The 57,671-nt window shown below is 59.6% G+C and carries 53 protein-coding genes and 1 riboswitch (1 of these 54 running past the window's edge); of the genes, 18 read left to right on the top strand and 35 right to left on the bottom strand.

The genetic code is table 11. The annotated features are described in order from the left end of the window. Positions 1-166: 166 nt before the first annotated feature. From IEY47_RS13015 to IEY47_RS12960, 12 genes are all read right to left on the bottom strand, one after another. Positions 167-1,705, bottom strand: a complete 1,539-nt coding sequence (locus tag IEY47_RS13015) for an HAL/PAL/TAL family ammonia-lyase (RefSeq protein WP_188983674.1) — start codon at positions 1,703-1,705, stop codon at positions 167-169. Further along, complete coding sequence (locus IEY47_RS13010) at positions 1,680-2,630, bottom strand: lysophospholipid acyltransferase family protein (RefSeq protein ID WP_188983673.1); 951 nt, start codon at positions 2,628-2,630, stop codon at positions 1,680-1,682. The genes IEY47_RS13015 and IEY47_RS13010 overlap by 26 nt, the downstream gene beginning before the upstream one ends. Beyond that, positions 2,627-3,361, bottom strand: a complete 735-nt coding sequence (locus tag IEY47_RS13005; protein WP_188983672.1) for a glycosyltransferase family 2 protein — start codon at positions 3,359-3,361, stop codon at positions 2,627-2,629. The genes IEY47_RS13010 and IEY47_RS13005 overlap by 4 nt, the downstream gene beginning before the upstream one ends. Next, on the bottom strand, positions 3,354-5,033 hold the full coding sequence (locus IEY47_RS13000) for an ApeI family dehydratase (protein ID WP_188983671.1): 1,680 nt from the start codon (positions 5,031-5,033) through the stop codon (positions 3,354-3,356). Before IEY47_RS13000 ends, IEY47_RS13005 begins: the two co-directional genes overlap by 8 nt. Then, positions 5,030-5,575 carry a COG4648 family protein gene (locus tag IEY47_RS12995; protein ID WP_188983670.1) on the bottom strand — a complete coding sequence of 182 codons (546 nt, stop codon included), beginning with the start codon at positions 5,573-5,575 and terminating at the stop codon, positions 5,030-5,032. The genes IEY47_RS13000 and IEY47_RS12995 overlap by 4 nt, the downstream gene beginning before the upstream one ends. Next, a complete protein-coding gene (locus tag IEY47_RS12990; protein ID WP_188983669.1) occupies positions 5,572-5,823 on the bottom strand; it encodes an acyl carrier protein in 252 nt (83 codons plus the stop codon). The genes IEY47_RS12995 and IEY47_RS12990 overlap by 4 nt, the downstream gene beginning before the upstream one ends. A gap of 9 nt (positions 5,824-5,832) precedes the next feature. Beyond that, positions 5,833-6,096: a phosphopantetheine-binding protein gene (locus IEY47_RS12985; RefSeq protein WP_188983668.1), complete on the bottom strand. Its 264-nt coding sequence runs from the start codon at positions 6,094-6,096 to the stop codon at positions 5,833-5,835. Further along, positions 6,056-6,883, bottom strand: coding sequence for a lysophospholipid acyltransferase family protein (locus IEY47_RS12980; protein WP_188983667.1), 828 nt, complete (start codon positions 6,881-6,883; stop codon positions 6,056-6,058). Before IEY47_RS12980 ends, IEY47_RS12985 begins: the two co-directional genes overlap by 41 nt. Further along, positions 6,859-7,581, bottom strand: coding sequence for a beta-ketoacyl synthase chain length factor (locus tag IEY47_RS12975; protein ID WP_188983666.1), 723 nt, complete (start codon positions 7,579-7,581; stop codon positions 6,859-6,861). Before IEY47_RS12975 ends, IEY47_RS12980 begins: the two co-directional genes overlap by 25 nt. Before the next feature lie 236 nt (positions 7,582-7,817). Then, the gene (gene trxA / locus IEY47_RS12970; RefSeq protein WP_188983665.1) at positions 7,818-8,690 is read right to left on the bottom strand and encodes a thioredoxin; all 873 of its coding nucleotides are present in this window, start codon (positions 8,688-8,690) and stop codon (positions 7,818-7,820) included. A 60-nt stretch (positions 8,691-8,750) separates the two neighbouring features. Further along, complete coding sequence (locus tag IEY47_RS12965) at positions 8,751-9,437, bottom strand: class I SAM-dependent methyltransferase (RefSeq protein ID WP_373293582.1); 687 nt, start codon at positions 9,435-9,437, stop codon at positions 8,751-8,753. After that, positions 9,434-9,880, bottom strand: a complete 447-nt coding sequence (locus IEY47_RS12960) for a YbaY family lipoprotein (protein ID WP_188983664.1) — start codon at positions 9,878-9,880, stop codon at positions 9,434-9,436. Before IEY47_RS12960 ends, IEY47_RS12965 begins: the two co-directional genes overlap by 4 nt. Positions 9,881-10,108: 228 nt before the next feature. Between IEY47_RS12960 and nrdR the strand changes: the two genes are divergently transcribed. The 11 genes from nrdR to IEY47_RS12905 all read left to right on the top strand — a co-directional run bounded on the left by nrdR (position 10,109) and on the right by IEY47_RS12905 (position 19,089). Then, positions 10,109-10,573 (top strand): transcriptional regulator NrdR, encoded by a 465-nt coding sequence (gene nrdR / locus IEY47_RS12955; RefSeq protein WP_188983663.1) that lies wholly within the window; start codon positions 10,109-10,111, stop codon positions 10,571-10,573. Continuing rightward, positions 10,570-11,676: a bifunctional diaminohydroxyphosphoribosylaminopyrimidine deaminase/5-amino-6-(5-phosphoribosylamino)uracil reductase RibD gene (ribD, locus tag IEY47_RS12950; protein ID WP_188983662.1), complete on the top strand. Its 1,107-nt coding sequence runs from the start codon at positions 10,570-10,572 to the stop codon at positions 11,674-11,676. The genes nrdR and ribD overlap by 4 nt, the downstream gene beginning before the upstream one ends. A gap of 146 nt (positions 11,677-11,822) precedes the next feature. After that, positions 11,823-11,982, top strand: a riboswitch (FMN riboswitch). 132 nt (positions 11,983-12,114) lie between these two features. Further along, the gene (locus IEY47_RS12945) at positions 12,115-12,777 is read left to right on the top strand and encodes a riboflavin synthase (protein WP_188983661.1); all 663 of its coding nucleotides are present in this window, start codon (positions 12,115-12,117) and stop codon (positions 12,775-12,777) included. A 60-nt stretch (positions 12,778-12,837) separates the two neighbouring features. Further along, complete coding sequence (gene ribBA / locus IEY47_RS12940) at positions 12,838-13,926, top strand: bifunctional 3,4-dihydroxy-2-butanone-4-phosphate synthase/GTP cyclohydrolase II (RefSeq protein ID WP_188983660.1); 1,089 nt, start codon at positions 12,838-12,840, stop codon at positions 13,924-13,926. A gap of 103 nt (positions 13,927-14,029) precedes the next feature. Next, positions 14,030-14,506, top strand: a complete 477-nt coding sequence (gene ribH, locus IEY47_RS12935) for a 6,7-dimethyl-8-ribityllumazine synthase (protein ID WP_188983659.1) — start codon at positions 14,030-14,032, stop codon at positions 14,504-14,506. Between the two features lie 2 nt (positions 14,507-14,508). Beyond that, entirely contained in the window at positions 14,509-14,988 is a 480-nt protein-coding gene (gene nusB, locus IEY47_RS12930) for a transcription antitermination factor NusB (RefSeq protein WP_188983748.1), read from the top strand. A 4-nt stretch (positions 14,989-14,992) separates the two neighbouring features. Next, complete coding sequence (thiL, locus tag IEY47_RS12925; protein WP_188983658.1) at positions 14,993-15,967, top strand: thiamine-phosphate kinase; 975 nt, start codon at positions 14,993-14,995, stop codon at positions 15,965-15,967. Beyond that, positions 15,960-16,466, top strand: coding sequence for a phosphatidylglycerophosphatase A family protein (locus IEY47_RS12920; RefSeq protein WP_188983657.1), 507 nt, complete (start codon positions 15,960-15,962; stop codon positions 16,464-16,466). The genes thiL and IEY47_RS12920 overlap by 8 nt, the downstream gene beginning before the upstream one ends. A gap of 46 nt (positions 16,467-16,512) precedes the next feature. Further along, the gene (locus IEY47_RS12915) at positions 16,513-17,250 is read left to right on the top strand and encodes a substrate-binding periplasmic protein (protein ID WP_188983656.1); all 738 of its coding nucleotides are present in this window, start codon (positions 16,513-16,515) and stop codon (positions 17,248-17,250) included. A 105-nt stretch (positions 17,251-17,355) separates the two neighbouring features. Then, a complete protein-coding gene (ribA, locus tag IEY47_RS12910; protein ID WP_188983655.1) occupies positions 17,356-17,967 on the top strand; it encodes a GTP cyclohydrolase II in 612 nt (203 codons plus the stop codon). Positions 17,968-18,075: 108 nt separating this feature from the next. Next, a complete protein-coding gene (locus tag IEY47_RS12905; RefSeq protein WP_373293581.1) occupies positions 18,076-19,089 on the top strand; it encodes an AI-2E family transporter in 1,014 nt (337 codons plus the stop codon). 158 nt (positions 19,090-19,247) lie between these two features. Here IEY47_RS12905 and dxs read toward each other — a convergent pair whose 3' ends face one another. The 3 genes from dxs to IEY47_RS12890 all read right to left on the bottom strand — a co-directional run bounded on the left by dxs (position 19,248) and on the right by IEY47_RS12890 (position 22,508). Further along, positions 19,248-21,152: a 1-deoxy-D-xylulose-5-phosphate synthase gene (gene dxs, locus IEY47_RS12900; RefSeq protein WP_188983654.1), complete on the bottom strand. Its 1,905-nt coding sequence runs from the start codon at positions 21,150-21,152 to the stop codon at positions 19,248-19,250. Positions 21,153-21,381: 229 nt separating this feature from the next. Further along, entirely contained in the window at positions 21,382-22,269 is an 888-nt protein-coding gene (ispA, locus tag IEY47_RS12895) for a (2E,6E)-farnesyl diphosphate synthase (RefSeq protein ID WP_188983653.1), read from the bottom strand. Continuing rightward, the gene (locus IEY47_RS12890; RefSeq protein WP_188983652.1) at positions 22,266-22,508 is read right to left on the bottom strand and encodes an exodeoxyribonuclease VII small subunit; all 243 of its coding nucleotides are present in this window, start codon (positions 22,506-22,508) and stop codon (positions 22,266-22,268) included. Before IEY47_RS12890 ends, ispA begins: the two co-directional genes overlap by 4 nt. 236 nt (positions 22,509-22,744) lie before the next feature. Between IEY47_RS12890 and IEY47_RS12885 the strand changes: the two genes are divergently transcribed. Continuing rightward, entirely contained in the window at positions 22,745-24,304 is a 1,560-nt protein-coding gene (locus tag IEY47_RS12885) for a sodium:solute symporter family transporter (RefSeq protein ID WP_188983651.1), read from the top strand. A 214-nt stretch (positions 24,305-24,518) separates the two neighbouring features. Here the strand turns inward: IEY47_RS12885 and IEY47_RS12880 are convergent, their stop codons facing one another. From IEY47_RS12880 to IEY47_RS12855, 6 genes are all read right to left on the bottom strand, one after another. Next, complete coding sequence (locus IEY47_RS12880; protein ID WP_188983650.1) at positions 24,519-26,597, bottom strand: acyltransferase family protein; 2,079 nt, start codon at positions 26,595-26,597, stop codon at positions 24,519-24,521. 187 nt (positions 26,598-26,784) lie between these two features. Further along, positions 26,785-28,836 (bottom strand): LTA synthase family protein, encoded by a 2,052-nt coding sequence (locus IEY47_RS12875; protein ID WP_188983649.1) that lies wholly within the window; start codon positions 28,834-28,836, stop codon positions 26,785-26,787. Between the two features lie 393 nt (positions 28,837-29,229). Next, entirely contained in the window at positions 29,230-29,850 is a 621-nt protein-coding gene (locus IEY47_RS12870; protein WP_188983648.1) for a PqiC family protein, read from the bottom strand. 1 nt (position 29,851) lies between these two features. Further along, positions 29,852-31,534 (bottom strand): PqiB family protein, encoded by a 1,683-nt coding sequence (locus IEY47_RS12865; RefSeq protein ID WP_188983647.1) that lies wholly within the window; start codon positions 31,532-31,534, stop codon positions 29,852-29,854. After that, positions 31,524-32,141, bottom strand: coding sequence for a paraquat-inducible protein A (locus tag IEY47_RS12860; RefSeq protein ID WP_188983646.1), 618 nt, complete (start codon positions 32,139-32,141; stop codon positions 31,524-31,526). Before IEY47_RS12860 ends, IEY47_RS12865 begins: the two co-directional genes overlap by 11 nt. Further along, a complete protein-coding gene (locus IEY47_RS12855; RefSeq protein WP_188983645.1) occupies positions 32,138-32,830 on the bottom strand; it encodes a paraquat-inducible protein A in 693 nt (230 codons plus the stop codon). Before IEY47_RS12855 ends, IEY47_RS12860 begins: the two co-directional genes overlap by 4 nt. A 342-nt stretch (positions 32,831-33,172) precedes the next feature. Between IEY47_RS12855 and IEY47_RS12850 the strand changes: the two genes are divergently transcribed. Beyond that, positions 33,173-33,631: a hypothetical protein gene (locus IEY47_RS12850; RefSeq protein WP_229779415.1), complete on the top strand. Its 459-nt coding sequence runs from the start codon at positions 33,173-33,175 to the stop codon at positions 33,629-33,631. A gap of 92 nt (positions 33,632-33,723) precedes the next feature. Here IEY47_RS12850 and IEY47_RS20820 read toward each other — a convergent pair whose 3' ends face one another. From IEY47_RS20820 to IEY47_RS12820, 6 genes are all read right to left on the bottom strand, one after another. Beyond that, a complete protein-coding gene (locus IEY47_RS20820) occupies positions 33,724-34,092 on the bottom strand; it encodes a lysozyme inhibitor LprI family protein (RefSeq protein WP_373293588.1) in 369 nt (122 codons plus the stop codon). Between the two features lie 179 nt (positions 34,093-34,271). Continuing rightward, positions 34,272-35,132: an XAC2610-related protein gene (locus tag IEY47_RS12840; protein ID WP_188983642.1), complete on the bottom strand. Its 861-nt coding sequence runs from the start codon at positions 35,130-35,132 to the stop codon at positions 34,272-34,274. After that, positions 35,129-37,423: a hypothetical protein gene (locus tag IEY47_RS12835; RefSeq protein WP_188983641.1), complete on the bottom strand. Its 2,295-nt coding sequence runs from the start codon at positions 37,421-37,423 to the stop codon at positions 35,129-35,131. Before IEY47_RS12835 ends, IEY47_RS12840 begins: the two co-directional genes overlap by 4 nt. A 44-nt stretch (positions 37,424-37,467) precedes the next feature. Next, positions 37,468-39,501: a type VI secretion system Vgr family protein gene (locus IEY47_RS12830; protein ID WP_188983640.1), complete on the bottom strand. Its 2,034-nt coding sequence runs from the start codon at positions 39,499-39,501 to the stop codon at positions 37,468-37,470. A 159-nt stretch (positions 39,502-39,660) separates the two neighbouring features. Then, the gene (locus IEY47_RS12825; protein ID WP_188983639.1) at positions 39,661-40,674 is read right to left on the bottom strand and encodes a 2-hydroxyacid dehydrogenase; all 1,014 of its coding nucleotides are present in this window, start codon (positions 40,672-40,674) and stop codon (positions 39,661-39,663) included. A gap of 175 nt (positions 40,675-40,849) precedes the next feature. Continuing rightward, a complete protein-coding gene (locus IEY47_RS12820; RefSeq protein WP_188983638.1) occupies positions 40,850-41,608 on the bottom strand; it encodes an alpha/beta fold hydrolase in 759 nt (252 codons plus the stop codon). A gap of 168 nt (positions 41,609-41,776) precedes the next feature. On the opposite strand from IEY47_RS12820, the gene IEY47_RS12815 reads away from it, so the two are divergent. Beyond that, on the top strand, positions 41,777-43,213 hold the full coding sequence (locus tag IEY47_RS12815; RefSeq protein ID WP_188983637.1) for an HD domain-containing phosphohydrolase: 1,437 nt from the start codon (positions 41,777-41,779) through the stop codon (positions 43,211-43,213). Positions 43,214-43,322: 109 nt separating this feature from the next. Here the strand turns inward: IEY47_RS12815 and ppa are convergent, their stop codons facing one another. The 7 genes from ppa to eat all read right to left on the bottom strand — a co-directional run bounded on the left by ppa (position 43,323) and on the right by eat (position 50,453). Further along, the gene (gene ppa, locus IEY47_RS12810) at positions 43,323-43,850 is read right to left on the bottom strand and encodes an inorganic diphosphatase (protein WP_188983636.1); all 528 of its coding nucleotides are present in this window, start codon (positions 43,848-43,850) and stop codon (positions 43,323-43,325) included. 60 nt (positions 43,851-43,910) lie between these two features. Continuing rightward, on the bottom strand, positions 43,911-44,750 hold the full coding sequence (locus tag IEY47_RS12805; RefSeq protein WP_188983635.1) for a M90 family metallopeptidase: 840 nt from the start codon (positions 44,748-44,750) through the stop codon (positions 43,911-43,913). A gap of 6 nt (positions 44,751-44,756) precedes the next feature. Then, positions 44,757-45,416, bottom strand: coding sequence for a DedA family protein (locus IEY47_RS12800; protein ID WP_188983634.1), 660 nt, complete (start codon positions 45,414-45,416; stop codon positions 44,757-44,759). A 151-nt stretch (positions 45,417-45,567) separates the two neighbouring features. Then, positions 45,568-46,017 (bottom strand): GNAT family N-acetyltransferase, encoded by a 450-nt coding sequence (locus tag IEY47_RS12795; protein ID WP_188983633.1) that lies wholly within the window; start codon positions 46,015-46,017, stop codon positions 45,568-45,570. A gap of 543 nt (positions 46,018-46,560) precedes the next feature. Continuing rightward, the gene (gene eutC, locus IEY47_RS12790) at positions 46,561-47,373 is read right to left on the bottom strand and encodes an ethanolamine ammonia-lyase subunit EutC (RefSeq protein ID WP_229779414.1); all 813 of its coding nucleotides are present in this window, start codon (positions 47,371-47,373) and stop codon (positions 46,561-46,563) included. Positions 47,374-47,548: 175 nt separating this feature from the next. Next, a complete protein-coding gene (locus IEY47_RS12785; protein ID WP_188983631.1) occupies positions 47,549-48,940 on the bottom strand; it encodes an ethanolamine ammonia-lyase subunit EutB in 1,392 nt (463 codons plus the stop codon). Positions 48,941-49,004: 64 nt separating this feature from the next. Next, positions 49,005-50,453: an ethanolamine permease gene (gene eat, locus IEY47_RS12780; protein ID WP_188983630.1), complete on the bottom strand. Its 1,449-nt coding sequence runs from the start codon at positions 50,451-50,453 to the stop codon at positions 49,005-49,007. A gap of 353 nt (positions 50,454-50,806) precedes the next feature. On the opposite strand from eat, the gene mpl reads away from it, so the two are divergent. The 3 genes from mpl (at position 50,807) to IEY47_RS12765 (ending at position 53,252) form a co-directional block, all read left to right on the top strand. Continuing rightward, positions 50,807-52,156 (top strand): UDP-N-acetylmuramate:L-alanyl-gamma-D-glutamyl-meso-diaminopimelate ligase, encoded by a 1,350-nt coding sequence (gene mpl, locus IEY47_RS12775; RefSeq protein ID WP_188983629.1) that lies wholly within the window; start codon positions 50,807-50,809, stop codon positions 52,154-52,156. Between the two features lie 186 nt (positions 52,157-52,342). Further along, entirely contained in the window at positions 52,343-52,972 is a 630-nt protein-coding gene (gene ubiX, locus IEY47_RS12770; protein WP_188983628.1) for a flavin prenyltransferase UbiX, read from the top strand. Beyond that, a complete protein-coding gene (locus IEY47_RS12765; RefSeq protein ID WP_188983627.1) occupies positions 52,965-53,252 on the top strand; it encodes a YceK/YidQ family lipoprotein in 288 nt (95 codons plus the stop codon). The genes ubiX and IEY47_RS12765 overlap by 8 nt, the downstream gene beginning before the upstream one ends. Positions 53,253-53,528: 276 nt before the next feature. Here IEY47_RS12765 and IEY47_RS12760 read toward each other — a convergent pair whose 3' ends face one another. Continuing rightward, positions 53,529-54,260 (bottom strand): helix-turn-helix domain-containing protein, encoded by a 732-nt coding sequence (locus IEY47_RS12760; protein WP_188983626.1) that lies wholly within the window; start codon positions 54,258-54,260, stop codon positions 53,529-53,531. A gap of 133 nt (positions 54,261-54,393) precedes the next feature. Here IEY47_RS12760 and IEY47_RS12755 point away from each other — a divergent pair, with 133 nt between their 5' ends. After that, on the top strand, positions 54,394-57,671 hold the 5' portion of the coding sequence (locus tag IEY47_RS12755) for an acyl-[ACP]--phospholipid O-acyltransferase (RefSeq protein ID WP_188983625.1). The gene runs 190 nt beyond the window's last position; 3,278 of the gene's 3,468 nt are visible here — the first part of the coding sequence; the start codon lies at positions 54,394-54,396; its stop codon lies off the right edge, out of view.

Raw genomic sequence — 57,671 nt, 5'->3', positions numbered from 1 at the left:
CTGGCGAGGGTTCAAGAGAGCGGTGTTGGACGTACCGTTTGGGGTGAGGCGAATAACGGGATCGCGAGCAAGCTCGCTCCTACAGGGACGGAGGCGTTTCCGGAAAGCGACGCGGGCTGTGCCGCGGCAAGCGGCCATTTCGCGAGAGCAGATCAGAGTAGGGGCGTTAGCCTTTGGGCGCATACAGCCCCCAGTGCTGGCAGCGGATACGGTCCAGGCACAGACGCAGCTCGGGTTCCAGCGCTCGGTCTTCGATGACGGGGACGAAGTCGGCCTGCAACTGGTCGTGCATGGCCTGTAGCGGGGCTGGCAGATTCAGGTTGCCCGCTCGGGTTCTCAACCAAATCCCCTGATTCGCGGCAATCAGTGTAGCGGCCGCGACTTGTTCCGTGAGTTCGAGCGTGCGCAATGCATCGCGGGCGGCGATGGTGCCCATGCTGACCTTGTCCTGGTTGTGGCATTCGGTCGAGCGGGAAAAGACACTGGCGGGCATGCTGTTCTTCAGGGCCTCAGCGGTCCAGGCGCTGGCACCGATCTGTACGGCCTTGAACCCATGGTTGATCATCGCGCTGCTCGTGGGCGCGCCGGACAGGTTGCTCGGCAGCCCATGGTTGTAGCGGGTATCCACCAGCAACGCGAGTTGTCGGTCCAGAAGATCGGCAACGTTCGCCACCAGATTCTTCAACCCATCCATGGCGAAGGCGATGTGGCCACCATAGAAATGCCCACCGTGCAGGACGCGCTCGTCGTCACCGTCGATGATGGGGTTGTCATTGGCGCTGTTGAGCTCCGTTTCGATGAACTGCCGCAACCAGCCGAGGCTGTCGGCCAATACGCCCAGTACGTGCGGTGCGCAGCGGATCGAATAGCGATCCTGTAGGCGGTGCAAGGCTTGTGTCGGACCACTCACGGCAAGGTCCTGACGAATCCAGGCGGCCACTTGTGCCTGCCCCGGATGCGGTTTGGCCGCGAACAGGCGCTCATCGAAATGCTCAGGGTTGCCTTGCAGGGCGATGACGTTCAGCGCCGTGATGCGCGTCGCCAGCTTGAGCAGGTAATCGGCGCGGGCGAAGGCAATGCAGGCAAGGCCGGTCATCACGGCAGTGCCATTCATGATGGCCAGCGCTTCCTTTGGCCGCAGCGTAAGTGGCGTCCAGCCCAGGGCCTCGTGCACGGCAGCCGCTGTCTGGCGCTCGCCTTGCCACAGCACGTCGCGTTCTCCGCACAGCGTGGCGGCCACGTAGGACAAGGGCGTGAGATCGCCGCTGGCGCCCACGGAGCCTTCTTCCGGGATCAGCGGCAATACGTCCTGCTCGATGAACCCCTGCAAGCGCTCCAGCAACGCGAAGCGGACGCCAGATACGCCGTGGCTGAGCGAGCGAAGACGTGCAGCCAGCACCGCGCGTGTGGATGTCGCGTCGAGCACCTGACCGAGGCCGCACCCGTGGAAGGTGTACAGCTGGCGCGGCAGTGCGTCCACCTGATGCAGGGGCACCGCGACCACGCAGGAATCGCCGTAGCCGGTGGTCACACCATAGATCACGCCCTCCTTGTCGAGCAGCGTGTCTAGAAAGCGCGCGCCACGCGTGATTCGCGCCTGATACTCGGCATCCTTCTGCACCCGCGTCGGTGCCTGCCGGTGCGCAACGGCCATGATCGCTTCGATGGACAGGTGACCTTCACCGAAGATGACGGGATCGGTCATCGTGCTCGCTCCAAAAGGGGAAAAAGTTGAACCATTGCAAGGGGGCGTCGAGGCAACGCTGGGCAAGCCGCTCGGCGTACTGCGCGACCCATTGCCGGATGACCTGCTCGCGCGTATCGCGCTTCCATTCGATGGCATCGGCAAAACGCTCGATGTGAACGTGGTAGCGCCCCTCCTGCTTGAGGCAGAACAGCAGGTTGACGGGGCACTTCAAGAGGCCGGCGAGCATCCAGGGGCCTTGCGGAAAACGTGCTGGGTGGCTAAGAAAGTCGACTTCGGCATGACGCCCACCCCCCAGTGCCACGCGATCCCCGGCGATGGCCAGCCATTCGCCTCGTTCCAGCCGCTCCGACAGCTGCAGCATCGTGGCCGGGTTGAGTTCGCTGACCTGGATCAGCTGTACCTGGTCGGCACCGGCTTCGCCAAGGAGGCGGTTAAAGCGCTGGGCATGGCGCGTGTGCACCAGCACGTTCATCTTCACGCGTTTGCCCGCTTCGGCCAGCGCGCGACAGACATCCAGGTTGCCGAGGTGGGCCCCCACCAGCATTTGGCCGCGTTCCCCTTTCAGGCCCTGGCGGACGCCGTCGGGGTCGTGCAACACCACGTGCTCGTAGCGCAACCGACCATTCCAGGCGTCCAGTTTGTCGAGCAGGTGTTCGGCAAAGGTCATGAATTGAGTGAAAACGCGCCGGCGCGTAGGGCGCAGCTCCGGGCGACCGCTCCAACTAGCGAGGTACGTCTGGTATTGGCGTGCACAGTCTCTGGCGCGGCGGCCGAAGACATAGAAATAGAAAACGATGACATACAGCAACGGGGTCAGCGTGCGTCGCCCCAGGGTGCGCGCCAGCCATGCGGTCAGGCGCATGAGCATGAGACTGCCACGCTCGCGTTGATCGGCCCAATGATGGGATTGGCGGTCGGTCATGCGCGTGCTCGACGCCAGAGGATTCGGGGGGCATTGAGCAACATGCCGAAGAACAAACGGGCGTGCATTTTGGAAATCAGGACGTTGTCCTGCCAGAGACGAAAGTGCGAGACGCCGTCCAGAGGGTAATGAACCTTGGTTGGCAGCCATTGCATGGGTTGGTCCCGCCAAGCCAGGCGGACAAGGATCTCAGGATCGAAATCCATGCGCCGCCCGAGTCGGGCGTTGTCGATCACGGCGAGGGTCGCCTTCAGCGGGTATACCCGGAAGCCGCACATGGAATCGCGAATCGACAGGGATAGGCTGTTGATCCAAACCCAGACGTGCGTGAGGTAACGCGCATACAAGCGGCTCCGGGGGACACTGCTGTCGTAGACCGGATAGCCGCAGACCAGCGATTCGGGATGGCGTTGGGATGCATCGAGAAAGGCATCGAGGTCGTCCAAATCGTGCTGGCCGTCCGCATCGACTTGCAGCGCGTGGCTATAGCCGAGACGCGATGCTTCACGCAGGCCCGCCATGACGGCACCGCCTTTGCCCTGGTTCGCGGGCAGGCGCACGAGATGGATGCCATCCGTTTCGGCGAGGCGGTCCATCACCGCTGCACACGCGAGGTTGGACGCATCATCTACCAGCACGCAGGGCAGTCCGGCACGCTGCAAACGTTCGATGACGATGGGCAGCGCGTGCTCATGGTTGTAGACGGGGATCACCACACACGGGCTATGCATGGGCCTGCTCTAGCACGATTCGGCCGGAGGCGCAGGTGGCCTCGCCGTTGTGGAAGGTGAAGTACAGCTTGCTGCGTTCCGTGTCGAACCTCAGGGTCAGCAGAATATGATCGCCAGGTCGTACCAGCTGTTGGAACTTGAGGACTTCCAGGCCACCGAAGCGCGGTGGCAACGGCATCAGCTCGCGGGCTAGGCTCATAACCCAATCAACCTGGACGACGCCCGGCAGAATCGGTGTCGTCGCGAAGTGCCCGCTGAAATGGGCGAGATCGAGCGGTACGGCCAGGGTGACCTTCCACTCGTCGTCTTGCTGTTCGAGGGAGAGCCGTTCGGGCTGCCGGGTACGTTCGGCGGCCAGTAGCGCATCGACGTCTCGTTGCGGCAATTTGCCCTGACTATTCGATGGCAGTTGCCCCACGAGGCGCCAGCGCCGCGGCAGTGCAAGGGCTTCGCAATGTCCACTCAGGTGGCTGCGCAATGCCTCGGTCAATGCTCGCCGCCCGCCATTGCGCAAGGCCTGTAACCCCTGTTCGGAGAGGGCGACCAGAGCGCCGAGGAAGGCGCGATTGGTGTGCACGACGCCCAGGCGCGTGTCGGCGACCCAAGGATGCTGCAGCAGCGCCTGTTCGAGGCGGGGCAGCGATATGCGTTTTTCTTCGAGCTTGACGATGCGATCGAGCCGTCCCAGCAGCTCGAAGCGGCCGTCGGTGAGATGACGTACGGCATCGGCACAGGGCTCGGCGTGACCGGCAGGCAGATATGCAGACTTGATCAGGAAGCCACCGTCGCCGCTGGGCTCGATGCTGACACCTGCGAACGGCGTCCAGGGCAGCGTTCCTTCACGCCAGCCGATACCGCCGGTTTCGGAGCTTCCGTAGATTTCGCAGGCGGGCTGGCCGAAGCGACGCTGTACGTCGTTTGCGGCGCCCGCAGGCAGTGGACCGCCGGAGGAGAACACCTTGCGTACCGAACGCAGCGCCTGCCAATCGAGGTTATCGCCAAGCCGTTTGAGCAATGCCGGGCTGGTCACCCAGGCAAAGTCTTGGCGATGCCCGAGGCTGGCCTGCTGGAGGTATTCGGGATAGGGCTGAACTTCGCGCACGAACGGGCGCCCGGCGCACAGCGGCCATAACACCCGAAACAGCAGGCCGTAGATATGTTGTGCCGAAACGCTGGCGACGATGAGTGCGTCACCCAGTGCGGCACCCCACTGTTGCTCCAGCGCGGCGATCTCGTTCGCGAGCTGGTAAAGGCGTTTCTCGATGAGCTTCGGTTGCCCTGTTGAGCCCGAGGTGCTCAGGACCAGGCAAGCGTCGTAGGGGGCCAGCGGGGCAGGCGTCAATGGCGCCTGGGTCAGCCACGTATCCAAGGGCTGGTCGTCACTGATGAGGGCGTCGACTGTGTGTAGGAGGCGTGTACGGCTGTCGTCCTGCAGGTCAGCAGGCATGACGACGCGTACGCCCGCACGCCAGGCACCCAGCAGCGCGATGGCGACCGCTGCGGCGTCCGTAAGATGGAGCGCGATCTGCTGGATGTGCCGCGCTTGTAGTTCCGCCGCGAAACGCAAGGCATCGTCCACGAGCTCGCGGCGTTCGAGCGCAGGGCCGACCGCCGCTGTGCGCTCGTCCACGCCGTCGAGAAGAATGTCGCGAAGCGCGATGAATCCGCTCATGCTGCTGCTCTCACGCGCTGGCGTATCAGCCATTCCGCCAGGAACAGCGCGCCCATCAGCAGATAGGCGATCAACCCGGTGTACAGGGTCCACCACGCCAGCGGCGCCCACAGCGTCAGCCCGATGGTGATTCCAAGGTTGGCGATGAAGAACAGTACCCAGACCTCGGTGACGCGCCGCGTGTAGCGCACGGCGTGCGCCGGCAGGGCAGGCTCGCGCAGCCGCGCCATCCGCTCGACGACCGGCATGCCGATCTTCAAGCTCGAGCCGAACAGCGTGAGCAACATCAGGTTGACCAGCACGGGATACCAGCGCAGCAAATCTTCATGGTCGGCAACGCCTAGCAGCAAGCAGAACGCCAACACCGGCACGGTCATCCAGCGTTGCAGTGCGCGTGGCCCAGGGCTGATTGCGCGCAGCAGCCAAAGCGCACCGAGCAGCACTGCAAAAACCCTGGGCGAAAGGTGTTGCAGGCCGAAGTACACGGCGAACGGATAGGCGATACCTACCCCAAGCAACAGCAGGCCAATCAATCGGGTCACGCGGGGGCGACCATCCGGTGGACGGCATCGACGACATCGCCGACCGTGCGCACCGCCTTGAAATCCTCGGCGGCGATCTTCTTGCCGGTCTGGCGTTTGATGTGGTCGATCAGATCGACGGCATCGATGCTGTCGATTTCCAGGTCCTGGTAGAGATTGGCGTCCATGGTCACGCGTTCGGCGTCCAGTTCGAACAGCTCCACCAGTGCGTCGCGTAGCGTATTGAAGATTTCGTCACGGGTCTGCATGGCTATTCCTCAGGCGACCGCTTGGCGAGCACTGATGTAGGCCGCCAGGGTGGATACGTTGGTGAAGTGCACGCGCGTGTCTTTGGCATCGGCGTCGATTCGAATGCCGAAGTGCTTTTGGATGGCCAGCCCCAGTTCAAGGGCGTCGACTGAGTCGAGGCCGAGCCCTTCGCCGAACAAGGTCTGTTCGTTGCCAATGTCGGACGGACCGATGTCTTCGAGCCCGAGGGCATCAATGATCAGGTTCTTGATTTCCAAATGCAGAAGGCTCACGGGCGAGCTCCTTGATGAAATGCTGGTGTAAGTGGTCGTTGAGCTTGCGTGAGGCTATCGGCAGCGAATGGCCAGCCGTGAAGCTGTTCGGCTCGATGTCGGCACCGACGCGCAGGCAAAAGTGAAATCGGCGCGCTGGAATGCGGTACCAGGGCTCGGCCTTGGTCAGCGTCGATGGCGAAACAGTGATGACGACGGGCGTGATGACCCGTGCTCCGCGCAAGGCGATGGCGGCGGCACCGCGGTGAAAGCAGGGCGGCTGGCCAGGAGTGGTTCGCGTGCCTTCGGGAAACACGATCAATGTTTCGCCCACCTGCAAGGCGTCGGCGGCTTCGTCCAGCATGTCCATGCTGCCGCTATTGCTGATGTAACCGGCGGCGCGAATCGGGCCGCGGGTGAACGGGTTGCGCCACAGCGAGGCCTTGACCACGCAATTGGCGTCGCGAATGAGGCTTATCAGTACGACGACGTCGATCAGGGACGGATGATTCGCGATAACCATCTGACCCGGCTGGCCAAGTCGCTCCTGGCCTTGGATCTCGTAGGAGAGCACGCCGGTCCGGCTCATGAACTGGACGAATAGCCAGAACAACCGGCTGATGGTCATGCGTGCGCGGCGTCGGCGCGCCAATGCGTCACCGGGCACGACAGCCAGCAGCGGGAAGACGATCAGCCGTAAACATAGCCCGCCTACGCCGAAGACGAGGAAGCACAGCGCAGTGGCGACCAAACGCCAGGCGCGTGGCGGGCTATGGGGTTGCTTCATGCGTTGCGCTGCCACGTCCATAGATGGCCTTTACCTTGGTTTTGGCAGAAAGATGATTGGCTCGATAGCACCTGGATCAGGTTGAGTGCATGCGGCCATGTGTATGGCTCGTCATGGGTCGTGCGCGTTTGGCGAGACAGTGTCCAGTCGTGCCCTTTGCAGAGTCGAAAGGCGGTCGCATAGGAAAAAGGGACGTCATCGATCCAGTCGTCGTACACAGCGTCGGGTTGTTCTTCGGCAACGACGAGTAGCACGGCGGGTGCGCCTTCGGCCAACAACGCTTCGGCTTCGAGGGCGCCGTATTGAAGTCCGTCACCTTCGCAGGCTAGTGCGGTCATCTCGCTGTTGTCGGCGCGCAGGATGGACCACAGGCCAATGACCGCGTTATGCACGGACAGGCTGAATTGCGTCGGCGACAACGGCTCATCGCGTGCCAGGTCATTGAGAATGGAGAACGTGCGGCTGGTTTCGCCGTGGCGGGAGACATAGACGAAGGGCAGGGGCGGTTGACCCTCGGCCAGCGGCCAGGCGGCATGGAATACCATGCGGGCAAGCCTGCTTAGGCGGCGTCGCTGCATTGCAGGAAGAAAGCTGACATCCGGCTGCTCGCCCGTGCTGCTCGAGCGCTCGCGGTCGGTCTTGCTCCGATGCGCCCAATCATTCGGGCGCGCTAGCTCCGGCGCCCATGCGCGCCAGCTGTCGATATTGAATTGGATCATTGTGTAGGCAAGCCCTGGCCTGTCGAGGCGTCCTTTCGCTCTGTGCGGTGAGCGCCCGACAACTCCTATCGGCGTGCGAGAGTGACATTATCTCGGCCCGATAGTTCAGGAGCAAACATTCGTTTACATGTTCGGATAGGAGGCGCAGACCCGCTGCCTAGACGGCCACGTCTACGCGCCATCGATCCGGAGCCGAGACGCTGGTGCGTCTCGCGCGGACAATCAGCGATTCACACTCAATACAGTGCTTGGTAAAGCTTGCGGCGGTATTGAGTCACCAGCGTGTGGTCGCTGCCCAGCAGATCGAAGACCTGGAGCAATGTTTTATGCGGCAGCCCATCGCCGTAGGCGCGGTTGCGCGTGAAGAGGCTGAGGAGGCCATCGAGCGCCGCTTCGTATTGCTGGCGAGACAGTTGCTGAATGGCAAGTTGGTAATGCGCTTCGTCGTCATCGGCGTTTTGTGCGACGCGCGATTTCAAAGTCGCCACATCGGGCAGTTCGCCCGCTTGCTGCAGGAAGGTCAGTTGCGCGCGCACGGCGGCGATCGCGTGCTTATGCTCGTCACCCTTGACTGCATCCAACACCGCCTTGGCATCGTTCAGCTCGCCGCGTTCGGCAAGGCAACGGGCGTACAGGATCAGCGCTGCGGCGTTCTCGTTATCGTCGGCCAGCAGCGTCTTGAGCAGCGCTTCTGCGTCGCTCGTGCGGCCTTCATCGAAGAGGGATTGCGCGGACGTCAACGGATCTTCGGCTTCTGGAGCCGGTTCGCTGACGTGAGGCTTGAGCATTTCGCGGATGGCAGACTCGGGCTGCGCACCGGCAAAACCGTCCACGGGTTGGCCATCCTTGAACAGCACGACGGTGGGCAGGCTGCGAATGCCAAACCGCATGACCACGTCCTGTTCGACATCACAATTCACTTTCGCGAGCAGCAATTTGCCGCGAAAACTTTCGGTGATCTGTGCGAGCAACGGCATCAACGCTTTGCAAGGCGCGCACCAATCAGCCCAGAAGTCCACCAGCACGGGGGTGCTGAACGAGGCTTCGACGACACGCTGGTCGAAGTCCGCCGCGCCGGAAATGTCATAGATATAAGGCAGGTCGCTCATGGGAATCCTGTGCACGCAATGAATAGATGCCCGATAGCTTCGGGGCTCGTTGCGTTTTCTTCAAGAGGCGGGCGCGTCGGCTTGGCGCGGTAGGCCGGGTCGACGGCGATAAAGGCTGACGGTTCTGAATTCGCCCGACTCGCACAGATCGGGCAGGGTGTCGCTCTGCAACTGGCCGACGCGCACATAGTGCGGGTGGTCGAAATCCCGGATGCGCGAGTCCGCGATGATGACATCGTCCGCGTAGTCGCCGAAGCGGTCGAGAAGCGGCAGGTTGGAGCGGTCATACAAGACGTCGGCGGCGATGAGCAGGTCGTAGCGTTCGCGGGTGCTGAAAAGGTCGCTTTCATAGCGAAGCGTTACGCCGTTGAGCTCGGCATTCTCACGCGCGGCTCCTAAGGCTACCGGATCCAGGTCGCAGGCAACGACGTCACGGGCGCCGCGCTTCGCCGCCGCGATCCCTGCAATGCCGGAACCGGCCCCGAAGTCGAGCACCTTGCGCTGCCTGACCGTCTCCGGGTGAGCCGCGAGCCAGCGCGACAATGCCAGGCCACTGGCCCAGCAAAATGCCCAATACGGGGGCTCTTCGAGAATACGGCGGGTTTCTTCGGGCCCGAAGGCGCGGCGCATATTGGCCGGGTCGATCAGCCACAAATGCAGGTCCGTTTCTGGAAGAGAGGTACGAACCAGTGACGCTTCGGCTAGGCAGGCCCGAAGGGCGTCGCCTAGCGCGCGGGGTTCGGTCAAGGTGCCGGCACCAGCATGAGCGTGCCTAGACTTTGGTTGTTCGAACCGCTCACGTAGCGTTGCGGCAAGCGCTTGATGAGCATCCCTGCCTGCGTAACCCTGCCGTGCAGTTCGACGCGGCCGTTCGCCGGAAATTTTTCTGGATTGAACGGCAATTTGAAAGCGATAGGCGTCCCGGTTCCCTTCAGCTTCATCGTGGCCAGCATTTTCTGCGGGCGATGATTGTCGTCGATCTGGAGCAAGGCGAGTTCGATGTCGGATCCTGCCGGCGCGCCGTCCAGGCGGCCCGTCAGCGCATGGAAGTCAGCGGGCAATGGTGCTTCAGTGTCGATGTCGACCGTTTGCTCGGCGGCGGGCGGCGGCGCGGCGGGTTCCTGCGGCGCTTCACTGGCGCACGCCGCGAGCAGGAGCATGACGGATAGCAAGGATGAACGTTTGAGCATGATCTGACTCGCGGCATGAAAAAACGGCTACCGATATACCGCAAACCCAAGGCGATGTCTGCCGGTGTGGCGATCGTTCCTGCGCGTGTGAGTATCGGTACGTCCATCTTTGGCAAGGACGATCACCGTGCGTTCATTTCTGGGCCTGCCGCGGTATCTGGCGCTTGCTTGTGTCACCTTCGGGATGCGCTACCATGAGTGTCCCTTCCGCTGCCTGTCGCGACTGCCATGCACTGTCCGTTTTGTTCCGCCAACGATACGAAGGTCATCGACTCCCGGTTGGTCGCCGATGGCGATCAGGTCCGCCGCCGTCGGGAGTGCGTGGCCTGCGGGGAACGATTCACGACGTTCGAAACCGCTGAACTGGTGATGCCGCGTTTGATCAAACAGGACGGTAGCCGCCAGCCCTTCGACGAAGAAAAGCTGCGGGCTGGCATGTTACGCGCGTTGGAAAAGCGGCCGGTCGGTATCGAGCGGCTCGAAGAAGCGATCTCGCACATCAAGCACAAGCTTCGTGCGACGGGGGAGCGTGAAATTAAATCGATCGTTCTGGGCGAACTGGTGATGAATGAGCTGCAGAAGCTGGATGAGGTTGCCTACATCCGATTCGCGTCGGTTTATCGTCGGTTTCAGGACGTGAAGGAGTTCCGCGATGAGATCGAGCGGATGTCTAGGGAGACGACACGCGAATGAATGATCACGCCTATATGGCCCGCGCGCTGGCGCTGGCGGAGAAAGGGTTGTACTCGACGCATCCCAACCCACGTGTCGGTTGCGTGATCGTTCGCGATGGCGAGATCGTCGGCGAAGGGTGGCACGCGCGCGCGGGTGAGCCGCACGCCGAAGTGTTCGCGCTGCAACAGGCCGGCGAGCGCGCCCGTGGTGCCACGGTGTATGTATCGCTCGAGCCGTGTAGTCATCACGGCCGTACACCCCCGTGTGCCGAGGCGCTGGTGAATGCGGGCGTTGCACGCGTCGTGGCCGCCATGCGTGACCCGAACCCGCAGGTGTCTGGCCGCGGGCTGGGTCGACTGGTAGACGCGGATATCGATGTGCTTTGCGGTGTCATGGGCGATGAAGCGCGGGCGTTGAACATCGGTTTCGTCAAGCGCATGGAAACGGGCATGCCCTATGTGCGCGTGAAGATGGCGATGAGCCTGGACGGCCGCACTGCCATGGCCAATGGCGAGAGCCAGTGGATCACCGGCCCTGCGGCTCGCGCGGCCGTTCAGCGATTGCGTGCACGCTCCAGCGCGATCCTTACCGGCGCCGACACGGTGATGACGGATCGGGCACGGATGACGGTGCGACCCGACGAGCTAGGACTCGATGCGGAAACCACTGAACTGGCGACGCGGGCGCAACCGTTGCGAGTGTTGGTAGATGGCGCGTTACGGGTGCCGCTGAACGTGCCTTTCTTTCAGGCCGGGCCGGCGTTGGTGGTGTGCGCCACTCGAGGCATGCCCGAGGATTACGCCAAGCATGGCCATGAGCTATTGGAAATGCCGACAGGCGATGGCGGCGGGCGGGTGGATCTGCAAGGCCTGATTCGCTCGCTCGGTGCCTTCGGGCTCAACGACGTATTGGTCGAAGCAGGTCCGCGCTTAGCAGGTGCGTTCGCCCGGCTAGGATTGGTGGATGAGTACCAGCTGTTCGTCGCGCCGAAGTTTCTCGGGTCAGGTGCGCGCCCGCTTCTGGAACTGCCGTTGGAAAAGATGGCAGAGGCACGCGAGCTGAACATTTGCGATATACGTCCGGTTGGCACAGATTGGCTGATAACCGCAAAACCTGCGTAAACGACTGGTTAAGGATTAGGAACAACCGCGCTCTTGGCTCTTAAGTGAATCGGTGTGACGGGCGGCGTGACCTGTCACGTGGACTTTTCCCCTTACCTCCGGGTGTGTTAAAAACGCTGCCGATCACCGACCTCGGTCAGTGATCGATACGTTCTCAGGGCGGGGTGTAATTCCCCACCGGCGGTGATGATGCGCAATGCATCCAGCCCGCGAGCGCTTGCGCCAATTCTGAACGAAGGGGCAAGGTCAGCAGATCCGGTGCGACTCCGGAGCCGACGGTCATAGTCCGGATGAGAGAGAGCGGGATTTGCCTGGCACTGCAGCCTTGCGGTGCCCGTACGCATTTTTCCCTTCGATCCATCGCCCTGTTTTTATACAAAACAGGAGTGATTCCATGCATGTACTTCTCATCGAGCACCCGTTGCCTACGGAGGCGCCATGTTTACCGGTTTAATCGAAGCGATAGGCCAGGTGCGAACGCTGACGCCGAGAGGGGGTGACCTTCGCGTTCTGGTGGAGACCGGCAAACTCGATCTGTCTGACGTGAAACTCGGCGATAGCATTGCCGTGAATGGCGTCTGCCTGACGGCGGTGGAGCTACCGGGTAACGGCTTCTGGGCGGATGTCAGTCTTGAAACGATCGCGCGTAGTGCATTTGTCGATCTCAAACCTGGCGCACGCGTCAACCTCGAGAAGGCGTTGCTGCCCACCAGCCGGCTTGGCGGGCATCTGGTCAGTGGTCATGTCGACGGTGTCGGCGAGATCGTCAAACGTGCCGATAACGCTCGCGCCATTCAGTTCACCGTCCGAGCGCCCGGCGACTTGGCGCGTTACATCGCGCTGAAAGGTTCGATCACCGTCGACGGTACGAGCCTGACCGTGAATGCAGTAAATGGCGCTGAATTCGAACTGACGATCGTGCCGCATACGCTCAGCGAAACCATCATGGGCGACTACCATGCGGGGCGACGCGTGAACCTCGAGGTGGACGTGCTCGCGCGTTATATCGAGCGGTTGTTGCTCGGCGAGCGAGCGGCAGAGCCAAACACCTCAGGTATCAGCGAGCATTTCCTGGCCGAGCACGGCTACCTGAATCGCTAACACGGGCTTTCGACGCAGAAGGGCCGAGGCTATTCACCCTTAGGCTCTAAGGACACTGACGTGGCACTCAATACTATCGAAGAAATTATCGAAGACATCCGCCAAGGCAAGATGGTCATCCTCATGGATGACGAGGACCGGGAAAACGAGGGCGACCTGATCATGGCGTCCGAGTGTGTCCAGGCGGAACACATCAATTTCATGGCCAAGCATGCGCGTGGGCTCATCTGCATGCCGATGACGCGTGAGCGTTGCGAGCTCTTGCGACTGCCCTTGATGGCTCCGCGCAACGGTTCAGGGTTTGGCACCAAGTTCACCGTTTCCATCGAGGCGGCCGAGGGTGTCACCACCGGCATTTCAGCGGCGGATCGTGCCCGCACCGTGCAAGCAGCCGCGAACCGGAATGCGAAGGCTGAGGATATCGTCAGCCCAGGCCACATCTTCCCGCTGATGTCGCAGCCGGGTGGTGTGCTCGCACGCGCAGGGCACACGGAGGCAGCTTGCGACCTGGCGCGCATGGCCGGGTTCGAACCCAGCGGTGTGATCTGTGAGGTGATGAACGATGACGGCAGCATGTCTCGACGTGCAGAGCTGGAAGCGTTCGCCGAGCAGCACGGTATCAAGATCGGAACCATTGCCGACCTCATCCACTACCGCTTGATTCACGAGCGTACGGTCGAGCGTCTGAGCGAGCAGCCGATCGACACCGAATTCGGCGCATTCAACCTCGTAACCTTCCGCGATTCGGTGGAAGGTGATGTGCATATGGCGTTGACGCTTGGTGAGATTAATCCGGACACACCGGCGCTGGTTCGGGTCCATAACATGGACCCATTGCGCGATCTGCTGATGATTCGCCAAGCCGGCCGCTGGAGCTTGCGTGCCGCAATGAGTGCGGTCGCTCGCGAGGGCGCTGGCGTGGTCCTGTTGCTCGGCCATTCGCCTGAGGGCGACGAACTGCTGGCGCATATCCGAGATGTCGACGGCAACACCAAGAAGAATCCGAGCACGTACAGCACTGTAGGCGCGGGCTCGCAAATACTTCGGGATTTGGGCGTTCGTCAGATGCGTCTCATGAGCTCGCCAATGAAGTTCAATGCGATATCCGGTTTCGACCTCGAAGTTGTAGAATACCTGGCTGCCGAATGACCAGGCGTCGCCCGAAAGGGGCGCCTTGGCTAGGCTTCACCTATGCGAAAGAGCTGGCCTGCACATGGCCGGCTCCGCTCTTTAACGCGATAAGAGATCATTCATGTCCCTGAAGACCATCGAAGGTACCTTCACCGCACCGCAGGGCAAATATGCTCTCGTTGTCGGTCGTTTCAACAGCTTTGTCGTCGAAAGCCTCGTCAGTGGCGCGGTGGACGCCCTGGTTCGCCATGGCGTTCCGGAAAGTGAGATTACGGTTATCCGTGCACCAGGCGCGTTCGAGATTCCATTGGTATGCCAGAAGGTTGCACAACGCGGTGAGTTCGCTGCGATCGTTGCCCTTGGCGCCGTCATTCGTGGGGGAACACCGCATTTCGACTACGTCGCCGGCGAGTGCACCAAAGGCCTGGCGCAGGTTTCCATGGAGTTCGGCGTACCTGTCGCGTTCGGCGTGCTGACCGTCGATACCATTGAGCAAGCCATCGAGCGTTCCGGCACCAAAGCCGGTAACAAAGGCGCCGAAGCAGCGCTCTCTGCTCTTGAAATGGTCAGCCTGCTGGCTGCCCTGGAGGCCAAGTGAGCCTGAATCACGACGACAGCGCTGATCAGCCGGCCAAGCCCGCGAAGGGCAAGATCGCTCAGCGCCGGGTAGCGCGTAGCCTCGCAGCGCAGGCGCTTTACCAGTGGCAAATGGCCGGCCAGGCACTGAATGAAATCGAAGCGCAGTTCCGCGTGGACAACGATTTTTCCTCGGTCGACGGTGCCTATTTCCACGAATTGCTTCACGGCGTGCCGCGTAAGAAAACCGATATCGATGAGTTGCTGGTTCCGCTACTGGACCGTCCGCTCGAGGACATGGACCCCGTCGAGCTGGCAATCCTGCGGCTATCGACGTTCGAGTTGATGAACCGTATCGACGTGCCTTATCGGGTGGTTATCAACGAAGGCATCGAGCTGGCGAAGGTGTTCGGCGCGACCGACGGACACAAGTTCGTCAACGGCGTTCTGGATAAGCTGGCACCGCGCTTGCGCAGTGCGGAAGTACGGCCAGGTAAGGCTTAGACGCGTGGACGAGTTCGAGCTGATCGGGCGGTTTTTCGCGTCCGCAGAGTGCGCACGCCCCGATGCCGCTGTTGCGCTTGGCATTGGTGACGATTGCGCACTGCTCGAGCTTCCGGCCGATGAGCAGTTGGCCATTTCCACCGATACGCTCGTCGCTGGCGTTCATTTCCCCGAAGGCTGTGACGCCTTTCTGCTGGGTCAGCGCGCGCTCGCCGTGACGGCAAGCGATCTTGCGGGCATGGGCGCATCACCCATCGGTTTTACCCTCGCGTTAACCCTGCCGGCGCTCGACAATGCCTGGCTCGATGCCTTTGCCCGCGGCTTGGACACGATGGCCACGGGCTGCCGGTTGGTATTGCTTGGCGGCGACACCACGCGCGGCCCGTTAAGCATGACGCTTACCGTGTTTGGACGTACTCCTAAAGGCCGTGCATTGCGGCGCAATGGCGCACGGCCGGGTGACCTGCTGTGCGTGGGGGGGACATTGGGTGACGCGGCGGCGGCAGTCGATGTCGTACTGGGGCGTGAATCAGCGCCTGAACCGTTGCAAACCCGCCTGTTGCAACGTTACTGGACGCCGCAGCCGCAGCTGGCGCTGGGCGAAGCGCTCCGGGGCGTTGCCACCGCGGCACTGGATATCTCAGACGGCTTGCTGGCCGATTGCATGCACGTCGCGCGCGCCTCGGGCGTGGCACTTCGTATCGAAACCGCTCGTATTCCGGTGCCGGCCGATTTGTGCGCGTGGCGTGGTAGGTCACCCGCGCTATTGCTCGCAATGACCGGTGGCGACGACTATCGCATTGCTTTTACGTTGGCAGCCGCTGCCTTACCTACCGTTCAAGCCGCTCATCCTGAGGTCGTGGCGATCGGAATGGTCGAGGCAGGGCTTCCAGGCTTAACGTTGGTCGATGAATACGGTAGGGAAACGCAGCCTTCGCGTACGGGCTATCTGCATTTTGGAAGCGATGAACATGACTGACCCGGTACTCGACCAGGCGGCAGACCCGGCAGCGCCCTGCACGGTCTGGAACAACCCCTGGCATTTCCTGGCATTCGGCTGCGGCTCGGGCACCTTGCCAAAAGCGCCTGGAACATGGGGTTCTCTCATGGCGCTGCCATTCCTTCCGCTCCTTCAACTGCTGCCTACGTGGGGCTATGGTGTGATGCTCGTCGTCACAAGCCTCTTCGGGTTCTGGCTGTGTGGCCGCGTGGCGCGCGATCTCGGCGTGCATGACCATGAAGGTATCGTCTGGGACGAAATGGTCGGGATGTGGATCACGCTCTGGATGGTGCCTGCCGGTTGGTATTGGCTTGTGCTGGGGTTTCTGATTTTCCGCGTGCTGGACATTCTCAAGCCGTGGCCCATCAGCTGGCTCGACAAAAATGTGCATGGCGGCGTAGGCATCATGATCGACGATGTGTTGGCTGGAGTATTTGCGTGGCTGGCGTTGCAAGCCATCGTGATCGCGGTCGCATGAGCGCGTTGAAAGGCGCGCAAATGACGCGAACCGCGAGGGGCTGAGAATGCTGATCAGAGCGGTGCTGGTGTTCCTTTGCGTGGGCATGATGTTCGCTCAGGCTGACGAGCGCCTGTCCGATCCGGCGCTGCCTAGCGAAATACATCTGGTCAGCGAGCGTTGGCCTTCTTTTACTGAGGAAGACGGTAGTGGCGTCGCCTGGGAAGTGCTCCGGCTCGTGTTCGAACCCGTAGGCGTCAAGGTTCGCATGCAAACCGTCCCTTACAGTCGCTCAGTTGGACTTGTGAGGCGAGGCGAAGCGGATGCTTGGGTGGGCTCCTACGCGGGCGAGGTTGACGATATCCATTATCCGAGATGGCATTTCGATCGGGATTACGTGAGTGCATTGGGACTTGCCAGTACACCTGAACCTTCGGTCGACAGTTTGCCGAATTCGAGACTCCTGTGGATTCGCGGATACCGTTACGAACATTATTTGCCAGGGATCGAAGGCTTTCAGGAGGTCCCGCGGCGCGACAATGTCCTGCCGATGCTGGCTGCGGGTCGCGTCGATTACTTCATCGATGCCCGCGTCGACATCGATATGCTGCTCGCCAAGGCGCAGCGACAGGCGCGCTACAAGATTACGAATCTGGTGCGGTTGCCGTTGTATCTTGGTTTTGCCGAAACGCCAGGGGCGCTCGCGCTGGCTGATCTTTACGATCAGCGCATGGAGTCCTTGATCGGATCGGGCCAGCTCCGCCCGATCTATGAGAAATGGAACTGGGAATACCCGTTCGACTGAACCCTATCGGACCGGCCGGCTATTGGGCACCCGGCCGGCGTATCGTGGAGCGTGCCCTTCATCAGGAGCACCGTGGTCGGTGCGCCGCTGTTTTCGGAGTTTCTCGTGTCAGTCGTGTTCGTTGCTGCGTCCCAATTGCCGACGCCATTCGCCACCTTCACCATGCATGGCTTCTTGGATGACGCGACCGGTAAGGAGCATGTCGCGCTGACGCTGGGCGACGTTAGCGATGGCGAGCCAGTGCTGGGCCGTCTGCATTCGGAATGTCTGACTGGAGATGCGCTCTTCAGCATGCGCTGCGATTGCGGTTACCAGCTTGAAGCCGCGCTCCGCGCCATCGCAGAAGAGGGCCGCGGTGTCTTGCTGTACCTACGGCAGGAAGGTCGCGGCATCGGTTTGCTGAACAAGATTCGCGCATACGCGCTTCAGGATGGCGGCGCTGATACCGTCGAAGCGAACGAGCGTTTGGGTTTTGCGGCTGACCTTCGCGATTACGCCATCTGCAAGCCAATGCTCGACCACTTGCGGATCAATTCGCTGAAACTCATGACCAACAATCCTCGCAAGGTCAACGCCGTGGAAGGTTTCGGCGTCCGCGTCGCAGAGCGCAGGCCTTTGCAAAACGGACTCAATCCTCACAACGAACGTTATCTTGCCACGAAGGCCGGAAAGCTCGGTCACCTGCTCGGTAACCTGCATCAAGGTGAAGTCGAATAACGGGATGCCGTGAACTCACTGTTGGACAGTGACGCGTTGCCCGCCGCCAGAGGAAGTGGCTGGTCAAACGGCCACGCAAGTGGCAGATTGCAGAGATCGTAGTTAGCCGTGAGTGTCATGAACCCAGCGCATCGATTCTCCTTGGCCAGTGCCGTCATCATGGCGTTGGCTTTGATACTCGTCCCCCCGTTCAACCTGTTGCCCTGCCTGCTCGCCGGCCTGCTCGTTCACGAAGTCGTGGATAGCATGACGCCACCGCTTCAGCGTCTTTTTGCGGGCCGAACCGGGCGTGTACTCGCAGTTGGTCTGCTTAGCGTGCTGGTGATTCTCGTGCTCGCTGCCCTGTTCGCCGGGGCGTTTTCGCTGGTCCTGCACGAAGTGAACAACCCGGGACAACTGCTCGGTAAGCTCATGGGCGTCATTGACCGCGCCCGCGACCAGCTTCCGCAGAGCCTGGTGACGTATCTACCTGCCAGTGTCGACGATATCCGGACGACCATCCATGAGTGGCTAAGAGGGCATGTTGCCGAGCTGCAGCTCGTGGGTAAGGGGGCCGTGCATTTGTTCGTGACCGTGATCATCGGCATGGTGCTTGGGGCTGTCATCGCGCTGAACCATGCCCCGGATCCTGCAACGTTACGTCCGCTAGCGGGCGCAATGCTTACCCGTATCTCCCGGTTTTCCCAGGCGTTTCGCAATATCGTGTTCGCGCAGATCAAGATATCGCTGCTCAACACGATCTTTACCGCAATCTTCCTGTTGTGCGTATTGCCGCTATTGGGCGTCGATCTTCCGCTGACCAAGACACTCATCCTGGTGACGTTCGTTGCAGGGCTGCTTCCAGTGGTCGGTAACCTGATTTCGAATACCGCGATTTTCGTCGTGGGGCTTTCGGTGTCGGTGTGGGTTGCGCTCGGCGCGTTGGGTTACCTGATCCTGATCCACAAGGTCGAGTATTTCCTCAATGCGCGGATTGTCGGTGGCCAGATCAAGGCGAAGGCCTGGGAGCTGCTATTGGCGATGCTCGTGTTCGATGCTCTGTTCGGGCTGGCAGGACTGGTCGCGGCGCCAATCTTCTACGCGTATATCAAGGATGAGTTGAAGGCGCAGGGGTGGGTTTGAAGCGCGCTACGGGTGGTTTCCGCAGATTGGAACCGTGCAGGATTTCCACCCGCTGACCGCAGGTATTTGGTTAGGGATCGGTATTTTGGCGCACACCGTGCGGTGGGTTACGCCTGCGGCGAACCCACCCTACGGTCCTAAAAGCCTGTCACCTATTGCTAAACGGCCGAAAACGCCTTCGGCGGATCGAGCAAGCGGGTACGCACCGCGCGTTCTATGCCGGTGGCATCCAACCCGCATTCAGCCAGCATTTCTTCTGGCTTGGCGTGTTCGACATAACGATCCGGTAGGCCCAGGTGCAGCGTCGGTAGCGCATAGCCCTCGGCGGACAGGTATTCGCTGACTGCACTGCCGGCACCGCCCATGACGCTGTTTTCCTCGATGGTGACCAGCAGCTCGTGGCTTTCCGCAAGCTCGCGCACAAGCGCTTCATCGAGCGGTTTGACGAAGCGCATGTCGACGACGGTGGCGTTCAGGCGTTCGGCCGCGGTCAGGGCGGCCGCCAGCTGCACGCCGAACACCAGCAGTGCGACGCGCTTGCCTTCACGACGAATGACGCCTTTGCCGATTTCGAGTGGCTTCAGCTCAGGTTCGATCTGGGCATTAGGGCCGCTGCCACGTGGATAACGAACGGCCGCGGGGCCCTCGAACAGATAACCCGTCGTCAGCATCCGGCGCAGCTCGTTTTCGTCGCTCGGCGTCATGATCAACATGTTCGGCACACAGCGCAGGTAGCTCAGATCGAAACTGCCGGCGTGGGTCGGACCGTCTTCGCCCACGAGGCCCGCGCGGTCGATAGCGAACAGCACGTCGAGGTTCTGTACGGCCACATCGTGGATCAGTTGGTCGTATCCACGCTGCAGGAACGTGGAATAGATCGCGACAACCGGCTTGGCCCCTTCGCAGGCCATGCCGGCCGCCAGCGTGACGGCATGCTGTTCGGCGATCGCGACGTCGAAGTAGCGATCCGGAAAGCGCTCACTGAAGGCGACGAGGTCCGAGCCTTCCTTCATCGCCGGCGTGATGCCCGCAAGGCGTTCATCGCTCGCAGCCATATCGCACAGCCACTGTCCGAATACGGCGGAATACTTCGGTCCTCCCGACTTCTTGGGCGGCGCGCCTAAGGGGTCGAGTTTGGTGATGGCGTGATAGCCAATAGGATCCACTTCGGCTGGCGCGAACCCTTTGCCCTTAGTCGTGATGACATGCAGGAATTGCGGCCCTTCGAGGTCGCGCATGTTGCGCAGGGTCGTCACGAGCGTGGGCAAGTCATGGCCGTCGATTGGGCCAATGTAGTTCCAGCCCAGCTCTTCGAACAATGTGCCCTGCACCAGCATGCCCTTGGCATGTTCCTCCGTGCGACGCGCGATCTCGAGCGCGCCAGGCAAGCGCGATAGCACTTTCTTGCCGCCTTCGCGAACGTGCGCGTAGGTTCGGCTGGAGAGCAGCTTGGCGAGGTAATTGGAAAGTCCGCCGACATTACGGGAGATGGACATGTCATTGTCGTTGAGCACGACCAGCATGTTCGCCCCGACGTCGGACGCATGGTTCAGCGCTTCGAACGCCATGCCAGCAGTCAATGCGCCGTCGCCGATGACCGCGACGGACTTGCGCGAATTGCCTTGCATGCGGGCGGCGATTGCCATGCCCAGCGCGGCGCTGATCGACGTACTCGAATGACCGACGCCAAAGGTGTCGTAGGGGCTTTCCGAGCGTCGCGGGAAGGCGGCAACGCCGTCCTTCTGGCGCAGGGTAAGCATCTGCGCCCGTCGCCCGGTCAGAATCTTGTGCGGATAGGCCTGATGACCCACGTCCCACACTAGGCGGTCGTCGGGCGTGTCAAAGGCATAATGCAGTGCGATAGTCAGCTCGACTACCCCCAGACCCGCTCCGAAGTGGCCACCACTCTGGCCAACGGTGTATAGCAGATCCAAGCGCAGTTCGTCAGCCAGCTCCTCCAACTCCGCTTCGCCCAGGCGCCGCAGTTCCGCTGGCGTTGAAGCACGGTCCAGCAGCGGCGTATTGGGTCGTTCGCGGGGAATCTCGTGGAACGTCTTTGGCATCAGGCGAATCGTTATAAAAAGTTAAGGGCGGAAGTGTACCTGATGACGATCAGGTGTGCAGGGCGGCCCGGATTTTCGAACGAGCCCTGCGTCCTAAGGCAGTTGCCCGGATGCCGCAGGATGGGCTTTCGACCGATTGTCGGGCCTCCTGTTCCCACGGTCTGTGCGCTCGAACCTCGCCTTTTCTACGCGGTAAGTGCGCAAGCAACCAACCTACGGTCGGAACGAATCAGTGACGGCGTTCGACGATATAGCGAGCCAAGGCGCGCAGCGGTTCAGCGGCATGGCCGAAACGTTCGACAGCGGTGATGGCCTGGTCGCGCAGTTCGAGGGCGTAAGCTTTCGCCTCGCTTAGGCCCAGGAGGGCGGGGTAGGTCGGTTTGTCGCGCGCAACGTCGGCCCCCTGACGCTTGCCCAGCGTTTCGGTATCGCTTTCCACATCGATGATGTCGTCCTGCACTTGAAACGCGAGCCCAACGGCTTGCGCATACACATTCAGATCGGCAAGGTCCGCCGTCGTGGCTCGGCCGCTCGCGAGCGCACCAAGGCGGACGCTGCCCTCGATCAGCGCACCGGTCTTATGGCGGTGCATGCGCTCCAGTGCGTGTTGGTCCAAACGGCGTGCGACCGATCCCAGGTCAATCGCCTGGCCGCCGACCATACCCGCAGGGCCCGCGGCGTGCGCCAGGCAGCGGACCATCTCCAGCCGGGTCTCCGCGCTTTGCGGATTGCGTAAAGGGTCCGCGAGTACCGCGAACGCCAACGCCTGCAAGCCATCGCCCGCTAGAATCGCCGTTGCCTCATCGAAGGCCTTGTGAGTCGTTGGTTGGCCACGGCGCAGATCATCGTCATCCATGGCGGGAAGGTCGTCATGAACCAATGAATACGCATGGATGAGCTCGACCGCAGAAGCGGCGCCATCGGCTTGCTCGGCCACGCCGCCCAACGCTTCGCAGGCGCCATAGACCAGCAATGGACGTACGCGTTTTCCGCCATTCATCACGCTGTAGCGCATGGCGTCATGTAGGCGAGCGAGATCAGGAGCAGGGCTGTCGAACAGCGATTTCAGGGCGTCGTCGACGCGCGCCTGGCAGTGGGCCTGATACGCCTTGATCATGCGTCGGCTTCCGAATCGAAGGGCGCTTCCTCGAGCGTACCGTCGCGCTCCATGAGAATTTGAACCTTCTGTTCGGCTTGTGTGAGCGCTGCCTGACAATCCCGGGTGAGACGGATGCCTTGTTCGAACGCGGTCAAGGAGTCTTCCAGGGAAAGCGACCCGGCTTCCAGACGTTCGACCAATGTTTGCAGATCGGAAAGTGACTGTTCGAAGTCGAGCGGGGCTTTCTTGCGGGCCATGGTAGGTCTTCTCGGGCGTGCGGGTGCGGCGACGTTAGCAGAGGGCTCGTTGGGCCGCAAATGGACCAGGAGGCAAAGGGATTGAACCCTGCGGGACAACTGTCAGTCGACCCCTGTGGGCTCGGTCGCTTCGCTTCGGGTTCTCTGCCGCGCTTCTCATCAGCCATCGTTTCAATCCTTTGGATTGGCTAGGTGGCCTGGCCTTATCAATAACGACGAATCAGGGAGACTCGCTCGTGCTTCACCTCGCGTTCTGGGACTACGTCGCGATTGCCGTTTATTTCGCGGTCACCGCCGCTATCGGCTTTTCCGTCACACGCCGCAAGACCGATACCGAAGATTTGTTTCTCGCCGGACGCACCTTAGGACCGGTCGCCATTGGGTTTTCGCTGTTCGCCTCCAACATCTCGTCCGACACCCTCGTTGGATTGCCCGGTGCGGCCTACAGCTCGGGCATATCCGTCGCTAACTACGAATGGATGGCAGGCGTCATCCTGATCCTGGCGATCTTTCTAGTGTTGCCGGTTCTTAGCCGGACCCGCGTGCAGACGATGCCGGAGCTGATGGAGCGCCGTTTCGATGGGCGAATGCGCAGCTATCTTTCGGTCATCACGCTCGTGTTGTCCATCCTGTTGGATACCGCTGGGACCTTGTTCGCGGGCGCGCTGGTCCTGACCACGTTCATGCCGCAATTGACCATCGTCGAGGTTTGCTACGGGCTGGCCTTGTTTGCGGGGCTTTACAGCGCTGCAGGTGGGCTACGCGCCGTCGTCTATACGGATGTCGTGCAGGGTGTGGTCCTGCTGCTTGGCTCCGGCATGCTGGCGTTCATCGTATTCGGCAAGTTCGATTATTCCTGGCAGAACGTCACCGAGGCGCTCGATCCGGACCATCTTTCATTGATTCGCCCCCTCGACGATCCGGGCGTCCCTTGGCTTGGGCTGCTAACCGGATTGCCCATCGTCGGCTTCTATTACTGGACCATGAATCAGTACGTCGTGCAGCGACTGTTTGGCGCGCGTGACATGGCCACTGCCGGGCGTGCTTCGCTGTTTGCCGCCATCCTGAAACTGTTGCCGATGTTCCTGATGGTCATCCCCGGCGCCATGGCTGTCCCGCTCCTGACCGATCTGGAACATCCCGATCAGGTGTTTCCCACCATGGTGGCGGAATTCGCTCCCGTAGGGCTGGCGGGGTTGATCTTCGCTGGGCTCATGGCGGCCTTGATGTCGACCTGTTCGTCCACGCTCAATTCGGCGGCTACGCTGCTGACCTTGGATTTCATCAAGCCGCGTAAACCAGAATGGTCTGGCGAAAAACTGGCCTGGACCGGTCGGGTCCTGACCCTCGTCGTCACGCTGATCGCGGCGACATGGGCGCCAATGATCCAGTACTTCGAAGGGATTTGGGCCTACCTGCAACAGATTTTTGCCTTTGTCGCATCACCGCTGGTGGCCGTCTTTCTGTATGGCCTGTTTTCCAAGCGACTCGGCGCCAGCGCTGCCTTACGCGGATTGGCGTCCGGACATTTGGCGAGCGCGTTATTAGCAGTTGCCTATTTCAGCGAGTGGATTCCGATCCATTTCACGGTCATTGGCGGGGTCGTTTTCGCAGCAACGTTGGTGTTGACCTTCGTCTGGAAGGTCGCGCTCGGGGAGAGCGATGCACCCGCTGGCGATGACGCGCGTATTGCCGATTTCGCCCGCCACGGATTGGAAAAGATGCCGCGTGATGTGTGGTGCGGTGCGTTCGTCGTGCTGGCGGTGGTCGCGGCGACTATCTACGCCTTCCGTTGATCCAGGTGACTCCACTTGGAGCCACTTGTTTGGGGAACGCGCTACACGAATGCCTCAGAACCTGTTCACGATCTGCTGCGCGTCGGCTAAACGGCGTTGAAAAAGCCTGCGGAATGCTCATTTACCGCACGTAAACTCGTGTGCGAGCCCAGTCCGCTTCCTCAGCCGTTTTCGCCACCGTTTATCTCTAGCTCACGAGATCGTGAACAGGTTCTTAGGGCTGTGAACGATTTGCGCTGGCGGTGGAGTCATCCACCCTTGGTGCCGCATCCGTTGTTTCGGCTGGGACCGCTTCGAAGATATCCGGCTCCGCCGCTGCCAACTTCTCGCTCAATGCAGTCGTCAGGGAGACGACGAAGGGCACATTGAGATGCTGCCAGTCTCGATACATCAGATAGTCATTGGTAACCGTCGGGCAGGTGTCTGCCGTGCAGAGATATTCGGACATGTCCACGGTGGCGAGGTTGGCCACTTGACCTTCGAGTGCTTCAGCAGGGTCGGCGTCAGCCAACGAATCATCGCGAGACTTCGCGCAGCCCTGCGGGGCATCTTTATGCCGGGAAATGCAATTGATCACATCGAAATCGAAGGACGGATTATCGCGGATTGCCACGACTGGAATATCTAGGGCCTCGAGCGTGCGCCACTGTTTTACGTAGCTCTCAGGCACGTATTCGGCGCCACTGTCCTTCACTGCGCGCGTCGATGTGGTGACGACCACATCCGGCTGAAGTGCTTCGAGGCGCTTGATCGCATGCTCGTTCCACACAGCGCAAGAAGGGTCGGAAATGTCCAACGCACCGAATGGGCAATCGCTCTTGGTCATGTTGACCACCTTCAGGCCGTTCTCCTGGCCGATGATGTTCAACGCTGGAAGCCATTGTGCCGAGTGTGAACCCCCCACCAACGCGACGACGGTATCGGCCTTTTCATCTCCGTATGCACATTCCTTCAGGTCGGGTGTCACCGCGTCCTGGTGGCATCCATCGCCGTAAGCGTCTGGCAGCACGTCTTTCACTGCGATGAAATTCTCACGGGTGATGCCTGCCGTATCGGTCTGCACTTGAGCCAACGGAGGCGCTATCGCTTCGAACGCCTGGCTCTGCGCATTTTCTTCACGAATGATGCCGTTGACGTGTTGGCGCCAGACACCGGCCCCAGCAAGCACGGGCATCACGCATGCGACGCCGATGGCGTAGGGAATGAGAATCCGCGCGCCGCGTGGCTTGCTTTTGTTCTTCTGGCGCAAGGGACGTTCGACCAAGCGGGTGGTGGCAAACGCAAGCACGATAGACAGTGCGATGACGACAAGCCCCTGCCATAGGTTCAGCAGCCCGCCGCCATTCAATTCACGGGCGAAAACCAAGAGCGGCCAGTGCCACAGGTACAGCGTGAATGACACGCCGCCCAGCGCCACCAGCTTGGGATGAGAAAGCAGCCGCTTGATGGGCGTCTCCTGGTCATGTGCGCCAGCCACGATGAGGAACAGGGCTGCGGCGACCGGTACGAGGGCTATATAGCCCGGAAAGTGGATACCCACTGGAATCAGCAGCCCGGCAAACAGCAGGATGAACAAACCAATGCTGGCCAGGGCGGTACGTGCGGTATCGCTCAACCGAATATGCGGCAGCAGGAATGCGAGCAGCGAACCCAGCAGGAATTCCCAGGCTCGCGCCAGCGGATTGAAATAGGTCGGTGCGGGATTGGCCGTAGTGGCGATTACCGAATAGACGAAGGAGAGGGCGATCAGGCTGCCCAGTAATAGGACGACCGGCGTGATCGACCCTGCGCGGCGCGCCAGCCAGAAGGCGCCCATCAACAGGAAGGGCAGCAGCGCGTAAAACTGGATCTGAATCGAGAGGGCCCAGAACTGCTGCACCGGGCTGGGTGGGTTGTCGCGGGCTAAGTAGTCGACCAGCGAGCGCATTAGGCCGATGTTCTCGTAGTGCACGGCGCTGTGTACGGTTTCCTTGATCACCTGCGCCCAAAGTGGCTCGGGAATGAAGAAGTAAGACAGCACCAGTGTGCAGAACAGAACGAAGTAGGCTGACGGTGCGATGCGGCGCACGAGGTTGCCCCAGAACACCAAAGGCTGAAGCCTTCCTTCGTTGTTGTACTGGCGAGTGAGCACACTCGCCATCAAAAAGCCGGAAATGACGAAGAACACGTCCACACCACCGGACACTTTGGCGAGCCAAATGTGATAGACGGCGATGAAGAGTGCGCCTATGGCGCGAACGCCCTGGATATCCTCGCGGTAGGAGTTATCCGTTTCCATTTTGAAGAACTGCATCGGCTTCATATTCCATATAAGGGCGAGGTGCGTTCGCACTGCAAATCCTCTGCAGCCTGCGCACCTCTTCTGATATGGCCTGCGATTTCCGTTCTTCGCGAATACTGCCGTTGCCTGCTGGCGACAGTGTGACTCGCATACACGCCGCGGGTTCCGGCGATGTTTCTAAATGTGAGCGGTATCTAATTCAGGGGACCGCCTGGCTGCCGCCTCGTGCTCCCGCCTTGTTGCTCAGCAGACTTTGCGTTGCGGTGTGGATGAACGCGTCCATCTGCTGCCCAAGTACGGTGGCTGCCTCCGGATCGTCCAATTTTTCCGTCTGCCGTCCACGCAGGTCATAGCGATAGAGACGCGGTTCCAGATCCTTAGGCTTCACCAAAATGCGGTCCCCTCTGACGATTGCGACCGTCTGCTCGCCACCCGATGGCTTGATCACGCCCGTGCCCGGATCGCCGTCCGGCAGGCTCAATAAGTCGCGCCCCCAGCATTGTTGCTGTGTGTCACCCCCCAATCGCGCCATGATGGTGGGGACGATATCGACTTGGGTGCCAACGCGGTCGGACACCCCACCGAATTTCTCCTGAATGCCCGGTGCGATGAGCAAGAGCGGTACGTTGAAGCGGAACAGGTCCATTTCAGTCAACTGCTCGGGTGCACCGAAGCCGTGGTCGCCCACGACGACGAACAGCGTGTCCTTGTAGTAGGGCGATTGCTTGGCTTTCTCGAAAAAACGCCCAAGCGCCCAGTCGGAATAACGCATCGCGGTGAGGTGGATGTCTTCCTTGCCATCGACCATGACCGGCTGTACTGGAAGCGGATCGGGCAGCGCATACGGGGTGTGGTTGGAAAGACTCTGTAGCAGGGCGTAGAACGGCTTCTCCCGATCAAACGCATCCAGCTCTTTTGCGCCGCGGTCGAACATGTCCTGGTCCGAGACTCCCCAGGTTGGGTCCATGAAGACGGGATTGACGAAGTCTTCACGGCCCACGAAGTTGCGCATCCCCTGATTGCTGAAGAAGCCCGACTGGTTGTCCCACTGGAAATTGCCGTTGTAGACGTAAACGTCCTGATAACCCCGTGTGGACAATTGTTGCGGAAGCCCGGAGAACGCGTGTCCGCCTTCCGGGGTACGCATCAAGTATTCGAACCCCGGAAGGTTGGGGAAGCAGGCCATAGTGGCGAACATGCCTTGGTGGGTATGGGTGCCATTGGAGAAAAACCGGTTGAACAGCAGGCCTTCTTTGGCGAGCGAATCGAAGTGGGGCGTGATGTTGTCGGTGCTGCCCAGGGCACCGACGTGCCGTCCGGCGAAGCTTTCCAGCAGGATCACGACGACGTTGCGCACGGGTAGCGTTCCCGCCGCGTCCGGCTCGCTGATCCGGCGAACGGCCGCATCATGCTCGTCGATTAATCGGTCGTTTGAGGTCAACAGCATGTCGCGCACGATTGCGGTGGCGTCTTCATCCGCCAGGGACGAGTCCCACGTGTTGTCACGGTGTTCGGAGAACGTTGTGGATGCAGCGTCAGCCAGGCTTAGGATGCCGTTCAGGCCCAGATGATTGGCGAACATGGAGTCGGTCGTATAGGCGTCGCCCCACCGCAGAGGAGGCCCTTGTTCGGCATGCCCGCGACCGGCGAGTACCGCAACCATCAGGCAAACGACGAAGGTAGCGCTGCGCTGATACCAACGAGAGGACGGAGTTGTGTGCGTGCGGCTGGCCCGGTCCAGTACGCCGAATAGCAGCCAAAGCGCCGCAGTCGCCAGGACCCAGGCAACGAGGTATCGCGCGACCGGGAACCCGTTCCAGAGCATGCTCAGCACCGTGTTCATGTCTTCCTGCAAGTACTGGAAGACGAGGCTGTTGAGGCGCTGGTGGAATTCTTTGTAGAAATCGAGCTCGCCCAGGCTTGTGAACAGGCACAGGCTCGCCGTGAGGGTGAGCCAGGCACGTTGCCAGCCACGCGCTGCGGTTGCCTTTCGGCTGAGCAACGCCAAAAGGAGAGGGGCGCAGGCAATGAGCGCGACGCGAATGTCGAAGCGCGCACCGTTGAAGAAAGACTCGAGGAAGTCGCCGGTGCGGGCATCACCTATCAGGTGGTTGTTGTAGAGCAGTAGTGCCAGGCGTAGCAGCCCGAACATCACCATGAAGGTGAGGACGGCGTAGAGGGTGAACAGCAACTGGCTTACGAGCCCTGGGATGGGAGGATTCTGGGTAGATGCCTGATGTGCATCGCGCATGGGAAGACGACCTTGTCTCAAAAAAGCGCGAATCCTCTAGGAGCTTTCGTGAAAAAAGCGTCATTGAAATGTCATTATTTTTCGTGACGTTGAAGTCCCCGAGGCAACCTTCGAATGATGTCGTCGTGAGCCTCGCACGCGCCGAGGTGCGCTCACGCTAGGCCCCGCGCGGGCCCTCTATTGCGGGCTTTGAAGTTGTCAGCATTGATTGGGTCAATCACGGATGCGCGTTGCGAATAAATTTGGAAACATTTAAGCGCCATCGTTCCCTGTCAAACCGCTCATACGGATCCGGATTGCCAGGCGCCATCGCCGCCCCCGCGAATGATCAGCCCCGTTTGAATGACCGGAGAAGTGGGTCCGCGGAGCGCACGGACCCGAGTGAAGCTAGCCTCAGCGCCCTTTGGGGCAAGCGGTCTGAGGCGCGGCCACCCACTGCCGAGACGTCTCCGCAATCGTGTCTGCGAGCACCGCGACTGCGCGTTGGTGGGCAACTACGACCTCTTCGATCGTCGCGCCTGCTTTTTCCGTCGTCTGCGTGCTGCACGTCAGGCTACGCCGTTGTCCATCTTGGGCCCGAAGGTTCAAGCTCCAGACCGTATCGACCAGCGCGTAGTGACCGGGAATTGATTCGAAACGGCGTACATCGACACGTACGGCCAACTGGTCGCGGTTGGAATCCCGCGGCAAACCCGCAAGGTCCCGGGTGCCTAGGCGGTGTTCGAGCTGTCCGACCAATGCGTCATGAAACTCATCTGCTAAGGGCGAGCCCCAGCGTTCGCTCTCTAGAATGGCCAGCTTGCCATTCCCCTGGCGGACAACCAGTTGCGGTTGATCCACTTGTACCGGCATGCGCAGTGATTGAACCTGAAGCTGAAACGGGACCGGTTGTCCCATTGACGCCTGCGCCTGGGGTGGCGCAATCAGCGTGTAGTACTGGGTCGGTGCCGATGAGCTGCACGCCGCCAGCGATAATGCGGCAGCGGTGCCTAGGGCTCGTGCGATCAACGTCATCTTACTGCTCCTCGATAGTGCGAGACGGGGTCGGCGGGTCATACGAGCCCGGTGCTGATTCCCCCGAACGGCCACGAATCAACGCTTCGGGGTGGCGGCTCAGGTAGTCAGTCAGGACACGCATGGAGCGTGCGGTACGCTGCAGTTCGTCCATGGTCGTCTCTACTTGTTGCAGCTGCGGCGAATCCTCGGCGAGCGTCTGGTTGGCCGTCTCCATGGTTCGCGCGACCTGTTCCAAGGTTTCGCTGGCTTTCTTCAGCGTGCCTTGCATCTCCGGCAATACTTGGCCATTCACCTGCTTCATGGTCCGTTGCAGTTCGGCCAGGCTGCCATTGAGGTTGTTGCCGATTTCGTCCACTGGCAGACGGCTAATCTTGTCCACCATCGCCTGAAGCTGCTCCTGCAGACGGTCGAAACTGCCGGCGACGGTCGGGATTTCGATGGGCTTGGTCGTGGGGTTGAACGCGACTTTTGGTGCGTTGGCATCGAACTCGAGGGCGATGTACAGCTGCCCGGTCAACAAGTTGCCGGTGCGTGCCTGCGCGCGTAAACCATTGTCGATGAAACGCTTCATGAGTTTGGCGGTTTGCTCGTCGCCTTCGCCGCCCATCTCATTGACCAGCTCCTCGTGAGCGCGGCCAAGGCGTTGCGGATAGATCACCGCGCCGATGACCGTAGGGAAGTTACCGCTTTTGTCGTCGTATTCCAGGTTCATGGAAACCACGCGACCAACGTTGATGCCGAGAAACTCGACCGGAGCATCAACTCGCATACCGCGTAGCGACTGGTCAAAACGCATCTGGATATACCGCGGCTCACCGTCCGGTGGGGCAAGGGCGTTCTGTTCGTTCGCGAACAGCTCGAACTCAGTGTCTTCGTTGGCCGCCTTTGGATCTGGGCTCCAATTCGGTTCCCGGAACGCAATACCGCCAGCAACGATGGTGGACAATGATTCGGTATTGACCCGCAGTCCATCCGCACCCAGGGCGACATCGACCCCGCTGGCATTCCAGAAGCGGCTGTCGGTAATCACGAAGCGGTCGTTCGGTGAGTTGACGAAGATCTCGATATCGACGCCCTTACCGTCTTTGGACAGCGCGTACGACACAACCTGTCCCACCTGGATACGGCGGTAATACACGGGGGCGCCTACATAGAGCGAGCCTAGATCACTCGTGTGTAGCGTGAAACGCTTGCCCGAATCGCCGTAGGTCACGGGCGGCGGCGCTTCGAGGCCTTCGAATGTATTCGTGGTTTCTTCTTCGCGGCCGGCATCGGCTCCGATGAAAACACCGGAAAGCAATGTGTCGATGCCCGACACGCCACCTGCGCCGATACGCGGACGTACCACCCAGAAGCGCGAGTCTTTGCGCGTGAAAGGATAAGCGGACTCATCGAGTTCGATAGTCGCGCTGACGTGGGAGCGATCATCGCTGAGCTGAATACGGGTAACCGTGCCGATCACGACGTTCTTGTACTTCACCTGTGTACGGTTGGCTTCCAACCCTTCGGCGGTCTGAAAACTCACCGTGATCTGTGGCCCGGTGGACAACCAGCTGTGCACCACCATCGATAGGCCGACCAAGCCGGCGGCGATGGGCACCAACCAGATCAGTGAAATACGGAAGCGGTGGCTCTTCACCTCGGCGGTTCCTGGTGTCGGGGATTCGGGCCTATCGGACATCGTCTACCTCTGCGTCCCAGATTTTTCGTGGGTCGAACGTCATGGCGGCAAGCATCGTCAGCACGACGACGACGCCGAAGAACAGGATGCCAATGCGTGGTTCCACCACGCTCAGCGCGCGAAACTGTACCAGCGCGGCGACCAACGCCACGACCAAAACATCGAGCATCGACCAGTAACCGATCAACTCGACGAAGCGATAGAGCTTGGATCGCTCGCGCATGGCCCAGCGGCTACGCCGTTGGCAGGTAATGAGCAGCAGCCCCATGATGAAGAATTTCAGGCAGGGGACGACGATGCTCGCGATGAAGATAAGCAGCGCGATGTCCCAGGACCCGTCTTTCCAGAACTCGATGACGCCGCTCATGATCGTGTTGTCGGTACCGCTGCCGAAGTAACTCGTGTACATGACCGGCAGTGTATTGGCGGGAATGTAGAGGATGAACCCGGCGATCAGCAGTGCCCAGGTGCGGGCGTACATGTTCGGTTTACGGCGGTGAACATGGGAATGGCAGCGCGGGCATTCCTGGGCGCCGTCATCGCACGCATAGCCGCAGGTATGGCACAGGCATAGACCCAGGTCGCGCGCGTAGTGCGGCTGGCTCATCGAACGGGCACCTGAAGGTCGTCCCATAGGCGGCGGATATCCCGGTTGGCGATCAGGATGAGCAATACCGCGAGCATGGCCACCGCCCACAGGCCCGCGCCGGGGTATACGTTCAACATGCCCGCCAGCTTGATGATCGCCACCAGAATGCCCAGCAGACACACTTCCAGCATGCTCCAAGGACGTAAATGCTCCAGGGTGCGCATGCAGGTCCTAAAGCCAGGGGCTATTTGTTTGAAGTAGGCGAATGTCAGTACCCAGCCCAGCAGCATGATCTGCAAGCCCGGGGCGAAGATGATGGCTAGGCCGGCGACGAGGGCGATAGGCGTTATCCGACCCTCGGCGAGGGCCAATACGGACTGCCAAAGCGACGCCTCGTTGCTCAAACCCTCCATGCGGATCTGAATCACCGGAAACGCGTTCGCGAGAATATAGAGAATGCCCGCCGCCAATGTGAGCGCCAGGAGCTTTTCGATATTCAGCCCGCCGCCACGTTCCAGCAGTGCTCCACACCTGGCGCAATACGATGCTTCGGTCCGCTTCAGCGGTGCGCGCGCGTAGACCGAGTCGCAGTGTTCGCAAATGATCCAGTTGCTGCGCGTGGCCGCGTCGCTTCGCCCTGTGTCGAGGGACGTGCCCGACTGCAAGCACCGCGATGGCGCTTCAGACTTCGTCTGCACTATCGCCATAGGGGCTTTTGTGCAGCGGAAGGCGAGGTTGTACGTTTCATTCGGGGCCTATTTTGAATTCAAGCCAACGCAGAACTCTACAAGATTCACGTATCGAGGGCATGCTCGTTTAGCTCTGAGACATGGCCCTGAAGCTGCGGTTCTGCTTGTTACATGCGGGTACAGATCGCCAAGCGAGGCGGTTGCCCGCTGGGCACGTGATGGCCAAGGTGGTTGTCCATGCTTCTGTGCAGTCGCAAAGAGGGCATAAACGTTATGCGCATCGTTTGCCTGGGGTGGGGTTCGCTCATCTGGAAACCAGGACAACTCCCGTTGGCATCCGAATGGTTCGACGACGGCCCCATGCTGCCAATCGAGTTCGCCCGTGAAAGCGACGGAGGAGAATTGGCGACCGTCTTGTGCGATGACACACCAGAGGTTCCAGTGCTTTGGGCTTATCTCGATACTCGAAACCTGGAGGATGCGCGCGAATATCTACGTATCCGTGAAGCGATCCCGGATTTCCAGCCTGAATGCGTCGGAAGTATTCCCTCACAGCGCGCGCTTTCAGCGCACGCACCGACCATAACTGATTGGGCACGTAATCGGACGGTCGATGCCGTCATCTGGACCAACCTGCCGCCGCGCAGCCAAGGTAAAAACCACCGTAAACCAAATGAGAGCGAAGTTATCGAATACCTCACAGGTTTGCCTCTCAGCAAAAAAGAGCATGCTGAACATTACATCCGTTCGACCCCGAAGGGGATTGCCACGCCTTATCGCCGATTGGTGGAGGAGGAATTAGGGTGGTGTCACTTGTAATTAATTCACAGGCGAGAGTTGGCTAAATGTTCGGAGTGCATCTCTGATGGGGACTGGTTTGTTTTATACTGCTGTCAATGTTGATGGGTTCTTCAGTCGCCTAGTGTTTTTATTAGATATTCAGTTCTCTCTTTTGACATTCGCGCCTCGCAGTTATTTAGGGTCGTAACGTGTGCTTGGGACTGCTCCTCTATTTCAAATGACTCTAGTGCGCAATTCTCATTGCGGAGCGTTATCCATGCACGCTGCGAATTCTTTATTTTTGATAGGTATTCCGCAAGCGAGTTGCTGTTGTTTGAGTATTGGGTTTTGATGTTTTTTATTAAGCGTCGATAGGCAAAGTTGAGTTTTTTGTCGGATTCTTCTTTCCGCTCGAGAGAACACTCTAAAAATTGTTGGCTTGTCGCTATATCCTTACAGGCTTGGTAGGCGCTAGCGGAAGTCGCGCCCAGTGATAGCATCGCCGCGGTAAATAAGGATTTCCATTTTTTTGAATTCAGGTGAAGTCTCCTTGGGTGGGGAGTCAGCATGAGAGTTTATCTGGTCTGTAAAAGCGTGACGGTTTTAGCTCGAATTCAGCAGCTCTTACGGGGCGATTCACTACGCATCCGTTAGAATGCTAGAGCTAGGGGATGACGGCTTAAAGCTGTGGAATTTTATCTAGGTAATCTTGCTCAAACTCCGCTCGGTTGATCAATCTCTGAGTGGTATTTCCTGTTGTTCTGTTTGTTAGCGTCTCTTTTCCCGTCTGCGAAACATAGTCATATTCTGCGTAGCGTAACGTGTCAGGTAAGACTTGTTCGGATGAATATTTGCAGCATCCATCCTTGGACACTGAATAAATTGCTTTTTGGTAGTGGGATACGACTGGGCTAGTAAGGCGTTCGAAAACGGCTGGCGCAGGTGAATAAATACCGTTTTTAAGGTCGTATATATAATAGCTATAAGCGCTATTCCCGCCGGCTTCGATTTCTAAAATTCGCATGTCTGGGAAGCCGTCGAAATTTAAGTCTTCAAAAGTTATATTAATAGGGTTTGTTTGGGTTGAAATTTTTATTTTTTGTTTTTTTCCTGTAGCTAACTCTATATTAAGTATCTTTTCTTGAGTGGCTGAGTCTATTTCAATTCGGTCTATAATTTTTTTATAGGATCTGCTTCTGGCTATTGCTTCAAGGCGATAGGTATGCTTCGTGTCTTGCCAGGTTCCTTTCAATGTTTCCTCATGGATAGATGCTTCTAGATTCGCAATGTTGGATGCGTTGCTTTCTAATAAGCTTAATTTTTCAGGGGTGATCTTCCCATTTAGCGAGATTGGTATTTTGTATTTTTCATATATATATCGTCCTGATACGTCATTTTCTTTTTCGATAAGTACCATAAATGTGGGGCTGCCGGCTATGCTGCCTTTATAAGCAGTGATCTCGGTGATTTCTATAGGGGTGCCCAGGCATTCGGTTGAAATGAGTAGCGCCATAAAAGAAATAATGCAGATTTTTGTCATTGGGCTATTCCTAAAGCTATTTTGGCTTTATTTAGCATTTCGGAACGATGGCGCATGTTGTTTGGCTCTTTTGCCCGCTCCGGGTAGAAGGGATTAGTCTGTGTTGCCCAGCCATTTACATAAACAGATACCCAAAACAAGTCATCTGAGTCAGCTGAGTTGTTTAGTTTTGGCTTTAATTTGGACCAATAGTATCCCGACGCAATGGCCGATAACTCCGGGTCATCAGATATGCGCTGAGCCGCGCTGTTGCTTGATGTTATATCTATCCCTGAGTACTCAGACAGGCTTCTTAGGTATAGCTGGCATGCTGTGTAGTTTCTGCGCCCTGTTAACTGGATTAGACCACGTCCTTTAAATCGTTGGCCGTCGCCATGCTGATTGTTGCCTAGATCTGACCTGCCTTCATATTGTTGTCCTGAGCCAATCTCCTCTGAAAACTTTAATTCCCCCGTTTCGTGTGCGATTTGAGCTAAGAAGTGTGCAATCCTCAATGGGGTGTTGATTTTAAAGTGAATTAACGTTTTATTGATAGGTGATAGGTATCTGTCGATTGTTTTTTCTGAGGCGGAGGTCATTATTAGTGAAAGTTGCTCTCTAGTGATGAGCAATCGGGAAGTTTCATATAGGGTTCTTAGCAAGTTATTTGCTTGGAAGTGCCATGGCTTAATTTTTTCTTGAAGCAAAATTATATTTCTGCTCCAGAATTCTAGCTTTTCAATTCGTCCTTTTTCTACTGCCCATTTTTTGGGGCAGCCGGCTTTTGGAGAAAGGATTGTATCTAGCGTGCACCAAGATTTTAGATTAAAAAACCACTCACTCTCATACCTAACAACAAGCTGAGCAAGCCTTTGCGCCTGCCACGGCTTACTCAGCGCTGCTCGAATTTCTTTGGTGGTGATAACCCCGTCGTGATCGGTATCCATGATGTCATGGAGTGTCAGCTTCAGTGGGCCTTGTCGCTCCATGTCGATCATGGATTTGTAGCCGCTTTGCTCTTCCTTGGTCAGCTGTTTCGTGGCGTCTAGCCAGGAAACCAATTTGGCTTTTGGCGGAGCGGTATCTTCCAGGCATTCGTACCCTTCCCATTCCCACGGGCTGTGGCGAGTGGTGACGAGGTCTTGCTCTGCTAGCCAGCCGCCGATGGGCGCGCCGTGGGTGTCGGCGAGTAGGCCTTCCAGCCTCCACCATTTAGTTTGAGTCCGACCATCGATGCCCGGTACGACGAGTTTCGCCTCAGAAGGGAGGTCGTCCAGCAGGCTTTGGGGAATGATTAGATCGACGCCTGTGAATGGGCCGTCATCGGTTACGTGTGGAGGATTTTCCGGGCTGATGTCGTTGCGGTGGGGGATGAGTTTGCTGACCCCTTTGTGAACCTTGAGCAGCGTTTTCGCTGAGTCAGGAAGTGAAGCAGCATAGGCGCGGCTCTTAGCGATAAAGGCGGGAACATCGTCGCAGCTGAACGTTTCGATGTGGGTAATCGACTGGGGGGTGGCGTCTGTTTGGTTTTGGTAGAGACCGGGGTGGCCGATCAAATCGCCTGCTTTGATCGGAACAGGCTTTTCCAGGACGACGACCTCGCCCAGCGCGCTTGGCTGTTGTTCCGCTTTGAGGAATTTAGCGGACACGTAGCCTTGCGGCTCGCGCGTTTCATCGACGCCTTCAGCGGGCATGAACACACCACCGGGTTCCAAACTCCGAATCTGGAGAAATTCACCGTTGCCTGATGCATGAATACGCGCGCCCTTGCTGAGCTTTCCCAGGATCGCCGATGTGCCGTTGGCTGATGCGCGAACGTTGAGTCCGTCCTTTTTCGTGTTGACGGTGTAGACCACGTCGCCCCAGAACGTGGGCCGCGGTAAGCCGCTTTTAGTTTGATAGGTGGCCCAGTCCTGCAGGTGCATATAAAGGCTGAATAGCGTTAACGATGGGCGTGATGTTGTCTCCGGCCCCGTTTCTGCGGGCGGCTCCAGGCGATGTCTGACCAAGACGAACCCGGTGGAGAAGGGCGCCCGCGTTATCTGCGGTATTGCCGCTGGATATTCGCTGATGGGGTAAGAGTCGTCGATTCGATAGGCGACCACTTCACCATCGGCCATGCAAAAGACCTGCGATTGGTCGACGAGAGCCGCAGTGCCGGCATCGAAGTGAACGCCGCCGTGCCATAGCCCATTTGCCCCTATTGGGTAAAAGCCGCTTTTTGCATTGGCGAAAAGCGTCAATTGCTGAAGCGCGTTGAGCTTACTTTTGAAGGGATGGCACCAATTCCGAATGGGCGTCAGTGTGTCCATGTTCTATCCATTTCCTTTGGATGGCGACGGCTGACCGATCCTGGTTAGCCGGAGAAATTGAGCTGTCGCGTTAACGGTTGGGCTGGTGTATCCGTAAGTGCATTGGCCTGCGCTTTCTCAAGCACATCACCGGTGTTGGCCCCTTCGGGTCTATCCGGTTGTGTGGGCGATTTGATTGCGATTCCGGAGCCTTTTCCGGGCGCCCCGCCTGCATTCAAACGCGTTAGGGGCCCAGAAACGGAGATGCCGCCGGGGTCGAGCTTGATAAAGCTGCCGCCTGCCGAGAGGGTCAGTTCGATGCCCGCTTCGATGACCATCTTCTGGCCGGCCTTGAGATGAATTTCGCGACCGGCGTTGGTCAGCTGTGAACGCCCCAGCTGAATGTGTTGGTTTTCGCCGATGGTGAGATGGTCGTCCGGTTTTATTTCGACCTTGCGATCCATGGCGATGGTTAGATGCTCTTCAGCCTTGAACTCGCTGTAGCTGTTTGCCTCGACGGTGTCGTGACGCTCGTGGCCGACGCGGATCTTCTGGTCGTGCTCGATGTTTTCGTCCCAGTCCCGCTGGGCATGGATGTAGATCTGCTCCTGCCCTGTGCGGTCTTCGATGCGCAGTTCGTTGTAGCCGCCACCGCCTGGGCTGGAGAGGGTTTTGAAGACGCTGCGGGTTTTGTTCGTCGGCAGGTCATAGGGGACGGCGTGTTCCTTGTGATACAGGCAACCGGTGACCAGGGGTTGATCGGGATCGCCTTCGAGGAAAGTGACCAGTACCTCCATGCCGACCCGAGGGATCGCAATGCCGCCGTAGCGATCGCCGGCCCAACTGCTGGAGACGCGGAGCCAACAGCTGGTCTTGTCATCCGCCTGGCCATGGCGGTCCCAGTGGAACTGGACTTTGACTCGACCGTATTCGTCGCAATGGATTTCTTCGCCGGCTGGCCCTGTCACGACGGCGGTCTGGCTGCCGAGCACTTTGGGTTTTGCGTGACTCAGGGAAGGTCGAAAAGGGGCCTCCCAAGGGGTTGCGGTAAAACGGTTGCGATAGCCTTGGGTAAATCCGTCAGAGGCTTGGGTGTCGCTGGTGATGGACTCTTCCAGCACCTGAGGTTGCTTGCCTTCGTGATGCAGTTCGGTGAGCAACCAGAGGTCGTTCCAGTCCTGCCGGGGGTGGTCGGAGAGTTCCAGGAAGTGGCCGGTGACTAAACGGGGGCAATCGCTGCGGCCTTCGGCGAGACGATAGTCGTGACGGTGGCGTTCGAGGGCGCGTTGGCCGAGGTGTTTGCCGCGTTCGCGATCCACGAAGCGACCGGGGTAGTCGTAGTCTTCCAACAAAGGCAGATCGTTGCCTTTGGCGGTCGCTTCCATGAGGACGCGAGGCTTTTCGAAATCGTAGTCTCGGCGAACGACTTCGGACGTGCGCGTTTCCAGGCGCAGCGCGAAGCGTCTGATCACCGGTTCATCCGCGACGAGGCCGCTGTCTTGTAGGTAGGCGACGGGCTGCCCCAATTCTGGAAATACCGTCTGGTCATCACCAAACACCAGCACATGTCCCTGTTCGCTGTGCTGGAAGTGGTAGTGAATGCCTTCTTCTTCGCACAGGCGCTGGACGAAGTGCAGGTCGGTCTCGTCGTACTGCACGCAATAGTCCCGCGGCGGATAGACGACCGGACCCAGCTCGAAGCGGTGGGCGTCACCAAGAATGCCGTGATCGGCGAGCACACGCTCGATGATCTGCGGGACGGTGAGGTGCTGGAAGAAGCGTTGATTGGTGCGGTGAGAAAGGTAAGCAAGGCGTGGAACGAGGGTGACGTGGTAGCGGGTCAGGCGCTTGCCAGCATCGCCCTGCGCAATGCGATGGATCTGCCCGTGGATGCCATTGCCTTGCGGCGTGAAGGACAAAAACGCGGATTGATGCAGCAGCGGCTCAAGATCGAGGTCAGGCCGCTCGCTGACCAGCGTTAGCTCGAACGCATAAGGTTGGCTGATGGCCTCGTGGCCGGTGAATTCGAGCACCTGAAAGTCGTGCTCGACTCCCGGCAAGGCAAGCGAAAAATGCCGATCATTGGCGACATCGAACATGTCCACGCCTCCCTGCGTGACCTTCGAAAGGTCGGCAGGATGGCGAAGCCTCCTGCTCGGCTCAAGGGCAGCCGGCCATAAATCAGAACACGTTCACGCCCCATCGGTATGCCTTGTAGGGCGGGTGGAGTTTTTGTGATCGGCGTTCGGCTGTAACGGTCACGCAGTCGCCGCGGGACACAGTGCGTTGTCGCAGGCCTTTCCTACCATGTAACAGTGCAGATTGTGCAAGGTGACGTCGGCTATTTCGCGCAAGGCTTCCACCGTGAAGAATCCCTGGTGGCCCGTGACGATAACGTTTGGGAAGGTCATCAGCCGTAGAAAGACCTCATCATCGATGCGCGCGCTGGAGCGGTCCTTGAAGAATAATTGGCTTTCCTGCTCATAGACGTCGATCGCCAGCGCACCGAGTTGATGAGACTTCAGCGCGTCGATCACGGCGGCGGTATCGATGAGCGCGCCACGCGACGTATTGACCAGCATCGCCCCACGCTTCATGCCTTCGAGGCGGTCTCGGTCGATCAAGTGATGGGTGCTGTCGCTGAGTGGGCAATGCAGGCTGACGATGTCCGCACGGGCAAGCAGATCGTCGAGGGCGACATAGTCCCCCAGCGCACCGAAGTCCGGCGATTCGAACGGATCGTAGCCCAATACATGGCAGCCGAAACCCTTGAAGATTCGGGCGGTAGCGATACCTATCTTGCCGGTACCGATCAACCCGACTGTTTTCCCATGAAGATTGAAACCCAGCAGGCCGTCGAGCATGAAGTTGCCTTCGCGGACGCGATTGTAGGCCCGGTGCGTATGCCGATTGAGGGTCATTACCAGGGCTAGCGTATGTTCCGCGACAGCTTCAGGCGAGTATGCAGGCACCCGAGCAACGAATAGACCCAGGCGCTTCGCAGCGGCCATATCGATATGGTTGAAACCTGCGCACCGCAGCAATATCGCCCTAACACCAAAGGTAGCGAGGCGCTCCAATTGAGAGTCGTTCAAATCGTCGTTTACGAAGGCGCATACCGCATCGAACCCCTGGGCCAAGGTGACCGTATCTTCGGAAAGCGCGACATCGAGATAGGTGATATCGACACCGCTATTGGCATAGGCGCTGCGTAACGCTTCGTCGAAAAAGCGTCGGTCATAGGGCTGGGCGCTGAACATGGCGACGTTCATAAAACCTCCTGAATGGGCGTGCCTCCGGGGGCGCGTTCCACTCAAAAGATAGATCATGGTGGTGGCGCTGATGCTGACGCGAGTCATCTACCAATGATGTTTCGGCGAAAAGGCACATCCGTGTGCTCATTCGGTTGCGCGGCGATGGCATGCAACTTGTTTCGCGGGATGGCCATCAGCGCTCGTCAGCCACCGCCTCCAGGATTACCTTGGCGACATCTGCCGGGCGTGATTGCTGAGGTACATGACTGGTGGGCAGCGACGTCACCTGCGCGCCTATCCGGCTTGCCATTTCATGTTGAAGCGCAGGCAGAATCATGCGGTCCTGCTCACTCACGATGAACCGTGAGGGCTTGGTCTTCCAGGCGGCCACGGACACTTCCTCTGCAAAGGCGCTCGCCTTTATCGGACCTTGGGTTGCCGCCATTACACGCGCTTGCGGCGCGGGCACATCCTGGGCAAAGTCCTGTGCAATGCCTTGGGGAGATAAGCTGAGCCAGCCGTGGCGATCTGCTTTGATACTGGCGGAGCCCGGCGCGGAGGGCTTGCCTTTGGTCAAGCTTTCGACGGACTGGCCTTCGTCGGGTGCGAATGCTGCGACGTAGACCAGCTCTGACACTTTCTTATGGTTGCCGGCCTCGGTGATCACGGTACCGCCCCAAGAGTGGCCCACGAGAACGACCTCACCCTGCTGGTTATCGATAGCGCGATTGGTGGCGGCCACGTCACCCGCTAGCGATTCCAGAGGGTTTTGCACGGCTTGAGCCTGTACCCCTTTTTCCTGTAGCAGGGCGATTACCTTGGCCCAGTCCGAGCCGTCGGCAAAGGCCCCATGCACAATGACTACCGACCGTTGAGCGGCGGTAGCTACGCTAGAAAAACCTGTTGCCAAACCAAGAGAAAGCAAGGCAGCTGCAATAAAATGACGTTTCATAATCAAACTCCTCAGTCCGTTTCTCGAGCACGGAAAGTCGTGCTTGGGAGCCAGTATTGCGACAGGGACCTAACGCTGGTATCGGTTGACCATCCGATGCGCCTTCCAGCGTTCTGTGCTGTTATCGTCTGCAACGTGTCATCTGTTCGTGGGTCGGGTGCCGCCACCATGCAACTATTGGATGCCATTCTCGCATTGGCCTTTGTGGGCGATCTCAGTATGGGGCGCGCCACGGATCACTCTCGCCGTACCGCTTGCCTGGCTGGTTGGCTGGCGCAAGCGGATGGCGCGGACGGCGTCGCGCAAAATCATGCCCGCGCGGTTGCTCTATTACGTTGGTCGGGCTGCACGGCTAATGCCACGGGATTCGCCGAACTCTTAGGAGACGATGTCGCAGCGCGCGAGGCGATGATGGCGCAGACATTGCCACCCATGGACGCACAGACCCAGGCTTTGATCCTTCCACTGGCAATCATCCACTGCGAAATTTCAGGCGATGTGGCGGCGAATCTAGGAATGCCGTCGGACGTGATTTCCGCGTTGCGTCATATCTTCGAGCGTCACGACGGTAGCGGATCACCGGGCGGGCTTGGCGGTGGACTGATCGCGCGCGTAGCCCATTACGCGAACGTCGCAAGCGACCTTGAAATCCTTGCCAATACGCGCGGCCGTACCGGCGCCTTCGCGTTCTTGCGCGACCAAGCGGGATGTAAGTACCCAGCGGACCTGGCGATGCTTGCCGTCAGGTTCGGCGAGTCGTGGCTGGACAAATTGGCCGTTACGCCTCCGAAAGTCAGTGAATGGGATTTTTCGTTCACTTCTCACGTGACAACCGTGCAATCGACGTTATTGGCCGACGTGGTCGAGCTCAAGTTGCCCTGGCTTGCGGGTCACTCGCGGCAGGTCGCGCAACGCGCTGCCCGATGCGCCGAAACGCTGGGGCTGCAGCCTAAGGATCGAGATCTGCTGCATGAGGCCGCACTCTTGCATGGCTTGGGCAGGGCAGCATTGCCCAACCGGCTTTGGGAAACCTCGCCTGACCGGCTCTCCATTCACCAATGGGAGCAGTTGAGGCTCATGCCCTATTGGACGTCCCGGGCCGCTCGGCAGATTCCTGGCCTTAGCACTGCGGGTGATTTGGGGTCGTACGCCTTCGAGCGCCTCGATGGTAGCGGTTACTTTCGTGGGGTTGGCGGTGCCGCACTTTCCCTCATGCAAAGGATCCTGGCCACAGCGGTCGCCTATCAGACGTTGCTCGAAGCCCGACCATGGAGGCCTGCGTATACGCGGCAACAGGCCGCTGCGATTCTTCGAGACGATGTACGTGCCGGCTGCTTCGACTCGGAAGTCGTGGAATCCGTCCTTGCCGCAGACTCGGGTTTAACCCCTGCATTACAGACGGCTCCTGCCGGTGGAGTCCTGTCACCGCGGGAAATCGACGTTTTGCGGGAAATCAGCTTGGGTGCCAGCAATAAGGAGGCCGCGCGACTGCTCGATATCAGCCCAAGCACCGTTCGAACTCACGTCGAGAGCATCTTCCGCAAGCTCGAGTGCACCACGCGGGCTGCGGCTACGCTCAAAGCACTCACGGCGGGTTTAATCTAGACGTCTAACAAAGGCGTCGGCCTCGAAAGCGGGGGGGCTTTCATCCGAAGTGCCGGTTTTTACGCATAAAAAAGCCGGCTTGTGGCCGGCTTTCGGAGGTGTCGCTGGCTTACTTCTGGTAAGCCGCAACGGCCTTGGTAATCTCGGCGCGGGCCGCGTCAGCGTTGCCCCAGCCTTCGACTTTCACCCACTTGCCTTTTTCGAGGTCTTTGTAGTTCTCGAAGAAGTGCTTGATCTGTTCGATCAGTAGCGGCGGCAGGTCGGTGTATTCCTGAACGTCTTTGTAGATCGTCGTCAGCTTGTCGTGCGGAACGGCGATCAATTTGGCGTCGCCACCGGCTTCGTCGGTCATGTGCAATACGCCGATAGGACGAGCGCGGATAACCGAACCGGGTGCGACCGGATATGGAGTCACAACCAATACATCCAGTGGATCGCCGTCGTCAGCCAGGGTGTGCGGGATGAACCCGTAGTTGGCCGGATAGAACATCGGGGTGGCCATGAAGCGATCGACGAACAGGCAATCGGTGTCGTGATCGATTTCATACTTGATCGGCGCGTGGTTGGCCGGGATCTCGATAGCGACGTAGATGTCGTTAGGCAGGTCCTTGCCGGCCGGGATCTTGCTGTAGCTCATGGGCGACTCCCTGAATTGGATCCGAAAAGTGGGCGCGATTATAGGCCCATTGATTGAACGCTAGCTACCAAGACCATCGTCAGCCGTGGCGGGTTCCTGTGCATACGCGGGATGTCCCTGCTGTAAACATCGCAGTCGAGCGAGTGGGTCCTGGCGATAGAACTGTTGAAGCTGGGCGTACACCTCGGGGTAGGCGTGATGCAGCACATCTGGCGCGGTGAAGAAGTATTCACTCGTCACCGCGAAGAACTCTGCTGGGTCTTCCGCGGCGTAGGGGTCGATGGGCGGTTCGGCATCTGGATCGGTCTCTATCTGCGCTTCCAGCGCGTCATAGGCGGTCTGCATGGCGTTCGCCCAGGATTGAATGCGCATGTCCGAATGCAGAGGAGGCAGCCCATTGGCACTGCCTTCGAGCATGTCGAGTTTGTGGCTCAATTCGTGGATGACGAGATTGAAGCCGTCCCAATCCCCGCTCTGTTGAATGCCGGGCCAAGCCATAATGACCGGCCCCTGTTGCCAAGCCTCGCCGCTGCGCTCGTCGTCCCAGCTGTGCTCGATGCCGGCGTCGTCGCGATATTTCTGCGGGCTGACGAAATCGTCGGGATAGATGACCATTTCATGAAATCCCGCATACCAGTTCAGGTCGGGCAGATTGAGCAACGGGAGCTGTGCTTGCGCAGCAATGATCAACAGGGCTTCGTCGTCGAGATTGACGCCTGGCAGCGCACTGATGGTCTTGTCCCGCAAAAACAGCAGGCTTTGTTCCTGCAAACGCGTCAGTTCGTGGTCACTCAGGCCGTCCAAAATGGGCAAGCGGTCTTTGATCCGCTGCCAAAGCGCCGGGTCTATCGCATTGCGTTCGAGGAAGCGGCGCTTACGCCATTCGGTGAGTGACCACATTGTCCGTCAGCTGCCTGAGGCGGCCCGCACGGCGCGGCTGCGCTGGCGTTGACGGATAGCACCAACGACGACCGGTGCGAGCGAAATGGCGATGACGGCGAGGATCAACAACGTCAGGTGTTCCCGGATGATCGGGATGTTGGCGAAGAAGTATCCGAGCGTGGTCAGGCCACACACCCACAGCAGCGTGCCAGCGACGCTGAAGAAGAAAAAGCGCGGGTAATGCATATGCCCAAGGCCAGCCACGAAGGGGGCGAAGGTCCGCAGGATGGGCAGGAAGCGCGCCAGCGTCACGGTTTTGCCGCCGTGCCTGAGATAAAAGGCTTCGGTTTGCAGTAGGTAATCACGGCGGAAGATCTTCGAATCGGGGTTGGAGAACAGGCGCTTGCCGCACGTTCGTCCGATCACGTAGTTGGTGCTGTCGCCCAGGATGGCCGCTGCAACCAGGCACGCCATCAGTAACCCAAGGTCCATACCGCCGATTGCCGCCATGCCGCCTGCGATGAAGAGCAGCGAATCACCTGGCAGGAAGGGCGTTACGACAAGGCCTGTCTCACAGAAGATCACCGCGAACAGAATCAAGTAGATCCAGTTGCCGTATTGCGCGATCAGGGTTTCGAGGTAGGTGTCCAGGTGCAGAATGATGTCGAGTGGGGCGAATTCCATCGCTAGGAGGCTCCAGATTGGTGGTGTGCGTTCGCCGCTGTGAAGCAGCTGTCGGGGCACTCTTCGCGTCCTCGAAGGTGCCTGTTCAGTATGCCGATCCGCGTGCTCCGCAAATCGCTCGACCGCCTTCTTGGCGAAGCGAAAATAGCCTTTAGTCGAGCGGAAGTACGTAGTTGGCGAATTCGGCGTCCTGTTCGAACCCGATCGACTCATAAAGTGCACGCGCTGCGAGATTATCTGCTCGAGTTGCGACACGCAGCCGTACGGCATTCGTCTCTTTCGCCATCTTGCGCGCAACTTGTAACAGGCGATCGGCGACCTGCTGGCGGCGTGCGTCTTCTTCGACATACAAGCCGTTAAGCACCCACAAGCGCTCGAGGGAGAGTGAGGAGTAGCCGGGATAGAGCTGGCAGAAGCCCATGGGTCGGTCTTCGTCATCCGCAAGCGCCAGGTAGATCACCGACTCGTCGCGCTCCAGGCGTTTTGCCAGAAACGCTCGAGATTGCTCTGGATAAGCCGGTTCGCCAAAAACTTCACGGTACTTGATGAACATCGGGGTGATGAGGTCCAGATGTTCGGGCGTGGCTTGGATGATGCGCATTGAAGGCCTCATGTGGACGAAAGGACACCGCCCGGAGTCTCGTATTTACGTAACGAGATCGTGCAGGAGGCATTATTCGATTGGGGCGCATGGCCGGAAAGACCGAGATGCTGCCTCAAATGGCCGCGCCAGCGCAATTCCGCGCGCGCCATAGGGGACCACCGGATAGCCTGCAAAGGGTTCATCCTCTTTGACCTCGATAGGGCCCCACGCATTGCCTTTGTAGGAGCGGCCTTGGCCGCGAATGCGATCTATCCGGCACCGTTGATTTGTCAGATGTGACGCTTAAGGTGGAATCCGAAGGACTCCCGTCGTTTATCTGAGGCGCGGCCGGCAACCGGGATCAACTGTTGTAAACGAGGCGGCTGAAATATCGTTTTCGCGGCCAAGGCCGCTCCTACAGAAAAGCGAATCGCACTAATCGCGAATGGTGGCGCGCATTGCCTTTTGTAGGAGCGGCCCTGGCCGCGAATGCGATCTATCCAGCACCGTTGATTTGTCAGATGTGGCGCTTAGGGTGGAATCCGAAGCGCTCCCACCCGTTTATGGCAATAAGAAGTTGCTTAGCGTGTCTCCGGTTTCACTGGCCAGGGTTTGCATGTCGGCGTCGTCCTTGAGGTTCACGCCAGACAGCTGTCGGCGACATGCCTCGCGCATGAGGTAATGCAGGCGGTGCGCGGCCATGGGATAGCTCAGCCCTTCCAGCCGGACATTGGAAATGCAATTGCGATGCGCGTCATTCAACCCAACCTTCGGCCCGTATGTGAAATAAAGGCCGAGGCTGTCCGGTGAGCTAAGCCCCGGACGTTCGCCGATAAGAATGACCGTCATACGCGCGTTCAAGCGTTGGCCGATCTCGTCTGCAACAGCCACACGGCCTTCCTGCACCAGCGTGATGGGCGCGAGCGACCAGTTCTCACCGTCGATCTGTTCCAGCAGGCGTTCGACGAAGGGGATAGCGTGGCGGTGGATGGCTAATGCCGAGAGCCCATCGGCGATGACGATGGCGAGATCGTAGGGCTCAGCGCGTGTCGACGCCTGTTCGTCCAGCATGGTGGCCGAGGCGTCATCCAGCTTGCGTCCTAGGTCCGGGCGTTGCAGATACAGGTGGCGGTCTGTTGCTGCGCTGTGTAGCAGCAAGCAATCCATGCCTTTGGCTTCGAGCGATTCGGCCAACGACGCATGATCGAAGGGCAGATGGACCGCGTCCCGGGCTTGCGCGTGGGCAAACTGGAAATCCAGTTGCGCGGCGGTCGGTAGGCTGGTGCCGGCGTGGCCGAGGCCGATGCGGGCGGGCGTCAGCGTGCGCAAGGTGTCCCAAGGGCCTTCGGTGACGTTGTCTGGAGTGGAGGTCACGGTTTTGTTGTCCAGTGCTTGTCGTTTGTGCGAACCCATCGGTTTATGCCGCGTTTTCATCGGTGCCTGAGGTATTGCAGGCGACTAAAGTCGCCCCCACAGGATCACTGCGCCTGTCTGGCTTCATTACTGTAGGGGCGACTTCAGTCGCGAGCTTTGTCAGGCTTCCTCCGGCCTACAACTGTGCCAATGCCTGGCGGAACGCCGTTGGCACCTGCTCGCCCAACTGCACCGTCCCGTCCGCGTGGCGAAGAATGTCCATGCGCTCCAACCAGGCTTCGAACTCTGGCGCAGGTCGCAGGCCGAGCACTTTGCGTACGTAGAGGGCGTCATGGAATGAGGTGGTTTGATAATTGAGCATCACGTCGTCCGAACCCGGAATGCCCATGATGAAGTTGATACCTGCCGTGCCCAGCAAGGTGAGCAGCATGTCCATATCGTCTTGGTCGGCTTCGGCGTGGTTCGTGTAGCAGATGTCACAGCCCATCGGCACGCCCAGCAGCTTGGCGCAGAAATGATCTTCCAGCCCGGCGCGGATGATCTGCTTGCCGTTGTAGAGGTATTCCGGGCCGATGAACCCGACCACCGTATTCACCAGCAGCGGCTTGAAGCGGCGGGCGACCGCATAGGCGCGGGTTTCGCACGTCTGTTGGTCGACACCATGGTGCGCGTTGGCAGACAACGCGCTGCCCTGGCCCGTCTCGAAATACATGAGGTTCTCGCCCACCGTGCCGCGCTTTTGTGACAAGCCGGCTTCGTAGCCCTCCTGCAACAGCGCCAGGCTGATGCCGAAACTGGCGTTGGCCGCCTCCGTTCCGGCGATGGATTGGAACACCAAGTCCACGGGTGCGCCGCGGTTGATGGCCTCCACCGACGTGGTCACGTGCGTGAGCACGCAGGATTGCGTCGGGATCTCGTAGCGCTGGACGATGGCATCGAGCATCTTCAACAGCTCGCAAATGCCGGAGGTGCTGTCCGTGGCGGGGTTGATGCCGATCACCGCATCGCCATTGCCGTAGAGCAGCCCATCGAGAATGCTCGCCGCGATGCCGGCCGGATCATCCGTTGGATGGTTGGGTTGTAGGCGGGTCGACATACGCCCCCGCAAGCCGATGGTGTTGCGGAACCGGCTTTCCACCCGCACCTTGTTGGCGACGAGCACCAGATCCTGAATGCGCATGATCTTCGACACGGCCGCGACCATTTCGGGCGTCAGCCCAGGCGCCAGTGCTTTCAAACTCACCTCATGCGCGTCGTCGCCCAGCAGCCAATCGCGAAATCCGCCGACTGTCAGATGAGCGACCGGTGCGAAGGCGTCGGCGTCGTGAGTGTCGAGAATCAACCGGGTGACTTCGTCCGCTTCATAAGGAATGACGGCCTCGTCAAGGAAATGCTTCAGCGGAATATTCGCCAAGGCCATTTGCGCAGCGACCCGTTCTGCGTCGCTATTCGCCGCGATCTCGGCCAAAAAGTCGCCCGACCGTGCAGGGCTCGCTTTGGCCATGACCTCCTTCAGGTCGGCGAACCGATAGATCTGGCCGCCAACGGTGTGGGTGAACCTTGCCATGTCGCCTCCAGAGCCCCGCGTCAGCCTGCGCGCGAGGTGATTCGCGGTAACATTTTCGACCCCGTCAATGGAGGTCCTGTTCAGCGGCCTGGATCGCGGCGAACTCTTCTTCCGGGGTGCCGGAGACCAGGTGATGGCGGCTGTACAACGCGAAGTAGGCAATGAGCACCGCATAGATCACCGCCGCGCCGATCACCACGCGCGGATCGACGAGGAAGCCGGCAATCACCGCAACACAGGCGAGTACCAGCGCAATTCCAGAAGTCATCACGCCGCCTGGCGTCCGGTACGGACGTGGAAGATCGGGGCGGCGAACCCGCAGCGCGATGTGCGAGGCCATCATCAGGACGTAGGAAATCGTGGCACCGAAGACGGCGACTAGAATCAACAGGTCGCCCTGGTTACTGAGCGACAGCGCGAAGCCGATGATGCCGGGAACGATCAAGGCAAGGACGGGCGCCTTGTTCTTGTTGGTGAGCGACAACCCTCGTGGCAGATAGCCGGCCCGCGATAGCGCGAATATCTGGCGGGAATAGGCGTAGATGATGGAGAAGAAACTGGCGATCAAGCCCGCCAGGCCGACGAGGTTCACGAACTGGCTCATCCAGGTCGCGCCCTGATAGGCGGATTCGAGCGCTTCGACCAACGGATTGCCCGAGCTGATGAGGCTCTGAGCGCCTGCGGCGCCGGGTCCGACGATCAATATCAGTGCGGCGAGCGCGAGAAGCACCAACATGGCGCCGATCAGGCCGCGCGGCAGGTCGCGTTTCGGGTCCTTGGTTTCTTCGGCGGCGAGGGGCACGCCTTCGACCGCAAGAAAGAACCAGATGGCGTAGGGCAGGGCGGCCCAGATGCCCACGTAGCCAAAGGGCAAGAAACTGCTGGCTCCGGTGGCCTCAGTGACCGGAATATCGAACAGATTTGCAGCATCGAAGTGCGGCACCATCGCCACGATGAACACGGCAAGCGCCAGGGCAGCTACTGCCGTGATGACGAACATCAGCTTCAATGCTTCGCCGGCGCCAAGGATGTGGATGGCGATGAACACGACGTAGAACAGCAGGTAGATCATCCAGCCGCCGATGCCGAATAGCGACTCACAGTAGGCCCCGATGAAGCAGGCAATGGCGGCTGGGGCGATGGCGTATTCGATCAGAATCGCGGTGCCGGTAAGAAACCCGCCCCACGGGCCAAAAGCGCTGCGGGCGAAGCCGTAGCCGCCTCCGGCGGTTGGGATCATCGAAGACAACTCAGCTAACGAAAAACACATGCACAGATACATCGTGGCCATCAGCAACGTCGCGATGAACATGCCGCCCCAGCCGCCTTGAGCGAGGCCGAAGTTCCATCCGGCATAGTCGCCGGAGATCACGTATGCGACGCCAAGGCCAACGAGCAGCACCCATCCAGCGGCGCCTTTCTTAAGCTGTCGATGCTGGAAGTAATCCTCACCGACTTTCTCGAAGTCGACGCCAGCGTTCTCGGGTGCGTGGCCAGATTGTTCGATGGGCATGTGTGCTCGCCTTATGGTGTCGTGTTCCTTTCTTCGGCATAGCCGAAGATGCCGTAATTGCAACAACGTATGTGGCGGAAAACGGAGCAATAGCTGTGCCAGAGGGCTTTGCTGCACTCAGCGCCAGTGTGGGAGCGGGCCATGCCTGCGACGTATTTCATCAGGCGAAGTTCGCGCCAGGTTGGAACCAAATCGCGGGCATGGCCCGCTCCCACAGAGATCAAAAGTGAGCTCTTGCCAGGCACAGTGGAGGGAAGCAAACGCCACTGGTTAGTGGCCCGGGCCCAGCCATCGCTGTGCTAACCTCGCGCCCATTCGCCGCCCCCTCCGGCGGCTTGATTGCGGGAGTCTGCATGCACATCCATATCCTCGGCATTTGCGGCACCTTCATGGGGTCGCTTGCCGTTCTCGCCAAGGAACTCGGCCATCGCGTCACCGGTTCCGACGCCAACGTTTATCCACCGATGAGCACACAGCTCGAAGCCCAGGGCATTGAGCTCATGCAGGGCTACGATCCTCAGCATCTGGAGCCTGCGCCGGACCTTGTTGTCATCGGCAACGCCCTGTCGCGCGGTAACCCCGCGGTGGAGCATGTGCTGAACAAAGGGCTGCCGTATGTTTCCGGACCACAGTGGTTGGCTGATCACGTGCTGCAAGGGCGTTGGGTGCTAGCCGTGGCTGGCACGCACGGCAAGACCACGACGACCAGCATGCTCGCCTGGGTCTTGGAGCACGCAGGGATGAGCCCCGGATTTCTCATTGGCGGTGTCCCGCAAAACTTTGGTATTTCGGCCCGGCTGGGTGGTACGCCGTTCTTCGTGGTCGAGGCGGACGAATACGACAGCGCCTTCTTCGATAAACGCAGCAAGTTCGTGCACTACCGGCCGCGCACCGCGATCCTGAATAACCTGGAATTCGATCACGCGGACATCTTCCCGGACCTTGCGGCTATCGAACGGCAGTTCCATCACCTCGTGCGTATCGTCCCGAGCGAAGGGCTGATCGTGCATCCCACCGCCGAGGACGCGCTGGTCCGAGTGGTGAAAATGGGCTGCTGGACGCCGGTGCAGACCACAGGCGAAGGCGGCGAATGGCAGGCGCGGCTCTTGACTGAAGATGGCAGCCGATTCGAAGTATTGTTCCAAGGAACTTCGCAGGGCGTGGTCGAGTGGGATCTGACCGGCGCACACAATGTCGCCAACGCACTGGCGACCCTCGCCGCAGCGCGGCATGTGGGCGTGGTGCCCGAGCTCGGTATCGCCGGGCTGTCATCCTTCAAGAACGTCAAAAGGCGCATGGAGAAGGTCGCCGAGGTGAACGGCATTACCGTCTACGACGACTTCGCTCACCATCCGACAGCCATCGCTACCACCCTCGACGGTTTGCGCAAGCGCGTTGGCCGCGAGCAGGTCATTGCTGTGATCGAACCGCGTTCCAATTCGATGAAGCTGGGGGCCCATCGCGACGGTTTGCCGGACTCGGTGACCCAAGCCGACCGCGTGTTCTGGTATGCGCCGCCAAATTTGGGATGGGACCTCGCCGCGACGGTAGCAGGCTCGCGCGTGGAAACACGCGTATGCGATTCACTCGATGCCATCATCGACGGCGTCAAAGCCCACGTAAGGCCAGGCACGCATGTGGTCATCATGAGTAATGGTGGCTTCGGCGGGTTGCACGGGAAGTTGACGGAGGCGTTGGGATGATCAGTAGCACGGTTTGGCAAACGGCGATCGCCCACAAGTGGGCACCTACAGAAGATCGCGGTCGCTTTTGTAGGAGCGAGCTTGCTCGCGAATGCGGTCCGTCAGCCATAGATGATCTATGTGCCTATACATCTTTTACGGGCAACACGATGGCTCTTGCCTCAAACCGACGGGGAATATCCACCCATGACCGGTCCTGAACGCATCACCCTCGCCATGACGGGCGCCTCGGGCGCGCAATACGGGCTGCGGCTGCTGGATTGCCTGGTACAGGAAGATCGCGAGGTGCACTTTCTCATCTCCAAGGCGGCGCAATTGGTCATGGCGACCGAAACCGATGTCACGCTGCCTGGCAAACCGCAGGCGATGCAGGCGTTTCTGACTGAATACACCGGAGCTTCTGCCGCACAGATCAAGGTGTATGGAAAGGAAGACTGGATGGCGCCGCCCGCCTCGGGTTCAAGTGCCCCGAGTGCAATGGTGGTGGTGCCCTGTTCCACGGGGACGCTATCTGCCATCGCGACAGGCGCGTGCAACAACCTGATCGAGCGAGCGGCCGACGTGACGCTCAAGGAGCGCCGCCAGCTCATTCTCGTTCCGCGGGAGGCGCCGTATTCCAGCATTCACCTCGAAAACATGCTGAAACTGTCCAACCTGGGCGTGACGATTCTTCCGGCATCGCCCGGTTTCTACCATCAGCCGCAGACGCTGGACGATATTGTCGACTTTGTCGTGGCGCGCATTCTCAATCTGCTAGATATCCCCCAAGACATGCTGCCGCGCTGGGGCGAACACCATATGGTGAACGATGAATAAGCGCTTTCTGCTGGTTCTTGCCGTGCTCGTGCTGCAAGGGTGCGCGACGGCCCGGACCCTCAACGCCGCCAAGCCGGATGCGCCGTTGGTGTACGCCGGTACACGGCTAGACCTGTATGCCTGGAATGGCGGGTGCTGCGCAATGGACCACTTTGGTGCAGAGGCGCCGGCGTATCCCGGGCTGGATCTTCCCGCGAGCGCGCTGCTCGACACGCTACTGTTGCCATTCTCCGTCGCGGCGGCGATCAATGTGCGGTTCAACGTGCAGGGCGGGAATTGAGAGGCGCGAGTAGCCGGTCCTGGCTGTAAGGCTGATCGCCCATAAGCTGAGCGCAGCCCGATGGGCCCCTACAAAAAGCAGCGCCTACTCGAAATCATTTTGATACGTAGGGTGAATGGCCGAAGCCATCCACCGGTGCAAAGCCTGGCGCGTGGAAAAGGCTGCGCCGTTTTCCACCCTACGATGTTCGTTGATAGCGCGGGTGTTGGTTGGTGTCCCTGCGATCCGAGACGAGCGCAGATATTGAGCGCTTGCCCAACGTTAGAAGCGGGCTACTCACCTTCCAAACTCCTTGAACACACTTGACTGCCATTGCCGCACGGCTAGCACGGCCGTAGTGCCGAAACGTTCGGCCAGGGGTAAGTCCGCTTCTTCGCGGCAGAGGTCGTTGAACTCTGTCACCAGGCGCTGCATCTTCCGCTGCCACTGTGCATTGCCGGTCGGGGAGAGCAGCCCATTGAGCACCACCAGTTGCTCACCTTCGCGATCAAAGCGAGAGCGAAAGAAATCGCTAGCGACATGCGCCTGAAAAAAGCGCTGGATCGGGCCCGCCGGTAGCCAGCGAAAGTTCGGCGCGATGCGTAGCTTGATGCGATTGCCGGGCATGAGCTCAATGAGATTGAGTCGTTCGAGCCTCACCAGTTTTCGTAGGCACTCGGCTTCGCTGAGCTGATACTGCGCAAGGATGTCCGCCAGGCCATAGCCATTGACCACGCAGACGGCGACTAGCAATAGCAGATGGTCGTCGGCGATCTCTTGTTCCTGTGCTTCGGTGAGCCCTCGCGTCTGGCGGTCCTGGCTCTGCATGCCATGGATCAGTTGCACGAAATCGAGGTCGATAAGCGTGCATATCTGCTCCAGACGATCCAGCGTCAGGGTGTTTTCCGCAAAAATTCGCTTTATTGATGCCTCACTCAAACCGACGTGACGGGCCACGTCCGCATAGGTCTTGCCGTGGGCCTTGAGCTGCTTCTTCAGCGCATCGACCAACTGGACGGCTTGTTTCATGGTGAGAACTCGTGAGAGGAAGTATCGAAAAACAATACTCGAGACACAGTTTCGTGCAACTTGAACTGCGAAAGTTGCGCCCCCGTTGGGCACGCGCCAGTCTGCCCCCCGTTTCCACCCACCCGAGGCTTACATGGATAAGTTGCACCGCATGCCCGGCGCATGGCCCTTTCTGATCGCGATGTTCATCAATGCGTTCGTCGATCTGGGGCACAAGATTGTCATTCAGAACACCGTCTTCAAGATTTACGACGGCTCTACACAGGTCGTACTTACCGCCATCGTCAATGGCTTGATGCTGCTGCCCTTCATCGTGCTGTTCACCCCGGCAGGACATGTTTCGGATAGCCAGCCTAAAGTGCGGGTCATGCGTCTCTCCGCTTGGGCCGCCGTGGCGATCACGTTGCTGATCACAGCAGCGTATTACGCGGGCTGGTTCTGGCTGGCGTTTGCAATGACGGTGCTGCTAGCGGCGCAGGCGGCCTTCTATTCGCCCGCGAAGTACGGCTACATCAAGACCTTGTTCGGGAAATCTCGGCTTGCCGAAGCCAATGGCCTGGTACAAGCCGTTTCCATCGTTGCCATCCTGGCCGGGACCTTTGCATTTACGGCGTTCTTCGAGGCCTGGATTGGCGCCTCGACGACCCCGCACGACATGCTGCAGGACGTCGCACCGCTCGGTTGGCTGATGGTGACGGCCAGTATCGTTGAGCTGTTAGCGCTCTATCGCTTGCCGATGGAGGAAAAGCCCGCGACCGACAAGCGTTTCGTCTGGGACGACTACCTGCGGGGACGCTCGGCGAAGGCCAACGTCAAGGCGGTGACCCGCAATACCGTGATTCGGCAGTCGATCATTGGCCTGGCGCTGTTCTGGTCAGTGGGCCAAGTCTTGTTGGCCGCCTTTCCGTCCTATGCCAAGGACAATCTTGGCGTGACCAATGCACTGGTCATTCAAGGCATTCTCGCGGCCACCGGTATCGGCATCGTGCTGGGTTCGACCATCGCCAGCCGCCTGTCACGCAATCGTATCGAGACTGGGTTGATACCGATCGGCGCACTCGGAATCGCCGTTGGGCTCTGGCTGCTGCCCTTGCTCGGCTCGACCACCGCTCATGCGCTGAACATGATCTTCATCGGCGCCATGGGCGGCGTGTTCATCGTGCCCTTGAATGCGTTGATTCAGTTCCACGCCCGTGAAGAAGAGCTCGGCACCGTGCTGGCGGCCAGCAACTGGATTCAGAACCTGGCGATGTTGGGATTCCTGATCCTGACCGCAGCCTTCGCGCTCTTCGGCATCAACAGCCGTTACCTGCTGCTGATCGTGGCCTGTGTCGCGCTGGTGGGCGGTGCCTATACGGTCATCGAGCTGCCGCAGAGCCTCGTGCGCTTCCTGCTCGGGCTATTGATGAAACAGCGCTACAAGGTCGACGTGCACGGCTTGCAGAATTTGCCGGCACAAGGCGGTGTACTGCTGCTTGGCAATCACATCAGCTGGGTGGACTGGGCCATGGTACAGATCGCGAGTCCGCGTCCGGTGCGCTTCGTCATGCTCAAGAGCATCTACGATCGGTGGTACCTGAAATGGCTGCTCAAATCGTTGGGTTGCGTTCCTATTCAGCAGGGCGGCGGCGCGGGTCAATCGCTGGACACCGTGGCGAGTCTGCTGAATGAAGGTGAGGTCGTCTGTCTGTTTCCGGAAGGGGCGATCAGTCGGACGGGGCAGCTAGGGGAATTCCGTCGTGGCTACGAACGCGCCTGTGAAAAAGCCAACGATGACGTGGTGATCGTACCGTTCTATCTGCGTGGCCTCTGGGGCAGCCAATTCTCGCGTTCCTCCGGCAAACTCAAGGAGTTGCGCGACACGCCTCTGCATCGCAGCGTCGTCGTCGCGTTTGGCCGACCGTTGCCGAAGACCACCACGGCCGACGTACTCAAGCGCCGCATCTTCGACCAGACAGTTCGCTCCTGGCAGCACTACATGGAAGACCTACCGAGTCTGCCTGAAGCCTGGATCGATAGCGTCAAACGGCGTACCGCCGGGATGGCCATGGCAGATGGTCTTGGCAAGCCGCTGAAAGCCGGGGAAGCGTTGTCGGCGAGTATCGCCATGGCGCGTCGATTCGCGAAGTTGAGCCCAGAGCAGAATGTTGGCGTACTGCTGCCAACATCCAACGCGGGTGTGCTCGCCAATATGGCCGCGCTGCTCGCCGGCAAGACCATCATCAACCTCAATTACACGGCGAGCCGAGAGGCCTTGGCGTCGGCGCTGGACCAGGCGCAGATTCGTACCGTCTATACCTCGCAGAAATTCATTCAGAAGCTCGAGCAGCGTGGGTTGCCGGTGAGCGAGGTCCTGGCAGGTCGCCAATTGGTCATGCTGGAAGAACTGCGCAAGGACTTCAGCAAGGTGGAAATGATTGCGACCTGGGTCGCAGTGAAGGTACTGCCCGCATTTGCGCTCAAAGCCCTGTTCTGCAAACCGGTAGACCCCCAAAGTACCGCCGCCATTCTGTTTTCCAGCGGCAGCGAAGGCATGCCGAAGGGCGTCATGCTCAGCCATCGCAACATCATGGCGAACATCAAGCAGACGTCCGATGTGCTTAATACCGAGGATCATGATGTCGTGATGGCCTCGCTGCCGCTGTTCCATGCGTTTGGGCTGACGGTGACCCAATTCCTGCCGTTGATCGAAGGTCTGCCGCTGGTGGCCCAGCCCGACCCGACGGATGTGGTGGGCGTTGCTCGTGCCGTTGCGACGTACAAGGCGACGATCATGTGCGGTACTTCGACCTTCCTGCGCTTGTTCGCCCGCAACAAGAAGGTTGAGCCATTGATGCTGGCGAGCCTGCGGGTCGTGGTCGCAGGCGCTGAGAAGCTGAGCGAGGATGTGCGCGAAGCATTCCAGCTCAAATTCAACAAGGCAATCTACGAAGGCTATGGTGCGACCGAGACCGCGCCCGTTGCAGCGGTCAATCTGCCGGATGCATTGGACGTGACGTACTTGCAGGTCCAGCGAGGCGGCAAGGTCGGCACCGTAGGCATGCCGCTGCCTGGCACCAGTCTGAAGATCGTCGATCCGGCCAGTTTCGAGGAGCTGCAAACGGGCGATGAAGGCATGATTCTTATCGGCGGGCCGCAAGTCATGACGGGCTACTTGAACGATCCCGAACGCACCGCCAAAGTCATCCGTGAGCTGGATGGCGACCGCTGGTACATCACGGGTGACAAGGGACGGTTGGATGCGGACGGTTTTCTCACCATCGTCGACCGCTATTCCCGCTTCGCCAAGATCGGTGGCGAGATGATCAGCCTGGGTGCGGTGGAGCAAGTGGTGAAATCCGCCATCGCCGACCCGGACGTCGAAGTCATGGCCGTGAACCTGCCAGATGACAAGAAAGGCGAGCGCATCGT

Source organism: Pseudomonas matsuisoli (assembly GCF_014647635.1).
Lineage (GTDB): Bacteria > Pseudomonadota > Gammaproteobacteria > Pseudomonadales > Pseudomonadaceae > Pseudomonas_P > Pseudomonas_P matsuisoli.
This window is presented reverse-complemented; position numbering and strand designations above follow the sequence as displayed.

Coding starts and splice junctions, on each gene's coding strand:
- IEY47_RS12890 (WP_188983652.1), bottom strand. CDS start 22,508: ATGGCCCGCAAGAAAGCCCCGCTCGACTTCGAACAGTCACTTTCCGAT.
- IEY47_RS12760 (WP_188983626.1), bottom strand. CDS start 54,260: ATGAAACAAGCCGTCCAGTTGGTCGATGCGCTGAAGAAGCAGCTCAAG.
- IEY47_RS12870 (WP_188983648.1), bottom strand. CDS start 29,850: ATGACGTTGATCGCACGAGCCCTAGGCACCGCTGCCGCATTATCGCTG.
- IEY47_RS13010 (WP_188983673.1), bottom strand. CDS start 2,630: ATGACCGACCGCCAATCCCATCATTGGGCCGATCAACGCGAGCGTGGC.
- IEY47_RS12800 (WP_188983634.1), bottom strand. CDS start 45,416: ATGGAATTCGCCCCACTCGACATCATTCTGCACCTGGACACCTACCTC.
- IEY47_RS12920 (WP_188983657.1), top strand. CDS start 15,960: ATGACTGACCCGGTACTCGACCAGGCGGCAGACCCGGCAGCGCCCTGC.
- ppa (WP_188983636.1), bottom strand. CDS start 43,850: ATGAGCTACAGCAAGATCCCGGCCGGCAAGGACCTGCCTAACGACATC.
- IEY47_RS12815 (WP_188983637.1), top strand. CDS start 41,777: ATGCAACTATTGGATGCCATTCTCGCATTGGCCTTTGTGGGCGATCTC.
- nrdR (WP_188983663.1), top strand. CDS start 10,109: ATGCACTGTCCGTTTTGTTCCGCCAACGATACGAAGGTCATCGACTCC.
- trxA (WP_188983665.1), bottom strand. CDS start 8,690: ATGAGCGACCTGCCTTATATCTATGACATTTCCGGCGCGGCGGACTTC.
- IEY47_RS12820 (WP_188983638.1), bottom strand. CDS start 41,608: ATGAAACGTCATTTTATTGCAGCTGCCTTGCTTTCTCTTGGTTTGGCA.
- IEY47_RS12765 (WP_188983627.1), top strand. CDS start 52,965: ATGAATAAGCGCTTTCTGCTGGTTCTTGCCGTGCTCGTGCTGCAAGGG.
- IEY47_RS12975 (WP_188983666.1), bottom strand. CDS start 7,581: ATGATCCAATTCAATATCGACAGCTGGCGCGCATGGGCGCCGGAGCTA.
- IEY47_RS13005 (WP_188983672.1), bottom strand. CDS start 3,361: ATGCATAGCCCGTGTGTGGTGATCCCCGTCTACAACCATGAGCACGCG.
- ispA (WP_188983653.1), bottom strand. CDS start 22,269: ATGATCAAGGCGTATCAGGCCCACTGCCAGGCGCGCGTCGACGACGCC.
- ubiX (WP_188983628.1), top strand. CDS start 52,343: ATGACCGGTCCTGAACGCATCACCCTCGCCATGACGGGCGCCTCGGGC.
- IEY47_RS13015 (WP_188983674.1), bottom strand. CDS start 1,705: ATGACCGATCCCGTCATCTTCGGTGAAGGTCACCTGTCCATCGAAGCG.
- IEY47_RS12945 (WP_188983661.1), top strand. CDS start 12,115: ATGTTTACCGGTTTAATCGAAGCGATAGGCCAGGTGCGAACGCTGACG.
- IEY47_RS12875 (WP_188983649.1), bottom strand. CDS start 28,836: ATGCGCGATGCACATCAGGCATCTACCCAGAATCCTCCCATCCCAGGG.
- IEY47_RS12805 (WP_188983635.1), bottom strand. CDS start 44,750: ATGTGGTCACTCACCGAATGGCGTAAGCGCCGCTTCCTCGAACGCAAT.
- IEY47_RS12825 (WP_188983639.1), bottom strand. CDS start 40,674: ATGAACGTCGCCATGTTCAGCGCCCAGCCCTATGACCGACGCTTTTTC.
- IEY47_RS12835 (WP_188983641.1), bottom strand. CDS start 37,423: ATGGACACACTGACGCCCATTCGGAATTGGTGCCATCCCTTCAAAAGT.
- ribH (WP_188983659.1), top strand. CDS start 14,030: ATGTCCCTGAAGACCATCGAAGGTACCTTCACCGCACCGCAGGGCAAA.
- ribD (WP_188983662.1), top strand. CDS start 10,570: ATGAATGATCACGCCTATATGGCCCGCGCGCTGGCGCTGGCGGAGAAA.
- IEY47_RS13000 (WP_188983671.1), bottom strand. CDS start 5,033: ATGAGCGGATTCATCGCGCTTCGCGACATTCTTCTCGACGGCGTGGAC.
- IEY47_RS12830 (WP_188983640.1), bottom strand. CDS start 39,501: ATGTTCGATGTCGCCAATGATCGGCATTTTTCGCTTGCCTTGCCGGGA.
- IEY47_RS12795 (WP_188983633.1), bottom strand. CDS start 46,017: ATGCGCATCATCCAAGCCACGCCCGAACATCTGGACCTCATCACCCCG.
- IEY47_RS12840 (WP_188983642.1), bottom strand. CDS start 35,132: ATGACAAAAATCTGCATTATTTCTTTTATGGCGCTACTCATTTCAACC.
- IEY47_RS12865 (WP_188983647.1), bottom strand. CDS start 31,534: ATGTCCGATAGGCCCGAATCCCCGACACCAGGAACCGCCGAGGTGAAG.
- IEY47_RS12960 (WP_188983664.1), bottom strand. CDS start 9,880: ATGCTCAAACGTTCATCCTTGCTATCCGTCATGCTCCTGCTCGCGGCG.
- IEY47_RS12785 (WP_188983631.1), bottom strand. CDS start 48,940: ATGGCAAGGTTCACCCACACCGTTGGCGGCCAGATCTATCGGTTCGCC.
- IEY47_RS12855 (WP_188983645.1), bottom strand. CDS start 32,830: ATGGCGATAGTGCAGACGAAGTCTGAAGCGCCATCGCGGTGCTTGCAG.
- eat (WP_188983630.1), bottom strand. CDS start 50,453: ATGCCCATCGAACAATCTGGCCACGCACCCGAGAACGCTGGCGTCGAC.
- IEY47_RS20820 (WP_373293588.1), bottom strand. CDS start 34,092: ATGCTATCACTGGGCGCGACTTCCGCTAGCGCCTACCAAGCCTGTAAG.
- IEY47_RS12980 (WP_188983667.1), bottom strand. CDS start 6,883: ATGGACGTGGCAGCGCAACGCATGAAGCAACCCCATAGCCCGCCACGC.
- IEY47_RS12880 (WP_188983650.1), bottom strand. CDS start 26,597: ATGCAGTTCTTCAAAATGGAAACGGATAACTCCTACCGCGAGGATATC.
- mpl (WP_188983629.1), top strand. CDS start 50,807: ATGCACATCCATATCCTCGGCATTTGCGGCACCTTCATGGGGTCGCTT.
- IEY47_RS12860 (WP_188983646.1), bottom strand. CDS start 32,141: ATGAGCCAGCCGCACTACGCGCGCGACCTGGGTCTATGCCTGTGCCAT.
- IEY47_RS12850 (WP_229779415.1), top strand. CDS start 33,173: ATGCTGCCAATCGAGTTCGCCCGTGAAAGCGACGGAGGAGAATTGGCG.
- IEY47_RS12915 (WP_188983656.1), top strand. CDS start 16,513: ATGCTGATCAGAGCGGTGCTGGTGTTCCTTTGCGTGGGCATGATGTTC.
- IEY47_RS12990 (WP_188983669.1), bottom strand. CDS start 5,823: ATGCAGACCCGTGACGAAATCTTCAATACGCTACGCGACGCACTGGTG.
- dxs (WP_188983654.1), bottom strand. CDS start 21,152: ATGCCAAAGACGTTCCACGAGATTCCCCGCGAACGACCCAATACGCCG.